Below are 57,671 nucleotides of genomic sequence, written 5' to 3' on the forward strand. Positions count from 1 at the left end.
TGTTGTTTCCACCATATTTGGCTCAGTAGCTCAGTTGGTTAGAGTGCCGGCCTGTCACGCCGGAGGTCGAGGGTTCGAGCCCCTTCTGAGTCGCCACTTTAAGTGGAAAATTTGTTATACGCTGGCATGGCTCAACGGTAGAGCAGCTGACTTGTAATCAGCAGGTTGTAGGTTCGATTCCTATTGCCAGCTCCAAAAGATTTTAGATTACTCTAAAGTCTTTTTTTATTTTAGAAAATTACATTTTAATAAACCAAAAGTGCAGTATTAAATATATACTGCACTTTTGGTTTATTTTCTTTTTAAATTTAATTGTATTCTTATATCTTCAGAATAAAATTTATATAATTTAAAATTACCAAGTAAACGAGAAGAAATTCTTTCAGAATAATTTTTGCTTATATCAGGTAAAGATAAATTTGTAGAGACTAGCATTTTCTTCTTCTTTAATAATTTTTTATTTAAAAAGTTAAAGAATTCCGTAGCTGAGAATTCAGTTAGTTGCTCTGCACCTAAATCATCAATAATTAATAAATCACAATTTATTAGAAGATCTTCTAGGTTATAATTATTTTCGAAGCGTATTTCCCTTAAATCCTTAATTAGCTCATCTATAGTTCTGTATACTACTAAATAACCATTATCAAGAAGCTCTTTTGCAACACAGCAACTTAAGAATGTTTTTCCAGTACCAGAATCACCATAAAAAAGCACATTATCAGAATTATTATTAAAATTAGGTATAAAGTTTCCTTTTAAATATTCAATAATATTTTCTATATTTTTTCTAGGGGTATATTTATCATCACTTATCCTATAATTTGCAAATAAGGATAAGTCAAAGTTATTAAAATTATTAACCCTTAAGGTATCTTGTAAGTCAGAATCTTTATAATATAAACTAACTAATTTACTCTTATAGCAAGAACATTTTGAATTACCAATATAGCCTTGATCCTTACATTTATGGCATCTGTAATTAAGTGTGAGGTATTCTTGGTCATACCCGCTAGCTACAAGAGCTTCATATTTTTTAAATCTTAATTCTGTTATTTCTTCTTTTAATTTTTTTAATTCTAATTCATTTAATCCTTTTAGAATAGACATAGCTAAATTAAGAGATTTTTTTTGAATTAAATTATCCATTTCTAAAATTTCAGGATGTTTTTCTTCAATTTCACTACGTCTTTTTTTTAGTTTTTTCTCTTCTTCAATTCGTATATTTTCATATATTGATGTTAATTCCTTTTCATATCCTTTAATCATCATTATCCCATCCTAATAACTTCTTTTCTAAATCATCATAATCATAGTCACGACCTTTAAAATTATTAAATCTTAATTTAGGTTTTTCATAAGAATTAGCTTTTTGATTATTAAAATTCTTTTTAGAAGATGAATTTTTGAAAGAGGCTTCTTTTTCCTCTATTTGTTTTAAGGTTCTTAAGTTATCCTTATTCCAGCTTGCTAATATTCCATCTATATATTTAAAATCTGCTCTATTTAACCTTTGAAAGCATATATCACAAGCTTTTTTTATGATATCTAAAGAAAAATTATAAGTTGTAGTCCATTTTTCTAACATATCTTCTTGCGGTTTCATTATTTCTGTATTTCTAATACCTAAAAATTTAAGAATTTCTCTATAAGTGCCCCACTTATCTTCCGTTTTTCTTATATAATTTTGAGCATCATAAATAGTTTTTATATTCATTTCATTCCAAGCTAATGCTACCTTTTCTATATATCTGTGATTTGTTTTTCCTTTGGAAGCACAAAACTCAATTAGTAATAGTATCAATTCTGAAGAAAAGTCAAAATCTTTTTTCCATCCTATATAAGTAGCAAACTCACTAGGGGATAGAGGACGGCCTAATAATTTTTCAATATCCTTTAGCATACCATTATTAGTTTCATCCGATAATTCTTCTAATAAATTGAATTGATTTTTACCAACAGATTTATCCTCAGAAAGATCTATAAATTCTATTTCAAAGTTTCCCATTCTATCTATTGGAATTAATTTAATAATACCTTCCTCATTCCAATAGTTAAGTGCATTTATTATATCAGACTCTAAAAGATTTAATGTAGTAGCTAATATTGAGGCGTTAACGCCTATTTCACCAGTAAAATTATATTTAAGCATTAAAAGATATACTTTAATAAATTCTCCTCTAGCTTTTGGTATATACTTTTCAATAAATATATTGCTTACAGGAGTAAAGTCTAAAGGCTTTGATTTAAGCATAAAAGTGCTCATAATTACATCTACCTTTCTAAAAGTAATATTACAATAAGTTAATTATAACAAAGTGAAGTAATAGGCTCAACATAACTAAGGAATATAAAAAAAGAATATTATTTCTAAATTTGGCAAAACTAAAAGATGTGTTGCTTAACATTATTAAAAATGAAAGGAGTTTTTATGGATAAAAAAGGAGACTCGATAAGGTTAGTTGAAAAATTTACAGTATCGATATTTATAATTATACTTGTAGTAAATATTAATTTAATTAAAGCAAATGCAAAGATAAATGAACCATTTAGTAATATGAACTTAAATAACAAAACATATACTATATCTAATAGAATATCTAATAATAATATAATTGATAATCTATTAGTTGCATTAACAGGAAAAGTAAATGGATATGAGTTAGTTTTAGAGGATAGGGTAGTAGGATATACTTCACTAGAAAATAATATGAATAATATAAAAGATTTAGTATTACAAAAATATATAAATGAAATTAATATTAGACAAGATGCAGTATTATCTTTTGAAATAGAAGGAGATATTAAGCTAAAGGAAGATAGATTTGATGTATCTTTATTAAAAACTAATAAAGAGTTATCTGATTATATATATGAATTATCAAAGGAAGATAAAAATAACATTAAACTAAGTTTAAAATGTATTGATGAAGAAATAGTTAAGGTGCAGCCTAGCACAACGATAATCCCTACTGAAGATATGTATTTGGGAGAAAGTAAAGTCGAATATGGAGAAGTAGGATTGAAAAACCAAGTAAGGGAAGTTACATATAAAAACAAGGAAATTACAGAAAGCAATATAATAAGAGAGGAAATTATAAAAAAAGAAGTAGGTAAAAAAATATATAGGGGAACTAAGAACCCTTATGATTATGGTATGGCTTTTTTAAAAAGTCCAACTAGGGGGGGATATATGACCTCTGGGTATGGAGAAAGATGGAATTCATTTCATAAGGGGATAGACATCGCGGGAAATATAGGAGACGATGTTCTTGTTGCTATGGATGGAGAAGTAATTTACTCTCAATATAATGATGGAGGCTATGGTAATTTAATAATTGTTAAGCATGAAGATAATATGAATACATATTATGGACACTTAGATGATTTTTATGTAAAGGTTGGAGAGAAAGTTAAAAAGGGCGATATAATTGGAGCTATAGGAAATACTGGCTTTAGTACTGGTCCTCATTTACATTTTGAACTTAGAGTAGATGATGAACCTGTAGATCCAACAAATTATATAGTACAATAATATTAAATATACAAATATAAAATGAAAGGTACTACTTTAAGTAACCTTTCATTTTACTATAGACTTAATATTTACTTTACCATCGCCTTGATAATTCTTTGGAATCTCTACTGGTTCGCAGGCAATTTTTAAAAGAGACCTTATATCTTTTGGTGTTAAGCTTTGATCACCTTCATAGACTAAAGCACATATACCGGAAACATAAGCAGCAGCTAATGATGTACCAGTAAATGTCTTGTATGAGCTATCAAGCTTTGAAGGGTATAATTTAATACCATCTCTTTCAGAGATATAATTGGTATTAGAGTTTAAAGATACTATATTAACACAAGCAGCGCATAAGTTAGGTTTGGAGTCTTTCTTTAAGCCTCCTATTGATGAATAAGTATAAGGTTTAATTTTGGAAGTGGAATCATATCCTGAAACAGTTATACAATCGTTACATAGTGCGATTCCTGTAATAGATCCATCAAAGTTTCTATTGCTGCCACTTGGAACTATACAAGTTATATTTTTACTATTTTCTAAAGATACCATTGAGCTAAAACATTTTTGAACAAATACATTATAATTTAAAAGCTCAAAGGGTAAACATAAAACTTTAATATTATTTTTTTCACTTGTTTCAGCTATAAGTTCCATTGCATAAAGTATGTCAGATATAAATCCTTTGCCACTTTTATCAAAGGCTTTATAGCAGTGAATATTACAATTTGGAGCAATACCACGATACATTCCATTGGATTTTTCACCATTTCCAGCAATAATTCCAGCGGTACAAGTTCCATGGCCATTATCATCATAAGGATATTTAAGATTATCTATTAAATCTACAAATGTAGATATTCTATTTATTGGAGTAACTAAATCAGGATGAGGATATACTCCAGTATCTATTATAGCGACACCAATGCCATTACCCTTACTTTTTGTTTTGTTAGATAGTCTAACCTTATTTGCAGTACTAACACTCATACCACATAAAAATAAGTACTCATCAAAGCAAATATATTCTACTTCAGGATATTCCAATAATCTGTGAATAGCCTTAGAATTTAATTTTGCACAAATTAAATTACAATGTTTTATATTATTTATAAGCATACCATTATATGAGGATATTTTTTTTATTAAACTTTCCTGAAATCTTTTATATTTAATAATTACCCTATAATTATTATAGGGTTTTGATAACATACAGTTTTTTAAGTTTAAGTCTAATTTTTTATTAGAAGAAAACATAATATACTCCTAAAATTGATTACAATATATAGTATATTAAAAGTATGATTTTTGTTAATAGTTATAAATTAATATATAAAAAAAGGTAATATGTAAGTTTTCTTAAAGAGTAAAAAAAAGAGAAGTATTAACTTCTCCATTTAAAAATAATAATTCCTAATATCATAATAGCTATACCTATAAATTCCTTTAAGTGAAATGATATTTTTTCTGTTCCAAACAAGCCAAAAGCATCAATCATGCCAGCAGAAGCTAATTGGGCAACTAAAATTATACCTATACCACATGTTGCTCCCATAGCACCAATACTTTTCATAACAGTAAATATAATTATAACACCTAAAAATCCACCTAATAAATAAAGCTTATTTACATCTTTTATAGCTTTAAAATTACCTTTCCCAAATAAGGTTACAATAATTAGAGTAACTATTAAAGCAGTTCCTTGAACTATAACATTTGTTTCCCAGGTTCCTACCTTTTCTTCTAACTTAGTATTAAATATACCTTGTAATGTCATGGATATGCCTGAAATTATTGCATAAATAATTGCCAACATTTAAATCACCTCTAAGATAGTATTCCATTTAAAGATGATAAATATGAAAAAACCTTCTATGTTTTTTATAGAAGGTTTTTTGTTATATACTAATAAATGACTCTGTGATTTTAGATTCTGAATAACCTAAAGTGATTCCTAAGCTAATAAAATCTTCAATAAGAGTTATATAATGATCTTCAGATGGTGATATTATTAAATCATTTAAGTCTATAAATAAGTTTAAAAATTGATCGCTTAAACAGTAATCATTTGGCTTTATAATAATTTCTTGTATACTGTCATAATGTCTATAAATTCCAAGATTAATTATATGAGAAAAACAATCTAAGTATTTTTCAAATAATATAGACTTATTTACTGGAATATCTTCTGATAACCAATATTTATAACATTGGGTCTCGTCAGCTAGATAACTAAGCTTTGTATGTAATTCTAAGTGTTTTCTAGCCCAGATTTTATATTCGCTTAAAGTGTTATCAATAATAATATTTTTATTTTTTTCCTTTTGTGCTTCAAAAAAAGCTATTATTTCCATAAATATCCCCCTATTTTTAAGGATTTACTATTATATATTTTACAAAAATATTTTACAAATGAAAAGCGGGGTAAACGAATACAAAAAAATAAATTTTTTTTATGTTAAGAAAAATAAAAAAAGTGTTTAAATTTAAACACTTTTTCAACTTATAAATATAAATTCTTTTTTAATGGATAACTTTTTATTAAAGTTTCCCTTTTATTGGTAGATACCTTCCAAATTTCAATTCTATCAACTTTAAGAGTTTCACAATTAGATTTAAAGTTAACTTCGCCATCAAATTTTTTCATATCCTTAGGTATATAGTTAAGATTAGCTAAGGATATATGCATTGATAATTCACTATTATAATTTTGTATATTAAACCCATGTAATTTTAATGTATCACTCATTAATCTATTAAGCCTTTTGATATATCCTACATCTTCTATTTTCATATTTAAAGTCTTATTGGTTTCAGAAACTGAAACTTCTGTAGATAATTGAACTTTAAAGTTTTTATAGGGCTTAACTATCTTATCTATCACAACATCTAATTTATCTATATTAGGATTTTCAATTATTTCTAAGGGAATATAAGGTGTTGGCGAATTCCTATTTGCTCTAAAACGTTTAGATAGATTTTTTTGGATTGGATTTAAACTTTTATAAGACTCATCATCAAATAATGCCACTAAATAGTATTTCATAGCTTTAGCCTCTCTTATTAAATTAATTTGTATAGATACAAACTTTGTTATAAATTATAACATATTACAAAAAAATTAAAAAGGAAATATAAATAAAAGTTCAATATTATAAAGGTTAGTAAAAAAGCTTTTATTTGGAAGAAAAAACTCTATTTCCTTAAATTATTTTTATGTTATAATGAGTATTGTAAGTTTTTAAGAATGTCACAGAAAAATGGTTAATAGTTGAAATAATAGGAAAGATTAATATATATACATAAAATATGATAAGGGTGAAATGGATGGAAAAATTAGTTATAAGCGGGGGAAAATCTCTAAAAGGTTCAGTAGATATAAATGGTGCCAAAAATTCAGCTGTAGCTATATTACCAGCAGCAATAATGGCAAGTGAAGGAAAATGTACAATAGATAACGTACCAGATATAGAAGATGTACATTGTCTTGAAAGAATATTAAGAAGTCTTGGATGTACAGTAAATAAACTAGATAACAATACTTTAGAAATAGATGCTACAGATGTAAGAAGTGTGGAAGCGTGTACTGATGATGTAAGAAGAATGAGAGCTTCATATTATTTTATTGGAGCTTTATTATCAAGATTCAAAAAAGCAAGAGTGGAACTTCCAGGGGGATGCCCTATAGGAGTTAGACCAATAGATCAACATATAAAAGGATTTGAAGCATTAGGAGCTAGTGTAACTATAGAACATGGAGCAGTTATTGTTGAAGCTGAACATTTACATGGAGCAAATATATTTTTTGACGTTGTAACAGTTGGAGCAACTATAAATGTTATGATAGCAGCAACACTAGCAGAAGGAACAACAGTACTTGAAAATGTTGCAAAGGAACCTCATGTAGTAGATGTTGCAAATTTTTTGAACTCTATGGGAGCAGATATAAAAGGTGCTGGAACAGATATAATTAGAGTAAAAGGTGTAGAAAAGTTATCAGGATGTAATTATAGTGTTATACCAGATCAAATTGAAGCAGGAACATTTATGATAGCAGCAGCAGCTACTAAAGGTGATGTAACTATAACTAATGTTATACCAAAGCACTTAGAATCAATTGCAGCAAAACTTATTGAAATGGGAGCTACAGTTGAAGAGGGTGATGATAGTGTTAGAGTATATGTTGAGAGAGACTTAAAAGGAGTTAATGTAAAGACAGCTCCATACCCAGGATTTCCAACAGATGTACAACAACCTATGTCAGCTTTATTAAGTATAGTACCAGGTAAGAGTTTAATTGCTGAAAGTATTTGGGAAAGTAGACATAAGCACATAGATGAACTGAAAAAAATGGGAGCAACTATAAAGGTAGAAGGAAGAACTGCTATAATTGAAGGTAGTGAAAAGTTAGCAGGAGCTAGTGTTATAGCTACAGATTTAAGAGCTGGGGCAGCAATGGTTATAGCTGGATTAGTTGCAGAAGGTGTAACAGAAATATTAGAAATTGAACATATTGATAGAGGATATCCGCATATTGAAGATAAGTTTACTGCATTAGGTGCAGATATTGTGAGAGTAATAGAATAGTATCTGCATGGGGGATAGTAAAATGAAATTTTGCTCATTATATAGTGGGAGCAGTGGAAACAGTATGTTTATTGCTTCAGAGCATGCTAAAATATTAATAGATGCGGGTTTGCCAGGAAAAAAAATAGATGACGCTTTAAAAATCATAGGAGAAAATCCAGGAGATATAGATGGAATATTTGTTACTCATGAACATTCAGACCATATAAGAGGAATTGGGGTATTATCGCGTAAATATGATATTCCAATATACACTAACTCAGACACCTGGTCAGCTATGGAGGCAGGAATAGGAAAAATAAAAGAACATAATATAAGAATAATGGATAGAAGGTCCACATTATCTATAAAGGATTTAGATATAACATCATTTAATATACCTCATGATGCAGTTGCACCAGTAGGATATACAATGCATTATAAAAGAAAAAAGATAAGTGTGACTACAGATTTTGGAATATATACAGAAGAGATAAGAGATAATATAAAGGACTCGGATATAATATTATTGGAAAGCAACCATGACGTAAATATGCTAAAGTTTGGACCGTATCCCTACAATTTAAAACGAAGAATTTTAAGTGAAGTTGGACACTTATCTAATGAAGATTGTGGCAAAGCTATAGTTGATTTAATTAGATATAAACCAAACAAAAAGATAATATTAGGACATTTAAGTGGTACTAATAATCATCCAGACCTTGCATTAGAAACTGTTATTGGAGTATTGAGGGAAAATGATATAGTATCAAAATTAGATATAGAATTAACTATGGCTGATAGACACAGTCCAAGTAACATAATAGAAATTTAGTTATTAGGAAGAAGATGATTTATATGGATAGTAGAAAAATATACGCATGTAAGGATCATGTTGAAGATGCAATGGATGATTTTATTAATTATGAAGAAACATTTCCTATTATAGAAGAAGTAAAAGGTGTTAAATGTAATTATTGTGAAAATGATTCATGTTACATAATTAAATCAAAAGAGTAAAACTTATTAAATTAATTATAAAACCATTTAAAAAGGAGAATGAACTATGAGTTTATATAAGCAATGGACAGATATGGTAGTTGAATATGTTAAGACAAAAGGAGAACAAGCTTTTTGGAATGAGTATATGGAAATTGAAAAAGCTATATACAAAGAAATATTAGCTAAGCATAAAGATAATTTCAAATTTACAATTAGTGATTTAGCAGCTAAACATAATACAACAGAAGAATTCGTTATGGGATTTGTTGATGGAATAAATGATAGCTTAAAAGAAACACTTGATTTAGAAGTTTTATCAGCTAATGATGAAATTTCATTACAAGTAGATTTAGAAAAACTTTATATTAATATGTTAGATGCAAAAGCTGAATACTTATATACACTACCACAATGGGAAGGAATATTCTCGCCAGAAAAGAGAAAAGAATTACAAAAAACATATAGAGAATCTGTTATTGTAAGAAATGAAAATAAAGTAGGAAGAAATGATCCTTGTCCATGCGGAAGTGGAAAGAAATATAAAAAGTGTTGTGGAAAATAATTTTATTAAAAGGCCTATGAATTTGGGTCTTTTTTTGTTATAGAATTAGATAATATATAAAGTACAAGTAATAATAAATATTTATATAAATATATTTTAAAAGTATATTAGTTTAAATTTAAAATTCATTTTATTATAATAAATATGAAAATAAAAATTATTGGGGGAAGATTATATGGATAGTAGTTTAAATTGGGTTAATGAACAAAGGATAAAAAGGACAATAGAGTCATTAAATAATAATAATATGAATGGATATTTAGTAAATTCAAAGGAAGAATTATTCTTTAAAATTGAACAATTAGTTTCTGAAGGTTCAGTAGTATCTTGTGGTGGATCAATGTCCTTATTTGAATATGGAGTTATAGATTATCTAAGAAATGGAAGATATAAGTTCTTAGACAGATATAAGGAAGGTTTAACATCAGAACAAATTACTAAAATATTTAAAGAGAGCTTTTTAGCGGATGCATATTTTGCAAGTAGTAATGCAGTAACTGAAGATGGAAAGTTATATAATGTTGATGGGAATGGAAATAGAGTAGCAGCAATGTTATATGGACCTGATAAGGTAATCCTTTTAGTAGGAGTAAATAAAATAGTAAAAGACATAGACGAAGCTATAAAAAGAAACAGAGAAATATGTGCTCCAGCTAATGCAAAGAGACTAAACAAGAAAACTCCATGTACAAAGGTTGGATATTGTATGGATTGTAAAAGTAATGAAAAGGTATGTAGAGAATTTACCGTTATAGCAAGCCAAAATAGGAAAGATAGGATCCACGTAATATTTATGAATGAAAATATAGGGTACTAGAAAAATTAACAATGGATAATTATTGATGTAATTTTTTTAAGATTACTAAAAATAAATTAAATTTAAAAGCTATATGAGATTTTTCTATTAGCTTTCATTTTAAGTTTTTAATTTTTATTGTGTTATATCCCCTTTTATTGTGTCAAAAAGCCTTATATAAAATAAAATTATATTATATAAGAATTTTTTAAGTAGGAGATATAATATGTTTCAGATATTCCCTTTTTTAATGAACAATATGACTGGTGGAATGTTTAATGGAAATAGTAATAATACTAACAATATAAATAATTTTAATAGTAATTATGGATATACTAGTTTTACTAGCAGTAATAATATATTTGGAGCTTTTGGAGGTACGTTTAATACTGTATTTAGTGAAGTTTTTACTTCATTAGTTACAAATGAAAATTTAATGAATAATATAGTAGATTCAGTCTTAAATAGTGAGGCTTTAAACTCAGCATTTAGTAGCATAGAAGATGAATTAGACTTAAAATTTATTGATTACGGAGATCGATATTTAATAGAAGGAAAGTTAGTTGGCCTAAATAAAAAAGATATAGATATAGATTATGAAGAAGATCACATAAGGATTAAAGTTAAAAAAAATCAAATTTTTAGTAATGAAAATTCCATGGTTGCAATCTTCCAAGAAGGATCAAATTTAGAAAAAAGCTATTATGTTCCTAATGTTGAACCAAGTAAGATACAAGCTGTTTATAATGCAGATGTACTTAGAATTTATTTAAAGAAAAAAACTCCAGTAGAAAAAGGAACAACAATAATAGATGTTGAAAACTTTACTAATGCAGATTAAATGATTTATATCTATAATAGTATAAATCATTTACTAATTAGAATAAGGTAAAACTTAAGAGGAGAAAATGGTTATGAATATAACAATAATTTCAGTAGGTAAATTAAAAGAAAAGTATCTAAAGCAAGCAATAGATGAATACTCAAAAAGATTAACCAGATATTGTAAATTAGATATAATAGAACTTCAAGATGAAAAAACACCAGATAATGCTTCGGAAAAAGAAGAATTACAAATAAAAGAAAAAGAAGGAGAGCTTATACTATCTAAAATAAAAGATAATATGTTTGTAATTGCAATGGACTTAAAAGGAGAAAATCTGACTTCAGAGCAATTTGCAAACTACATAGAAAACTGTGGAGTAATGGGGAATTCAAACATAGCCTTTATAGTAGGAGGAAGCTTAGGATTATCGCAAAATGTTATAAAAAGAGCAAATTATAAGCTTTGCTTCTCAAAAATGACATTTCCACATCAATTATTTAGAGTTATGCTTCTAGAGCAAATATATAGAGCGTTTAGAATAATGAAGGGGGAACCGTATCATAAGTGACACCTCAAATCTTCGATTTGATCGGTGGAACTTACTCAGTGAACGCATGTGAGTGGAGTTTCCTTATAAATGATTTTTATAGTCTTAGCTAATTAATATCAATGGCTAAGGCTATTTTTATATATAAAAATAGCATATCATAAGAAAGCCTATATTTACAAATTATGTTATAATTAATAAGTAATAAATTTAGAATTAAAGTTAAAAGGGGAATTTATAAAGGGGGTTAATAGGTGAATAATGATAGAGACTGGACAGTTTTATTTATTGGTGGAGCTTCGGGAACCGGTAAATCAAGCCTAGCGTATGAAATTGCAAAGTTTTACGGTGTTAATGTTCTAGAAGTAGATGATATTCATCTATCTGTAGAAAAGGTTACAACTAAGGATAGTTTTCCAGCAATACATTATTGGGATGATGGTTTGAATTGGGAGGATGTTGGAGTTGATGACAATGTGAACTGGTTGATTGATGTAAGCAAAGAGATGATTCCAGTATTGAAAGAGCTTGTAAACAGGCATATTAAAGACAACTTACCTATTATTATTGAGGGCGATTTTATCTACCCAGAGTTCACAAATTCATTTAGGGAACCAGAAGTAAAGTCAATTTTTGTAAACGAAACAGACATTAATCAAATATTACAGAATTATTTATCAAGAGAAGGTGGTAATATGCAACACTACAGAGCCGAAATAAGTATTACATATGGAAAGTGGATAGCAGATATTTGTAATCAAAATGATATTAGGATGATTGAGTCAAGACCCTGGGATACTGTTTTAACAAGAGCACTAAATAGACTTTAGTGATGCAAGTTTTTCTCATGATCTAAGGATAGGTTAATTAGGGAAGATATGAGTATAATTAATGAACCCTATTTTAATATTAGAGCAGAAGCTGTAGAGTCATTTTCTTTCTCTAAATATTCAGTTATAAGTAGAGAGCCAGAATAGAATGCTATAAAACATATGCAAGATTGGGCTAATAGTAATGGAATTAATAGACCACGAATAATAGGATGGGATTTTCCATACGTATCACAGGAGCAAATTAAAAGAAAAGAGTATCTTTATTATTACAGGAGAATATATGAAAAAGATTATGAATGAACAATTGATTTATCAAATACTTTCTGTTGTTGAAGAAATCCCAAAAGGGAAAGTAGCTACGTACGGACAAATTGCAAGTCTTATTGGTAGAGACAAAAATGCACGACTTGTAGGGAGGGTCCTTAGCCAGGCAGAATTTTATGGCAAATATCCATGTCATCGTGTGGTAAATCATGCTGGAAGGTTAGCACCAGGATGGCAGGAACAACGATATCTACTGTTAGAAGAAGGTGTATCTTTTAAAGATGAGAATCATGTTGATATGAAGAAAAATAAGTGGGATTGCTAGGAGCGAGGAATGCAGAATAAAGATAATTTTATAGAACAGTATAATATTAATATAAATAAGAATTTAAATTTTCAAAAGTAATAAAAGGAGCTGTCGCAACAGTGCGACAGCTCCTTTTATTATCCAATAAGATAAAAATTGAATTACATAAATCTAAAGTTACTTAACTTAGTAGTAATTAATAAAATAAAATTATCAACTATGAGATAAAGGTAAAATACTATTTACTATTTCTAACTATATTTTTAAAGCTAATATAAGTTGTATAGAAATATCCACCGTATATTATAGTAAGAGCTAAAGCTATTATTATAGAAGAGTTACTGAATAAATTTTTATTATAAGTAGCAAAGACTTCATTTACTACTTTCATACCAATTATTGAATGTATAATAGCTAGTGATAAAGGTGCCATAAAATAAATTAAGGTTTGTTTTAGTATTGATTTATTTATCATTTTTTCAGTAACACCTATTTTCTTAAGAGAATTATATCTACTAATACTATCACTTGCTTCTGATAATTGCTGTAATGCTAACACTGCAGCACTTGATATTAAAAATACTACTCCTAAATATATGCCTAAGAATACAACCATTGCAGATGAACCATACACTAGGGAATATAATTGTTCCAATGTGTTTCCAAGAACTAAAGCAGTTGAACCATCAGGATTTCTATTTTCTAAAATATTAACATAGAATTTTGAAAACTTTTCTTCTGATTTTGCATAGTTACTTTTATCATATATTACATTAACATTTGATTGTTCTAGTGTTAATTTTCCTTCAAAGTTATCAGGTATTATGAAATATATAAATTTTAATTCACGGGCCACACTAGATATATTATCTTTAACTGTACTCCCATTTTTAATGATATAAGTATTATTATCGATTACTACAGAGTTTTCATTTTTAATAAATTTATGGAAGGCTTTGTTAAATTCATCATAGTTTGACACAATTAATATCTCATTATCTTTTAAATCTATAGAATCTTTATCTAAAAGTTTATTTATAGAATTATATTCAGATACTTTTACTGCTGGTATAGTATGATCTGAATAAGAAAACTTCATTTCATCTATCTCTTTTTTAGTTAAATAATCATTTAGTAGTTCGCTTAGATAAATATCAAGTTTGTATTGATTGAAAAAAACATATTTTTCAGAAGAATCAAAGTTAAAGTTTATACTATTTAAAAGCTCTTCCATATCATTAATTTCTTGGACATCAGTATCAACATAAAGCTTTGCAGAACTATCAAAGTAAGTATTACCTTTTAAGGATTTATCAAAGGTACTTTTATAGCTAAACATGCTAAATAAAAGTGTTATAGTTAAAAAAAGCATAAGACATATAGTAGTCATGGATATAAAGTTAGTTGTTATTTTATTATTAATTTGTCTTAAAACAAATATATTTAATTTTTTAAAATATATATTTTTATTCTTTTGTATAATTTGAATTAAAAAGCTTGAGAGACTAAAAAACCATAGTATAGTTCCAATAATCCCTAAAACAATTGAAAGCATAAAACGATAATCATCAACAGATAACCCAATTTTCATTATTAGAGTATATGCAGATATAAGTGATGCTAGGGATAAAATAAACATAATTATTGAAATAATAGGATTATTGATCTTTACTTCCTCATTCTTCTTTGCTGCATTAAGCATGTCTATAAGTTTATACTTAGAAATAGTAACTTGATTAAATATCATTACTAAAATGAATATTACTCCAAAATATAATGAAGACTTAGCTATTGAACTTATTGATATAATAAATTTATAGTTATTCATATTAACTGATAATAATTTAGCTGTAATAACTGATAGCCCTTGAGAAACTATAATTCCTAATAAAATTCCAACAACTAAGGATAATAAGCCAATAAAAAAGGTTTCTAGAATTAGGATTCTAGAGATTTTCCTCTTAGACATACCTAATGTCATGTATATACCTAATTCTTTTTTACGCTTTTTTATAAGAAAATTATTAGCATAAACTATAAGACCGCCTAGAATAAAAGATACAAATATAGAGGCTCCAGCTATTAGTTTATTTAACATTATCATGTATTCTTCAGTACTAGTATTTATATCAAGTAGTGACTTTTGAGATTCAATAGAATTAAAGCTATAAAAAATACATACTGCAAATGTTAGAGTAAGAAAATATATAGAATAATCCTTAAAGCTCCTTTTTACATTATTTATTGCTATTTTAGAAAACATCGCTAGCATCTCCTCCAAGTAAAGTTACAATTTCAATTATTTTATTGAAAAATTCTTTTCTAGAGTCATTTCCACGAATTAGTTCATTAAATATCTTGCCATCCTTAATAAATAAAATTCTATGAGCATAGCTAGCTGTAAAAGCATCATGAGTAACCATTAGTATAGTAGCTTGAAGCTCTTTATTTAACTTTTCAAAAGAATCCAAAAGAAGTCTTGAGGATTTAGAGTCTAATGCTCCAGTAGGCTCATCAGCTAGTATAAGTGAAGGTTCAGTAACTAGAGCTCTAGCAGAAGCTACTCTTTGCTTTTGACCTCCTGACATTTGGAATGGATATTTAGTTAAAACATCTAATATCTCTAGTTTTTCTGCTACCTTTTTAATAAGGCTATCTATTTCAGTAACCTTCCTATCTTGTATTGTTAGAGCCAAAGCTATATTTTCATAGGCAGTAAGAGTATCTAAAAGATTAAAATCCTGAAATATAAAGCCTAACTCATCACGTCTGAATTTTTCTATGGACTTAGGTCTAAGCTTAGTAATATCCTTATTATTTATAATAATATTACCTGTTGTAACATTATCTATAGTTGAAATACAATTCAATAGAGTAGTTTTACCACTACCTGAGGGCCCCATTATTCCAACAAATTCTCCCTTATCCACAGTAAAACTTATATTATCTATAGCCTTTGTTATATTACCTTTATTACCATAATATTTTTCAATTTTTTCTACCTTTAATATATTTTCCATTGCTTTCCTCCAAAGTCTTTCCCCCTAAAGAGATTTAATATTTACAGTTATTCCATATTACTTTAATTTTTTACTTTAAATTCAATTTTTTGTTCTATAATATCATTATTGCCATTAAAGATTGCTACTCCATATTCACCTTCTTCAAGACCTCCAGGAATTGATAGCTCGGCAGTAAAATATCCAGAGTTATTTATTTCTATATTTTCCTCTACCTTAAATCTATTTTTTGTTAATATCTCACCCTTGTACCAAACAACAGTTGCTTCTTTTATAGCAAACTTTTTTCCCTTTGCAGAAAGGTAAATCTTATCTTTGGAAGTAAAAGTATTAGTTGCCTCATTAGCTTTTCCTTTGTCATCAACAGATTTAGTTAGTGTAATTTCTATAATTTTAGGACCGAAGAAATAATTATAAGCAGAGTTCAATCCGGTCCATATTAAAATTACTAGTAAAATAGGTATTAAAAATTTTTTCATAAAAAATTCCTCCAAGCTTTGATTAATAATTTCTTTATGTATATTATTTTACTAACACTTCTGCTAGATGCATATTAGTTTATATTTCATTAAGGTTACATTTTTGCAAGATAAAAAATCTAAGTGGATAAAAAATAATGGACTCATAGCTATTTTAAATATAATTGCTATGAATCCATTATAAATATAAATTTAATTTATCAAGTTAACCTTGCCAATTGGAAAGACAATACTAACTTTTGTTCCCTCACCAAGTTTAGAAGTTAAACTAAGGCCTAAGCCTAGTTGAGCACAAAGCTTTTTGCATAAATAAAGTCCTATTCCAGTAGACTTACCAAGTTTTCTTCCATTATCCCCAGTAAAGCCTTTTTCAAAAATCCTATTGATATCCTTGTTTATTATACCTATTCCATTATCTTCTATAGTAAGAATTATATTATTTTCATTTAAAGTAGTATAAACTTTTATCCTTCCTTCATTTTCTATGCTATATTTAATAGAATTTCCTATAATTTGATTTAATATGAATTCAAGCCACTTGGAATCACAGTATATATTACCTTCTACTGAGTCCATGTCAACAGAAATTCTTCTGTTTATAAAGTCTCTTGAATTTTTCTTGATAGTATTTCTTACTACAGAGGCCAAAGAAATCTCTTTTATTATATAATCTTTGCTTACATTATTACTTTTTGAGTAATATAGTACTTGCTCAATATAATTTTCAATTTTTCTTATTTCATAATCAATACTCGTAGTAACCTTATTTTCATTATTTTCTATGATAAGTCGCGTTGAGGAGATAGGAGTCTTTATTTCATGAACCCAAGTCTCTATATACTCACGGTATTCACTTTGCATATCCTTATATTTTTTTACATGCTCATGCATAGCTTTGTTTGTTTCTTTTAATATATTGTAGACAGTTTTTCCTTCAATAAAATCAGGCTCCTTTATAATTTCAGAGATAAGATATTTTTCATCTAAGTTTTCCATAGTATTATTTAAGTCCTTGTAAAACTTATTTGTTTTTATAAACTCAGTAATAATAAAAGAAAGAAGGGGGAAGAACCATATTGAGAAAACTAGAATTATTATATTGCTATTAACATTAATAAGTAGCATTATTAAACAGATGATAATGAATAATATAAAATTAATTAAAAGAAATAAGAATCTATCTTTTAAATAATCTTTTAAACTCATGGCAGTATATATCCAAGTCCACGTCTAGTTTCTATATTGTCTTTCATTCCAATCGCCTCTAATTTCTTTCTTAATCTTGTAACATTAACAGACAAATTATTATCATCTACAAAAATATCTGAATTCCACATAAAATTCATTAGCTCATCTCTAGATACTATCTTCCCCTTATTTTTAATCATACATGAAAGTATTTTAAGCTCGTTTTTAGTTAACTCTACTGTATTTTCATTGTAAGTAATTGAGCTATTAGACAAATTAAGTTTTAAATCATAATAATACATTGTATCTTGAAGAGATGACCCTTGAGATCTTCTTAAGAGTGAAGAAATCCTCGCTAAAAGAATTTGAGTATTATAGGGTTTTGTAATAAAATCATCAGCGCCTAAATTCATACTCATAATTTCATCCATTTCACTGTTTCTGCTTGTAACTACTATAATAGGCATATTTGAACTTTTTCTTATTTCTCTACATATGTGATAGCCATCAAATACAGGAAGATTTATATCTAGAAGTAATAAATCAGGATTTTCTTTTAGGATGTAATGAATAATGTTTTCAAAATTTGATGGAGCAAGAACTTCATAATCATATCTAGTTAAAAAGATCTTTAATTCCTTTCTTATTGTTTCAGTATCTTCAATAATAATTATCTTTGACATAAATTCACTTCCCTTATAAGAATATTAAGATTAATGATATTATAATTTATTATAAGTATTACTGCAAAAATAAATCTAGATATTAAAGAAAATTGTTTTAAAGCTTAGAATACAATGATATATATTTAATACAAACCAATTACTTCTAATGCTTTTTTCTTAATTTCAGAGATAGCTTCAATAGGTTCAATAATTTTAATATCTTTACCATATCCAAAAGCAAATTCTATACCTTGCCATATTGCATCAAACTTTGTTTTAATATAAAGTTCATCTTCTTCAATAAAGGTATCAATAATAGTTATGAATTGCCTTTCTTTTATATTATTTAATATATTTGGGTTAATTTTAAATGTAAAAGTATGTTTAGGAATTAACTTTTTATAATTGGTAGTAGAAGTTCTCCAGTAGTTTTTAAGATTAAAATCATGAGGTCTAATAAAAGAATCCATTAATAAAGCTGATTCAATAGATTTAACTTTATATGTTTTAATAATTTCATTGTTTATAGCTACTAAATACCAAATACTTCGTTTGCAAACCAAGCCAAGTGGGTTTAACTCTACTTCTTTTGTCTCATTTACTTTTCTATATAATATTTTTAAGGACTTTGAATTCCATATAGCATTTTGCAATATAGAAAGAATATTTATGTTAACTATATTGTTAGATTCATTCCAAGTATACATATCTATATAAATATAGTTTTGAATATTTTCTAATTCTTGTATTTCATTAGTTGTAGATGTTCCTAAGATTTTAAGAACTGCAGAATATTTAAGGTTTTCTATACCTAAGTCTTCTAAAATCTTATCACTAGTAGGAATGAATAGTGATAAAAGTTCTTTTTTACTTATTCCATTAAGTGATGTCTTATAGTCTCCTAAAAGTTTTATTCCACCATTTATGCCTTTATCAGTAAAAATAGGAACTCCAATTCGACTAAGTGTATCAATATCTCTGTAAATAGTTCTTATAGAAACTTCAAGCCTTTTTGATAGTTCGGAAGCAGTTAACTTTTTATTTATTTGCAATAACATTATTATAGAAATTAATCTATCAGCTCTCATTTTTTTCCTCCTATCACATGACATAAGATGTCAACTATTATGAATTATAATTAATTATATATTAAATAATAATGATAATAAAACATTTAAAAATTAAAATAATTTGTATAATTAAGGAGGCATTTAATATGAAAAGAAAAATAATTTTGAATTTGGCAATAAGTCTTGATGGGTATATAGCATCAGATGATGGAGGATATGATTGGATAGTTGGTGCTGGAGACAGCATATTAAATACTAAAGATAAATTTGATTTTGATAAGTTTTTGGAAGGTGTAGATATAGTGGTTATGGGAAAAAATTGTTATGATCAAAATATGCATAATGATTATAAAAATAAAAAAGTATATATAGCAACATCTAAAAATATTCATGATAAAGATAATATACACTTTATTAATGGCGATATAGTTAAAGTAATACAAGAAGAAAAAGAAAAGAAAGGAAAGGACATATTTCTATTTGGTGGAGGTGTACTTATAGATAGTTTTATTAAAGCTGATGTTATTGATGAATATATTATTGGGATAATTCCAATAATATTAGGTTCCGGAAGACCTTTATTTTTAGGAAATAATCCTACGATAAAATTGCATCTAAATGAATATATAGTAGATAACGGTATTACTATATTAAAATATACAAAAAGAGATAATTAAAACAGACTAATATTTTTATATTAATTTTAAATAGTATATAAAGATTAAAAAATATGGAGGAGACTTGAATATCCTCCTCCATACTACTAGAATATCACTATTTGTAAGCATGTTTAAATTAAAGTATTGCTTACTATATATCCATGATTATTTTGCCATCTTTTATTTCTATAATCCTATCAGCCTTTTCAGCTATTTTTCTATCATGAGTTATTACTACAAATGTTGTATTAAACATTTTATTTATATCTCTCATTAAATTATATATAATTTCCGTGGATTCAGAATCAAGATTACCAGTAGGCTCATCTGCTAATATTATCTTTGGATTATTCATTAAGGCCCTTGCTATTGCTGTTCTTTGCTGTTGACCTCCAGACATTTTAGTTGCAATATTATTTTTAACCTTATCAAGACCAACAAGATATAATAGTTCTTCAGCCGTTTTAATTATTTCCTTTGAAGGTTTAGAATGTTTAATATTATATGGCAATAAAACATTCTCTAGTGCGGTAAATTCAGGAAGAAGATGATGAAACTGAAAGATAAAACCTAAAGTTTCATTTCTAAGTTCTGCAAGTTCATTTTTATTCATAATGGAAGTTTTTTCTCCATTGATAAAGACATCTCCGGTAGTTGGTTTATCTAGAGTTGCCATTATATTTAAAAGAGTACTTTTACCACTTCCAGAAGAACCTATTATAGAGTTAAAGCTACCTTCTTCAATTGATAGATTAATATTATTTAATACTTTAGTTTTTATTACATCACCATAAGTTTTATTTATATTATTTAAATTAATTATATTAGCCATTACGTATCACCTCTATTGGATTAAGTTTTGAAGATCGTTTTGCCGGTATTAATGAAGCTACAGTAGCAGATATAAGTGCAATTATTGCAGAAAGTGCTATGAAGCCATAATCAATATAAAGATCTACAACTGGGGTTCCATCAGGATTTAGTGCAAATTTGGTAAATACTACTCCTAATAGAAGCCCAAGTAACACGCCAAGGATTGCTCCCATAACTCCAAGCAAGAGTCCTTGGAATAAAAATATTAAACTTGCGGATCTATCTTTTATACCCATTGCTTTAAGAATACCAATCTGCTTTGACTTCTGAATAACTGTAATAGCTAGAATGCTAGCTATTGCTAGTGAAACTGATATTAGAACAAAAACTTGTATCATTATGCTTGAAATGCTTTGACCATTAAGTCCGCTAAGTAACTCTGCATTTTGAGCTTTCCAGTTATCAACTTTAAAATTATTATCAAGAGTAGGGATTAATTTTGATGCAATCTCATCTGCTTTAAAAACTTCATTAACTTGCATTTCAATACCTGTTATCCTATTATCAAGTGAAAATATCCTCTGTGAGGTTTCTAGGGTTGTAATCATCCAAGATTTATTTATAGAAGCCACATTAAGATTATAAAAACCAGTTATAGTCAATTCATTAATTTCCCCTGAATTAGTTATAATTTGGAGTTTGTCCCCGATTTTAGCTCCTAATTCTTGTTGAAGCTCTTTACCAATAATAGTTTCAAGCTCACTTTTTGGCTCTCTTCCTTCATATATTCTTTTTTTTATATTATAAATTTTATCGGAATCTTCTATATTCATTCCTCTTACTAAAACAGAATAGTTTTTTTCATCTTCATTAACAAGTGCTGGAACATCAGATGCTACAGAAATGTTTATAATTCTGTTATCTGAAGTTTTAATTTTATTAATAATTTCGCTATAGTCTTTTATAAACCTATCATCTGTATTTGACGAAATGGTAATTTGAGATGAATTACCTATGGTTTTATTTATAAGGCTTTTTTGAAGCCCTTGTATTAAAGAGCCAATAAATATCTGAACTGATACACCAACTGCAATTCCGAGTGCAATAAGTGCAGTTTGACCTTTACTTGACTTTAAAAAACGTACAGCTATTTTAAATGGTAGTGTCATACTATATCCTCCTATGTCAGTATAATTATTTTCAAATTTGGATAATGATTATTAGTTAAATATTGATATTATTATATATCACAATATGAATTAAAGCAATGACAAATACAAAAAATACTTATAAAATACACGAAATGTGATATAATTAATTAATGATATAAAAGAAAAGGAGTATAGTATGAATAACGGGTTTGCAAATCGTATGAAAGAACTTAGAAAGAATAAGGGATACACGCAAAAAAAACTTGCAAGTTTACTTAATATAGGGCAGACTACTGTAGCTAATTACGAGCAAGGAACTAGAGTTCCAGATATGGAAAAGCTTAATAAGATAGCTGACTTATTTGAGGTTACTCTGGATTATCTTTTAGGAAGATCAGAGGAAATAGCTCGTTCTACGAAAGATGCTAAAAGTAAGGGTATAGATTTAAAAACTGCTGATAAAGTCTATTTAAATTATCTTTTACAAGGAGATAGTGAAAATGCAAGAAAACTTATAGTAGGTTTTCATGAAGATGGTGTGAATATAGAATATATATTTTTTAATATATTAGATAAGGTCTTGAAGGAAGTTGGTGTTTTGTGGGAGAAGGGTACAGTAGATGTATGGAAGGAACACTTTATATCAGAGGTTACAATTGATATTATGAGAGAAATAAAATTTAGGGAGAAGAAAAAAAATATTAAATCAAAATCAATGATAGCCTTAAATGCAGGTGCAGAGCTTCATAATATTGGGTTAAGAATGATAAGTGATATATTGGACATTGAAGGCTGGAATGTAATTTACTTAGGATGTAATGTTCCAGTACAGAGTGTTGTTAAGGCAATAAATATTGAAAAACCTAAATTTATTGCTATTTCTATTACACTAGAATATCACATAGACTCTGCAATATATATGATAAGTGCTATAAAAAATCATTTCGGTAAAAATTCACCTATAATAATATTAGGAGGTTCAGCCTTCTCAAATTATGCGAAGGTATGTGAGAAAACAGGCGCGGACTATTATGCTAGGGATATTGATGATATCAGAGATATATTGAAAAAGAATAAACTTTAACATAAATAAATACAAGAAATTAATGTATAAAAGTAGTTATGATATAATTAGGTTGTTATTTGGATTAAAAAGGAATTGAGGAGATAAGTAAATGTATAAAATTCTTATAGTAGAAGATGATTTAATAATTTCTAAAGCTTTAAAAAATCATATAAAATCATGGGGATATGAAGTAGACTGTGTGACCGATTTTAAAGATGTACTTTCTATTTTTGCCTCCTATAATCCACAGCTTATTCTTCTGGATATTACCTTGCCCTTTTTCAATGGCTATCATTGGTGCAATGAGATTCGAAAAGTTTCAAAAGTTCCTATTATATTTATATCATCAGCTTCGGATAATATGAATATAGTTATGGCTATGAATATGGGGGGAGACGATTTCATTGCAAAACCCTTTGATCTTAATGTCCTAACAGCTAAGGTGCAGGCTTTACTTAGGCGAACTTATGATTTTACAGGACAGACTAATCTACTTGAGCATAGAGGAGCAATACTTAATATGAGCGATTCTTCCTTAACCTATAATGGGAATAAGGCTGAGTTATCAAAAAATGAAAATAAAATATTACAAACACTTATGGAGAATAAAGGAAAAATTGTATCTAGAGATATTATTATGACAAGATTATGGGAGACAGACAGTTATATTGATGATAATACATTAACTGTTAATATAACAAGATTACGCAAAAGGCTACAGGAGATAGGGTTATACGATTTTATCGTAACTAAAAAGGGTATAGGATATTTGGTGGAATGATATGAAAAAGACAGAGATTTTTAAGATTATAACTTTTTACATTAAGGCTAGACTTAAGGGCGTTATTTTTTTGATTTTGAGTTGTCTAACTTTTGTAATTGTATTTTCTTTATATAATCTTCCAGTAGAACCTGTAGCCTATGCTAGTATTCTTTGCATAAGTATAGGGTTCCTTTTTCTTATAGTAGATTTTTTTTATTTCTACAAGAAACATAAGCTGCTTCAAGAGTTAAAGGATAATATTATTTTAAATTTTGATAATCTTCCTGAGGCTAAAGATTTGATTGAAAAAGACTATTATGATTTGCTTACTATAACTTACAAGCAAAATCTTCAAACAGCTTATAATGCAGATATAAGTCGGAGCGATTTAGTAGATTACTATACTTTATGGGCTCATCAAATAAAGACACCTATTTCAGCTATGCATTTGATTCTTCAGTCGGAAGAAAGTGATTTAAGTTCAGAACTTTCTATGGAATTGTTTAAGGTTGAGCAATATGTAGAATTTGTATTACAGTACCTAAGACTTGAAAGCATGTCTTCTGATCTCGTATTAAGAAAGCAAAGTCTTGATAAGATTGTAAAACAGGCCGTACGGAAATATTCCAGAATGTTTATAAGAAAGAAGATAAAATTAAATTTTAAGGAGCTGAACTGTGATATATTAACAGATGAAAAATGGTTAGTATTCGTTATTGAGCAACTGTTATCAAATGCATTAAAGTACACGAAAGATGGGACTATTTCAATATACATGGATAGGATTTCCAAAATGACTCTTGTTATAGAAGATACAGGAATTGGAATAAGAGCGGAAGATCTATCACGTATATTTGAAAGAGGATTTACAGGATATAACGGAAGGTGGGATAAAAAATCTACAGGCCTTGGGTTATATCTATGTAAGCAGATTTTAAATAAACTTTCCCATAGTATAACTATAGAATCCAAGGTGGATAAGGGAACAAAGGTGAAAATTAATCTAGAAACTATTGAAGTAGGGATAGAGTAGTATTTAATTTCAATCTTACAAAGGTGTAAGGTTAGAGGAAGAAATGTAAGTCAAGATTAAGGCAGCCATTTCTTCCTTTTGTTATACTTAACATGATAAGAATTTTGGAGGTTGAATAATTTATGTCAATATTAGAAGTAAAAAAACTTAAAAAAATATATACTAGCCGTTTTGGAGGAAACCATGTTCAGGCTTTATCAGAGGTATCTTTCTCAGTAGAAAAAGGTGAATATGTGGCTATAATGGGTGAGTCCGGCTCTGGTAAAACAACACTATTAAATATTATTGCAGCTCTTGACAAGCCAACAAGTGGAGAAGTAGTGCTTAATGGAATAAGCAGTATTAACATTAAAGAAAAAGAGATTTCTAAGTTCCGACGTGATAATTTAGGATTTGTATTTCAAGACTTTAATCTTCTTGATACTTTTTCACTACAAGATAATATATTTTTACCTCTTGTTTTATCCGGAAAGGCTTTTAATGAAATGAATAGTCGTTTAAAACCTATAGCTAAAAAGCTTGGTATAGATGAAATATTACGCAAGTATCCTTATGAAGTATCTGGAGGACAAAAGCAAAGGGCTGCTGTTGCAAGAGCTCTAATAACTAATCCGCAACTTATTCTTGCAGATGAGCCTACAGGAGCGTTAGATTCTCATTCTAGCGATGAGCTTTTACGTTTATTTAATGATATAAATAAAGAAGAACAAACTATAATAATGGTTACTCATAGTACTAAAGCAGCCAGCCATGCAAGTCGTGTACTTTTTATAAAGGATGGAGAAGTTTTCCACCAACTGTATAGAGCATCCATGTCTCAAGAGGAAATGTATCAAAAAATTTCTGATACACTTACTATAATTGCTACAGGCGGTGCAAAAAATGAGTAATATGTTCTATCAAAAGCTGGCAGCTACTAATATTAAAAAGAATGGGAAGACTTATTTCCCATATATTTTAACTTGTATATCTTCCATTGCTATGTTTTATATATTGCATTTTATATCAGTAAACGATGGTTTAGATGTTATGTCTGGAGGAGATAGCCTTAAAATTATACTTAAGTTAGGAACTTATGTTATTGGTTTATTTTCAGTTATTTTTCTTTTTTATACTAATAGTTTTCTTATAAAGAGGCGTAAAAAAGAACTTGGTTTATATAATATACTCGGAATGGAGAAAAAGCATATTGCTAAGGTATTATTTTGGGAATCATTTTTTGTAACTCTTATAAGTATGGTAATGGGGCTTCTTTTAGGCATTGCAGTAAGTAAGCTTATATTCTTAGTACTTCTTAAAATTTTACATTTTAAGGTTCCTATGGGGTTTTTTATTTCAATTAAGTCCTTAATTATAACAGCTACTCTATTTGGTTTTATTTTTGTCTTAACTCTTTTAAATAATCTAAGACAAATTCATCTTGCAAAGCCTGTTGAGCTTCTTAAGGGTGGTCAGGTTGGTGAAAAAGAACCAAGAACAAGATGGGTTCTTACATTGATTGGACTTAGCAGTCTTGGATCAGGATATTATATTGCAGTAACAACAGAAGCACCTTTGGCTGCACTTAATAGATTCTTCCTAGCAGTAATTCTTGTTATGATAGGAACCTGGGCTCTATTTACTGCAGGAAGTATAGCTCTTTTAAAAATGCTTAGAAAGAATAAAAGTTTTTACTATAAGACTAATAATTTTATAAATGTATCCGGTATGATTTATAGAATGAAACAAAATGCAATAGGGCTTGCTAATATATGTATCCTCTCAACAACTGTTTTAGTAATGATATCTACTACAGTATCATTATATATTGGTATGGAGGATGTACTTAGAACTAGGTATCCAAGAGATATTTCAATAAGTGCAAAAAATGTATCAAGAGAAAAGTCAGAAGAGATTAGCTCTATGATAAAAGAGCAATCAGAAAAAAATGGAATTGATATAAAAAATATAGTTAAATATAGATCTTTATCTTTAGCTATGATACAAGATAAGAATTATTTCACAGATGATGGCAATAACTTGGATACAAACAACTTATGCTTTTTAGAATTTATTCCATTAAGTGAATATAATGACTTAGAGAATAAGTCTATAACTTTGAAAGAAGACGAAGTGCTAATTTTCACTTATAGAGGAGAAATTATAGGGGATAGTATTAATGTTTTAGGTAAAGAGTTAAAAATAAAGGATCGTATAAATAGTATGACAGTGGATGGAATTGCTTCTGCAGTAGTTGCTAATGGTTACTTTATTATAATGCCTGATGAGAAGGCAATTGAAGAAGTATATAGTTCTAGTATTCAAGGTGCTGGAAATATGAGCGAGTTATCTTATTTTTTTGCATTTGATACTGACGAAGATGCAGAAAAGGAGATTGCTTTAACTAATGAGATTAACAATAAAATAAAGGAGTTATCTATTGAAGGTAGTTGTGAAGGCTTAGAAGAATCTAGAGAATCTTTCTTTTCTTTATACGGAGGTCTTTTCTTCTTAGGTATATTCCTTGGAGTACTTTTCATTATGGCAACAGTTCTTATTATTTACTACAAACAAATTTCAGAGGGGTATGATGATAAAGAACGTTTTGAAATTATGAAAAAGGTTGGAATGAGTAAAGAAGAAATAAAAAAATCAATTGGAAGCCAAGTACTTATGGTATTTTTCCTACCTTTAGTAACAGCAATTATTCATATTGCTTTTGCCTTTAAGGTTATAGTAAAACTTTTGTCAGTATTAAATCTTACTAATGTTACATTATTTGCATTCTGCACAGCAGGAACAATTTTTGTCTTTGCTATTTTCTATGCTATTGTGTATATTCTTACTTCAAAAGTTTACTATAAAATTGTTAGTTAATTTATTTAGAAATTTAATAAAAAAGACACATAAAGGCTATAAAGCTTTTTATGTGTCTTTTTGTTGTACAGGTTTATAAAAATGAGAAGGTAAAATAAAGTATGCTCAAATTTAACACAGAATAATAAATGAGATTGAAGCCGCTTTTTGTTCAATATATAATAATGTTATTAAGAATAAGATTTTTAAAGGGTAGTAGATTGAAAGTTTATGTTTAGTGAAGACATAAATTTAAGGGGGATAAATAAATGAAACTTAATACAAGAAATTTTTTAGAATTAAATGGGAATGTAGTATATCTTAAAAAATTAGACCCTGAGTATGCAGAGGAATATTGGAGAGATTTAAATAATTGTAGCATTGAGTCAATGATTTTTACAGGAAGTCAACAAATATTTAGTAAATCAGATATTGATACATACTTAGACAGTATAAGTAGTGATAAAAGTAGAATTGATTTTTTAATATTCTCGAAGGAATCAAATAAGGCTGTAGGAGAAGTTGTAATTAATGATATTTATAGAAATAGCAGAAGTGGAAGTATGAGAATTTTTATAAATAGAAAAGAAGACTTTAATAAAGGATACGGAAGTGAAGCTATAATTCTAGCTTTAAATTATGTTTTTGGAATGCTTAACTTACATAGAGTTGAACTAGAGGCATTTTCATTTAACGAAAGAGCAATCCATGTGTATGAGAAAATAGGATTTAAAAGAGAAGGTATTAAACGTGATGGATGGTTTTATAATCATAAATATTACGATATGGTTACCATGAGTATTCTTGAGGATGAATTTAGAGAAAAATATGCTTGTAATGAATTATCACTAGATGAATTTAATAATTAGAATATATATGGATATATTAAAATGGTTATTGACGCATTTGTATATTGCTTATAGGGAGCTACCTTAGAGGTTAGCTCCCTTAATTTATATTATTTTATTTATTATAAACAAACCTTATAACATTAATTTCATTAAGTTATCTATTTGTTCATCTTCACCCAATTTGAAAATATGTGTATCAAATTTTTCAAATCCTTGCTTTTCATAAAATTTTATTGCATTAATATTGTTTTCCCATACACCTAACCAAATATAATTTAGGCTATTGTTTTTTCCAATTTCTATAGCTTTTTGTATTAATTTTTTACCAATGTGCTTACTTTTATATTCTTGTAATACATAAATTCTTTGAACTTCTAATGTATTATCATGTCCTGTTTCTGTTTGAGCTTTGTCAAAATTAACTTTCATATATGCAACTACTTCTTCATTAGTTTCAACTATGTAAAATTTTGAACCATTATTTTTAATTTCACTTCCTAATTTCTCATAAGAAAAATTTTCTTTTAGATAATTTTCCATATCTTCTTTCGTGTTTTCACCAGAAAATGTTTCATAGAATGTCTTTTCACTTATATATTTAACTTTTTCTATATCCTTTAAGCTACATTCTTTAATTGATAAATTGTTCATAATTTTTATTCCTCCTGAAATTTATTTTTTATTAATTTTATAATGAAATATAATTTTGTTATTATATCATTTAATTAATTACAATATTGTATAGAAGCATAAATATGGCAGAATTCAATATTTATGCTTAATAAGAAATTCTGTAATAGTTGGCAATACTATATATTTTGCTAAAAATCTAAATATAATTAGTTCAAAAGATTAATTATTGAGTTATATATGAGGAAGCTGCCTATTCACCCAACAACTAATGGAGTAAGTATATTGGAATACTTGCTCATCTTTTCTTTTATTAGAGTATAGAATTTATCTACCTTATCTTGGCACTTAACATATAATAAAATTAATGGTGAAGAATATATAAAGTTATATAATAACATTATTAAAGCTACTGTTATAACTGGCAGTTTATAATTGAGTATAATGGTTAAAAATGCAAAGTATGGTAAAGCAGTAGTAAGTTCGCAAATTGTTATCACAGAACCTATAATAAATAATGATACAGGATTGAGAGATTTAAATCTTATTAATGTATTATTTTCTTCTGATGGTTGTACGACATCTCCTTTTAAAGTTGAGATTTTATTTTCAAGAAATTTTACTTTTTTATTCATTATTATATAACTTACAGCAATAAACATTGCTATTCCAAGTATTAATTCAGTTGTATAAATTAATTGAAAATACTTACCTAGAATAATATCCATATAACTTTTCAGAATTGATGCTAGTCAGAAGTATACCAACATACCACCAATAAAATTTACTATTGATGTAGCTGAAATAAAATACCAAATATGATGCTTTTTCTTTACAAGGCCTTGAAGTACAAACTGTTATGTAATTGCTACAGGATTTAAGCTATCTATAGCACTTGTAGCAATTGTTGCAATTAATAATGATAACATTTTATCACATTCCTTCCATATAGATTTAATAAAAATAAAAAAAGCCCAAAGAGATACTAAAAAATATCTCCCAGGCTTTTATCCTTCCGTGAACATAGTATAAACTATGCGTTTTATCTCGGACCAAACCAGTCATTATCTTAAACTGTGGAACCCTATAAAACTTTGAACTATTAAATTTACTTCGTATAGAAATATTATCAAAACATATATGCTTAGTCAATAGTGTCTTTGTTTTATAATAAAAAAGTCTACACTATCCCCCAGAGTTTTAGTTATATGTTACAATCAATTAATGTAATCAAGATTTAAACAGGAGATAATTAATGAAAAGTTATACAACAGCTCAAATAGCTAAAATTATTAATGTTCATCCTAATACAGTTATATTATATGAGAAGTGGGGACATATTGAAGAAGTAAAAAGAAAAGCGAATGGATATAGAGTTTTTACTGAAAGGCATTTAGAACAAATTAAGCTAGCCAGAAATTTATTAAATATAGATATAATTAAAATTGAATTTAAGATTAAATCATTGGATATAATTAAGTCTATATCTCAAAGAAAATTGGAGTTAGCATTAAATAAAGCTAAAAATTACTTAGAATATATTCAAAATCAAATTAGAAATGATTCTATAGTAATTAGAGAATCATTAAGTAGATTAAAAACTACAAATTTAAATAACACTAATAATAACTTTAAAACTAATGAGGTTGCTAAAAGAATCGGAGTTACTAATGATGTATTGATATATTGGGAAAATAACGGCTTATTAAATATAGCAAGAAATAAGAAAAATAAATATAGAGTTTATTCAGAAAAAGATTTAATCATGGGAATTTTTATTAAGTCTTTAAGGGAATTAAATTATACAGCAAGTGCTGTATTGAAATTAATTAATAAAATAAAGTTTAATAACAATAAAACTTTAAAAGAAATTATCTATAATCTAGATTTAGAGTATGATATATTAGGTGAATTTAACAAATTATTAGAACCTATGAGGGATATTGAATTAAGTTTAAAGGAAGTAATTCAGGATATAGAAATGATAATTTAAAAGTAATGGAGGGATAAAATGGCTGATGAATTTATTTATTTAAAAGGATGTAGAGAAAATAATTTAAAGAATGTATCTTTAAAAATACCTAAAAGAAAAATAACAATTTTTACGGGAGTTTCTGGTTCAGGAAAATCATCAATTGTTTTTGAAACAGTGGCTAAGGAAGCAAAACGCCAATTGAATGAGACATTTAGTGCGTTTATAAGAAATTTCTTACCTAAGTATGGAGCGGTAAAAGCTGATCACATTGAGAATCTTTCTACACCAATTATCATTGATCAAAGCAGACTTGGTGGTAATTCGAGATCAACATTAGGTACTATTACAGATATAAATTCATATCTTAGAACTTTATATTCGAGATTTGGAAGTACATATATCGGAAAGGCAAATATGTTTTCATTTAATGATATAAATGGAATGTGCCCTGAGTGTGAAGGCCTTGGGAAAAAGTTAGTTCCTAATATGTATGAAATAGTTGATACAACTAAATCCTTAAATGAAGGAGCAATATTACTTTCTGGGTTTGGGATTGGGTCTTGGCATTGGAAGCTGTTTACTGAATCCGGATTCTTTGATAATGATAAAAAGATATGTGACTATTCAGAAGATGAATTACAAAAATTTTTATATGGAGAAGCAGAGAAGATAAAAATAGATGAAGTAGGAACAATGAATTTAACATATGAAGGCTTAATAGTTAAATTTAATAGACTTTACTTAAAGAAAGAAGGAGAAATTTCTGAAGCTGCTAAAAAGAAATTAAGTAAGTTACTTATAGAGGGGGAATGTCCTCTGTGCAAAGGAAAAAGACTTCATGAAAGAGTATATAGTTGCTTAATTAATGGATATAATATTGCAGATTTAACTAGTATGCAAATTGATACCTTGGTTAAAGTGATTGCAGAAATTAAGGAACCAGAGGCAGAACCTTTAGTTAAGGGGATTAGTGAAAAGTTAAGTAATATCATTGATATAGGTCTTGGATATTTAACTTTAGATAGAGAAACATCATCATTGTCAGGTGGAGAATCTCAACGTATTAAAATGGTAAAACACCTTAATAGTAATCTTATAGATTTGATGTATATATTTGATGAACCAAGTATAGGTCTTCATCCAAGGGATGTTTATAAGTTAAATAACCTTTTAAGAAAATTACGTGATAAAGGAAATACCGTAATTGTCGTTGAACATGATCCTGATGTTATTAAAATTGCAGATCATATTATTGATGTTGGACCATTAGCAGGAACTAATGGGGGAGAAATAGTATATGAAGGAAGTTATGAAAACTTACTTACTTCGGGGACTTTAACAGGTAATGCCTTAAATAAGTCACTTGATATCAAGGAAAATGTAAGATTACATAATGGATATTTAAAAGCTATTAATTGTAAGAAAAATAACTTGAAGAATATATCTGTCAACATACCAAAAGAAGTACTAACTGTAGTAACAGGAGTTGCAGGTTCAGGGAAAAGTACATTAATTAAACAAGAGTTTTTAAAGCAAAATAAAGAAGCTGTATTAATAGATCAAAGTCCTGTAGGAGCAAATTCAAGATCGAGTTTAGCAACTTATAGTGGAATTATGGATAATATAAGAAAGGCTTTTGCAAAAGAAAATGGTGTTAATGTATCATTATTTAGTGCAAACTCAGAAGGTGCTTGTGAAAATTGTAAGGGGAGTGGAGTAATAGAAACAAATCTTGCCTTTATGGAAAATATTAAGAGTACTTGTGATGTTTGTGATGGTAAGAAGTTTAAAAAAGAAGTTTTAGAGTATAAATTGCAAGGTAAAAATATTATTGAAGTTCTTGATATGACTGTAACAGAAGCTATAAAATTCTTTAATATAAAAGCAATTAAAACAAAGCTACAATCTATTGAGGATATGGGAATTGGATATATAACTTTAGGTCAAACTTTAGATACACTATCAGGTGGTGAATGCCAAAGATTAAAGCTAGCAAGTGAATTACATAAAGAAAGTTCAGTATATATAATGGATGAACCTACCACAGGTCTTCATATGGCTGATGTTGAAAAGTTTGTAAATATAGTTGAAAATATTGTGGATAATGGAAATACAGTTATTATTATTGAACATAACATAGACGTAATTAAAAGAGCGGATTGGATTATAGATCTTGGACCAGATGGAGGAACTAAAGGGGGAGAAATAATATTTGAAGGAACTCCTCTAGAACTAAGAGAATGTAAAAAATCATTAACTGCTAAATATTTATAATTGTATTACTTAAATTTTTCTTTGAATTTAGGATTGACTATGACCTTACGTCATAGTGTAGAATGTGATAAAGAAGAGTAATATAAATTGGAGCTTCACGAAGGGAGATAACATAAATGAGTAATACACTTATTGTTTATTATTCGCTTTTCCAAAATACAAAGAATTTAGCGTTAGAAATATCAAAGCATACTGGTGGCATTATAAGAGAACTAATTCCAGATAAGAAGTATTCTTTTGACTATAATACAGCATGTAAAGAAGTGAGAAGCGAAATTTCACGGGGTTTTTGCCCTAAGTTAATATCTGGGAATGATCCGATAGATGATTATAAAACAATATTTATAGGTACACCTAATTGGTTTAAAAAAGCAGCACCTCCAGTTACGAGTTTCCTTAAACAACATAAATTTGAAGGGAAAACAATAATTCCTTTTTGTACTCATGGGGGTGGAGGATTTGGCCAAATTGAAAATGATATAGCAAGAGAATGTAAGGAGGCCATAATTCTACCGGGTATTGATATAAATGGTAACACTACATCTGAAGAAATTTTAAATTGGCTTGAAGCAATTGGATATGAATTAGAATAAATTTAAATTTGAGGTGAAATACTATGGGCAAATATACGATGGAAGAACTGGAAGAAGCGCTACGAGTTGTTTCCTCAACTATAAGTAAGTGTGAAAAAGCACAACAAAAGTTTATGGAAGGAACTTCTCAGCATACACTCTTAAAAAACAGAATAAAGGCGATGTATATTTCAAAATCGTTTATAGGAAATGAAAATAATATGAACAAATATACAAAAGAAGAATTGCTTGAAGCTCTACGCCCTGTATCATCAATTATAAGCAAATGTGAAAAAGCACAACAAAAATTTGCAGAGGGAACATCCCATAATACACGTCTTAAAAACATTATAAAAGCAATGTATATTTCAAAAGCATTGATAACAGCTGAAATTACTAAAAGAGGTTAACTTGTGTTTTATGGCAGCATTATAATCAAAGTTTGAAGTATGACCAACCGCCAATATATTTGCTAGTAGGCTAATAGGATTGAATCTTGTAAACATACAGGATCAATCCTTTTTTTGATATGAAAGTAAAATAAAAATAAGAATTGATTTGTTATAAATTGTAATGAATATAAGAATAAGATATAATTAATCTAAATGATGGTTCAATTAATGATCTACATTAGTACTATATTATAGAAATGCAGATTAATAATATTATTTAAAAAGAATGGTAAATTTGAAAGCATATATAAGTAAATAATCTGGAGGCATGGCTATGGATAAGAAGGAATTTTCTGACTTAGAAGATCAAATTATGAATACTGTAAAAAATGCACTTAATGCAATAGATTTTGCTACACTAAAAAGGGATTTTACAAACAAAGCCGATGACACCATGAGTAAAGTGAAGAGTAAGATTAAGGAATATAATGAAAAGGTGGAAAGTAAATATACTGAAATAGATAAAAGTGCTAAAAATAAAATATCATTATATATTGATAAAAGGCCAACGGGAACTGTGTCAGGAATACTTTATATAGTGATTGGTTCTATGGTAAGTTTACCATTAGGAGTTTTATTAATTATATATATGTTATGGACTTCGCTTATAAGCGGATTTTTAGTAAGCAGTACTATTGGACTAGGAATTTTAGTAGCTTTTTTTGTAGGAAGCATTGGGTTAATTTTTCGAGGTGTAAATTTAAGAAAAAGAGTAAGACGCTTTAAGAGATATGTGAGATATCTTGATAATAAAGGATATTGTTTAATTGAAGACTTAGCCAATACAGTTAGAATGAAAAATAAGTTTGTTATAAAAGACTTAAAAAGAATGATTGAATTAGGTATGTTTAAGGAAGCACATATTGATGAAGAAAAGACTTATTTAATGATAAATGATGATGTCTATAAAGACTATTTAAATTTAAAAGCTCAGGAAGCTAATAGAGATAAGCAAAGAGAAGAGCAAGAAGTTAGAGAAGAAAAATTCAATTCAGAAGGTGAAGAGTTAAGAGCTGTAATTCAAAAAGGGAAAAATTACACTGAAGAGATAGAAGTTGTAAAAAATAAAATTAATAATAGAGAATTTATATTGAAATTAGATAAATTACGAAATATTGTGATTCAGATACTAAATTATATAGAGAAAAACCCTAAGAAGATACAAGAAGTTAATAAGTTTATAAATCATTATCTTCCTATTACAATAAAATTAGTTAATTCATATAAGGAGCTAAATGAGCAACAAGTTCAGGGAGAGAATATTAAAACTGCAAAAAATGAAATTGAAAAGAGTATTGATGTTATAAATATAGCCTTTGAAAAGTTGTTAGATGACTTATTTGAAGATGTTGCTTTAGATATTTCTACAGATATTTCTGTTTTAAAAACACTATTTACTCAAGAAGGTTTAACAGATAAATCTGATTTTAAAAAGTGATGAAAAGTGGGAGGATTTTATAATGAAGGACGAATTTAAGGAGAATATTGATATACAGCCAGAATTAACTTTTGATACTTTTCAGGAAGTGGTTCCTGCAATTAAAGTAGAAGAAGAGAAAGTAGAAGATATAATTAATGATGCTAATTTAACTGAAGAAGAAAAAAGGATGGTAAATCAATTTGTAGATAAGATTGAGATAAAAAATTCAAATTCAATTCTACAATATGGAGTGGGTGCACAAAAGAAAATTGCTGATTTTTCAGAATCAGCTTTAAATAATGTAAGAACAAAAGACTTAGGTGAAATTGGAGATATGCTTTCAAATGTAGTGCATGAGTTAAAGAATTTTGATGAGTCAGAAGAAAAGAAGGGTATATTAGGCTTATTTAAAAAAGGGAAAAATAAGATTTCTCAAATGAAAGCTAAATATGAAAAAGTGGAAGATAATATAAATAAAATGTGTTCTACTCTTGAAAGTCATCAAATACAGCTTTTAAAAGATGTTGCTATGCTTGATAAAATGTATGAAATAAATAAAGTTTATTTTAAAGAGCTTTCAATGTATATTTTGGCTGGAAAAAAGAAGCTTAAGAAGCTAGAAAATGAAGAACTTAAAAAGCTTCAAGAGAATGCAATAAGAAGTGGTTTGCCACAGGATGCTCAGGAAGTAAATGATTTTATTTCTCTTTGTCATCGATTTGAAAAGAAAATTCATGATTTAGAACTTACTAAAATGATATCTCTTCAAATGGCTCCCCAAATTCGATTAATCCAAAATAATGATTCTCTAATGGCTGAAAAAATACAATCTACAATTGTAAATACAATTCCACTTTGGAAAAATCAAATGATATTATCCCTTGGAGTTGCTCATTCTAGTAATGCTGCAAGGGTACAAAATCAAGTTACCAATATGACTAATGAACTTTTACGTAAGAATGCGGAAATATTAAAAACCTCAACAATAGAAACTGCTAAGGAATCTGAGCGTGGAATAGTAGATATTGAAACCCTAAAAATAACAAATGAATCTCTAATTTCAACTCTGGATGAGATTCTTAGAATACAAAATGAAGGGCGTCAAAAGCGTAAGGATGCTGAATTAGAATTAGTTAATATTGAGGAACAATTGAAGAATAAGCTTTTAGATTTTAAAAGATAATATAAATAATATATCTTGAAGATGGGCCTTACTATTTTAATAGTAAGGCCTTAAATCTTAAGGCAAAACTTTATTAAAATTATAGAGTAATTATTATTTTATATTATTGACATCTTTTAAGAGTTTTTCAAGTTTCTCTATTGATACAATTCTATCATTGCAAGTTTTACTGTCTAAACATATGTTAAATCCAAGTGATTTATATCCACCTTCTTTAGAATTATTAGTTTTACAAATAGGTGAAACTGATGCTATTTCATCAGCTTTTCCCACACGATTACAGAGTACACATATATGAGCATTGTGAAAGTCTGGATTTGAAATTCTACATGTCATACCAACAAGGTTATCATTCATATTATAAGCTATAAATAATTTCTTTATGGAGTCATCAACCCACCCTAGGTAAACATTTTTTGATTCCTGAGCATCTTTGCTTGGTAATTTAAATTTTTTTTCTTTTTTAAACAATCTGTTAATTTGAGCATTTGTTATAATTGGCATTCCATAAACATATTCATTTAAATCATCTAAATATTTATCAATATGATATGATTTAGTTATTTTACTAATATCAAGTAAATCCTTTTCTTGTTCAGATAAATCAACAAAAATATTTAATATTTTATTTTGAATATATATTTTAGTAGATTCGATAATATTAATGTCTACACATCCAGTAAAAGCATTATTTAAATCTTTTAAGCACTTTTTTATATAATTAAATTCATGTTTTTTTATAAAGGTATTCATAAAGTTCCCTCCTATCTTAAATAATTTATAAAATAAAAAGATGATTATTATTACTCCAATTGAAGTTAAAAATAATCATCTTAATTTAAAAGCATCATATATTCACAATCATTTCCTTTGAATTTTGTTTTAAATTATAAGTAATAACTTCCATTGATTCTACAATGAAAGAATAACATAGTTTCAAATAAGTATTCAATCTAATAAATAATTCTGTAACAATTATGAGCCTGTATGTCTTTCTTGACTTATTATTCTTCTTATACTTTTTTCTGATAGATAGTACTCCTTAGTTAATTCATTAATAGTAGATCCATTAATATACTTTTTATAAATCTCATTATTTCTTATCTTAAGACTATGTCTTATACCACTTTTTTCTCCCCAGGATTTATGATTGTCATCTTTCCTAGGGACATAAAGATACTTTCCATCAATATATTCCTGTATTATTTTAATAATTTCCTCTGGTAACACATCTTGTGCCTTTGCATATTTCATTTCTTTACTCCTTCACTTTTATTAAAGTATTAAAGCAAAGAATACAAAAAGCTATGCGTTATAGAGCCTAAATGATTTATGCACTTCAGCTAATTTAACAGCTTAGGCTCCAAACAAAGTATAGCTGACTTTGTATAGTCTTTGCAGGAGCAAGCTGATTTATAGCTGAATGTATTACAGACTTTCATAAAAACACCCCCAATACATTATAATTACTATTATTATAACATGATGAATATATATAAATACAATATATTATTTACTATCTTCACAAGTATTAACAATATTTAATAAACCAAGATTTAGTTATAAAAAGTAATTTTTATGAAAAAAATATAAAAGAGTTAAATAGAAGGATTTCAGTAGATAATGAAAGTTTAATTACTTATGAGGAATATTATGAAAAAGACATTGCATGATTATAAAGAGAAAATAATTAAATTACCAATAAAGGATAAGTATAGCAAGGATGAGCTATTAATTAATGATTTTTTAATGGATAAAGAAAATAATTTAGAGATATATTATTCTCCACATAATGAATATTTGAATTCAAAAGCCAAGGTATTTATTATTGGAATAACACCGGGATTCCAACAAATGAGCATATCTATAGCAACAGCTAGAAAAGAACTTGAATTAGGAAGCGATATTAAAAATATACAGTATAAGTGTAAGGTAGCGGGACGTTTTAGTGGAATAATAAGAAAAAATATAATAAGTATGTTAGATGAAATAAATTTAAATAAGGTCTTAAATCTAAATAGTTGCAGTGATATGTTTGAAAAAAGTGATTATTTTCTACATACATTTTCTTTAATTCCTTATCCTGTTTTTTTTAACAAACAAAATTATTCAGGGCATACTCCAAAGATGATAAAGAACAAATTTTTAATGAAGTATATATATGAAAGTTTTATTAATGAATTTAGAAGTCTAGATAATAGAGAGCAAATTTTATTAATACCATTAGGTAAGGCTGTAGAGGAGGTTTTATGTAAATTAGAAGGTGAAGGTATAATAATAAAAGGACAGATACTTAAAGGCTTTCCACATCCTTCAGGAGCTAATGTTAATAGATTAATACAATTTAGAGAGAATAAAAACATTATGATTAATTTTATTAATAAAAAATTATAGCTTTTAAAATAAAAGAAAAAATAAGATTTTAAGGAATATAAGAGTATATAACTCTTGTATTCCTTTTCAAACTTAGTATATTTATAAGTTCCATTTATCTATCGAGATCCTTACTAGTAAATCCTAATGGAAGTAATTCTTCTAGTAAATATTCTTTAAAATCATCTTTATTTTTAGCAAGATAAATTTTAAATGTTTTAGGATCGCAAAATTCTGCTAGTACCTGTCTACACACACCACAAGGAGCACAATACTCTGTATTTTCTGCATCATCTTTATTGCCTACTATGGCAATTGCTAAAAATTCACGCTGACCTTCTGAAATAGCTTTAAAGAAAGCTGTTCTTTCAGCACAATTAGTTGGTGAGAAAGCTGCATTTTCTATATTACAGCCTAAATATATTTTTCCGTTTGTACCAAGTAGAGCTGCACCAACATTAAATCCAGAATAAGGAGTATAAGCAAATTTTTGAGCTTCATAAGCCTTTTCAACTAATAATTTTGCATCAATCATAAATTTCACCTGACACTTTCTATAATAATTCATTTATTAATATCTACTAGCAATAGTATATAACAATAAATGGATTATTATTATAACACTAAAATTTTTACATGTATATAATGCTTTAAATACAAAACATTTTTGTTATATAAAATGTCATATTAATACCATAGGATTTATTTTGTTTCGCAATTTAAATAAAAAGTTTAATTTTAAGTATTGACATTCACGCAACGTAATGCCTTATTATTAAAAATGTCAGGAGGTAATGATATGGAATATACAATTAAAAAGCTAGCTGAATTGGCAGGAGTAAGTACACGAACACTTAGATACTATGATGAAATTGGACTATTAAAGCCGTGTAGGGTAAATTCTTCTGGATACCGAATTTATGGTAAAAGAGAGGTAGACTTATTACAACAAATATTGCTTTATAGATCTATGGATATGAGATTAGAGGATATACAAGAGATAGTTTCTAAGCCTAATTTTGATATTTGCCAATCTTTAATTGAGCATCACCAAAGACTTATTTCCAGACGAAATCAACTTGATCAATTGATTTTAACAGTGGAAAAAACATTAAAATATAATAAGGGAGAGATAGAGATGTCAAATAAAGAAAAATTTGAAGGATTTAAAAAAGAAAAGCTACAAGAGAACGAAGTAAAGTATGGTAAGGAAATAAGAGAAAAATATGGGAAAGAAACAGTTGAAGAATCTAATAAGAAATTTTTAAATATGAGTGAAGAGGACTTTAAAAAGATGCAGCAAATTGAATGTGAAATGTTTGAAGCTTTAGCTGCAGTTACAAAAACAAGTGATATAAGCTCGAATGAAGCAAAATCTGTATATGAGAAGCATAAAGAATGGTTAAGTTTTTCATGGCCAACTTATTCAGCAGAAGCACATATAGGGCTAGCTGAAATGTATGTTGCAGATGAAAGATTTGCGAAATACTACAATGATAGGGGCGGTAAGGATATAGCTAAGACTTTAAGAGACATTATCGTAAGATATGCAAAATAACTATGTACCATCTATAATATAAAATTATTAGAATATAAATTAAAGAAAGCTGAAACTATGCAAATAGTTTCAGCTTTTCAATATAATATTATTTGAATTATCAGAGAATCCATAGGAATATTATAATATTTTTAAGTAGAGTATAAATCTTTACATCTTTTATTTAATTTATTTTAATGATATTCTATAGTTAACTCAGTTATTTAATATAGTTTATTTAATTAATTACGTCAAAATAAAATAATTTACATAGAAGTAAGTTCTAAATTTATGGAGGATTTCAAGTGGATATTTTATATAAGATACAAAAAACGTATGGAGAGTTTTCTGGTAAGGAAAGGGATATAGCAGACTATATTATGCAATATGGTGATAAAATAAAGAATATAAGTATAACTGATTTGGCAAAGGAAATAGGAACATCAGGAGCCACTATAACAAGGTTTGCCAAAAAGATAGGCTGTAATAGCTTTGTAGATATGAAGATAGAGCTTGGAGCAAATAAAATAGAAGTACCATCTATTGATGAAGAGGGTATATTTTCAGCTGCTTATCAATACTATAATGAAGTTATAGAAAGAACTAAAATGTTAATAGACAAAGAAGCAATATTGAAGGTAGTAAAAGAAATAAAAAAGGCTAAAAATATATACATATATGGTGTAGGAAGTTCTGGCTTAACAGGCAATGAAATGATGCATAGACTTCTTAGAATGGGTTTTAGTGTGCACTCTATTTCTGATTCTCATATGATGATTATAAATAGCTCAATAGTATCAGAAGAAGATTTAGTAATAGGAATTTCTATATCAGGAGAAACTCAAGAAGTTGTACATTCATTAAGAAAATCAAAAGAAAATGGAGCCAAAACAGTTTCAATAACAAGTTTTGAAGAAAGCTCTATAAGTAAATATTCAGATATTAAGTTTATGGTATATAATCCAAATTTTATTGACAGAAGTAGATTTATTAATACTCAATTTTCTGTTATGTATCTTCTTGACTTAATATCTATGGTTTTATTAAAAGACACTGATTTAAGTAATAAGATGCAAATTACTATTAACGCTATTATAAATAGTTAAGAAAATAAAGGAATTAACAACCAATAACCAACAATTGTCAATTAAGGAATAAAGGACTAGTAAACTTTCAAATAAAAGGTGCTTTGTATCAATTGAATTTTAAGTTTTACATAGTAAAATATCCTTAATTGTCAATTGTGCATTGTTAATAAAATAATTTATCTTGCAAATTATTTCATAAATTGTTTAGTTCTCCCCATGTTATATGCAGTTTTTATAATGGATTTTTCTTCTTCAGACATTTCTCTATTGTACATTTTATTAAATTGCTTAAATAGTGAAACAGTATCAATTTTATTTCTATATGTATTTTTTGTAGCATTCCTATTAACATAAATATAGTTTTCAGGAACTATATTATCATTAATAATTTTTTTGAAAACTTCAGCTGTATAAAAAGCATCATAAAAGGCATTATGAAAATTTTTTTGAAATTCTATGTTCAAAAGCTCAACAGCTGTTTTTAAACCGATTTGAGTTCCTTTGGAAAGTTTGAAAAATTTAGAAGTATGTTTTTGCACATCTATATATTTCGTAGGAAATATTTCGGTAGATAAATTATTAAATTTTATATTTCTTATAAATTCTCTTAAATCAGCTTTTCCCCACACACATAGCACTAAATCTTCATTTCCAATAAACTCTATAAATCTATTATAAGTGATAGTAAATGTATCACATTTAGCCAGCATATCTTTCGTTATTTTTGTAATATTTTCTACGTAAGGATTGATATCATTATATACAGTAGGCCTTACGAATTCATTAAATGTTGATATAACTTCTAAGCTCTCATTAAGCTTTAGTGCACCAATTTGAATTATTTCAAAAGGTAATTGAGATATAGATATATTATTAGGAGTATTAATATTATTTTGGTTAAATTCTAAATCATAGAATATATAATTCATTTAAATTACCTTCTTCCAAGATTAATAAAAGTTTTATTTTATATAACTTATTCTAACCTTTTTAATAGATATATTATATATTATCTTTATAAATTTCCATAAAAATAATATGGCAAAAATTATTATTTCAAAATATATATAAATTATAAGTAATTATAAGGGATTAAGTAATGTACACAAAAGGAGATTTTCATATTCACTCAACAGAATCAGATGGAGATTTAAAACCCGGAGAAGTTGTATTATTAGCTAAAGAAAGAAGAGTAGATATAATAGCCTTAACGGATCATAATACTATAAGTGGAAATAAGCAAGCTATCAAAGTGGGAAAAATTCATGGAGTAAAGGTTATACCGGGAATAGAACTATCAACAAGATTTAAAGGGCAAAAAGTTCATATATTAGGGTATTTTACTGATGATAAGTACGAAAGTACTGAGTTTAAGTTAATTTTAAATAATTTGCGTGCTAGAAGATTTAAGGCGTGCCAAATTTATTTTAAAGGAAAGTTAAGTTTTAAATCAGAAGCTGGAAAAATAATAACATCAGCAGGAATAGAATTTTTACACCATTATAATGCGAAAGTTGTGTTAGCTCATCCAACATTGTTAAACAAAAATATATTTAAAGAGATAATTAATTTAAATTTTGATGGAATAGAAGCTAAATACTATAGAAATAAAGAAAATGAAACAGAATATTTTATGAGTATTGCAAAGAAAAAGAATATTATATATACAGCAGGTTCAGATTTTCATTCTTTAAATAAGCTAGATATGAAACATGGAACTCTTGGACAAATTTATCTAGAAAGTGATGAAATAAGTGATTTTATAAAAATTTTAAATTTAAATGGAAATTAAAGCATACAAATATAAGCATCATTCACAACTACCACGACAAAAAGGGATTTATCACATATAACCTTTTAAGTGAATAGAATAGTAAAACAATATATTTGGAGGGTATCGATTTTGTCTACAGGATATATATTAGTAAGGTTATTTAAAGTGGAAAACTTATTACCAAAGACAAAAGCAAATTTAAAAATTATTAATGCTAAGTCCAGAAATATAGTTTATGAAAAATATAATGCATTTGATATAAGTGGAAAAAGTACAATTATACCACTAGAAACTGTAGATAAAAGTTTATCTCAAAGCCCGAATAGTCAATTTATAATCCCATATAAAATTTATGATTTAGAAGTTAGCGTAGAAGGAGTTAATCCAATTATAGTAAGAGGTATAAGTGTATTTGATGGAATAACATCAATACAAAATATTGAGATTAAAGATTATAATAATACAATAAATTTAGAAAACTTATCTGAAAATGCTATGGTAAATGAGCAACAAGAGTACACAAGTATTAATAAGAACCTTTTAATGACTCCATTTGTTCTTAAAGATGTATTCGTACCTGAATTTATAGTTGTACATTTAGGAACGCCCAATTCATCGTCAGAAAATATTAAAGTAAGGTTTATTGATTATATTAAGAATGTTGCTTCTAGTGAAATTTATCCTACTTGGCCAGAAGAAGCAATAAGGGCTAATATATATTGCCAAATATCATTTGCATTAAATAGAGTGTATACTGAATGGTATAGAAATAGAGGTTACTCATTTCAAATAACCAATTCAACCGCCTACGATCAATACTTTATAAAGGGAAGAAATATATTCGATAATATAAGTAAAATAGTGGATGACATTTTTAATGAATATATACGAACTGTTGGTAATAGAACACCTTTTTTCTCTCAATATTGCAATGGAACATCAGTCAGGTGTGCAGGATTATCTCAATGGGGAACTGTGGATTTAGCTAAGAAGGGAATGAAGGCGTTAGATATAATTAAATATTATTTTGGAACTGACAAGGAGCTTATTAGAGCTACAATTATTGAAGGAATACCTGAATCATATCCAGGCAAAGCATTAAGAATTAATGATGTAAATAATAATGTTAAAGTAATTCAAAAATATCTAAATATGATATCTAAGAACTTTCCAGCTATCCCAAAGATATATCCTGAAAGTGGGGTGTTTGGAAGAGAGACCGAGCAATCGGTAAAAGTATTTCAGAGGGTATTTAATTTAGTTACAGATGGTATTGTGGGAAGAGTGACTTGGTATAATTTATCAAGTGTATATGTAGGAATAAAGAGATTAGCGGAATTAAATCAGGAGTTAGAAATAGATTTAGGGACAGGAGGAATACGGGAACCTACTGATTCTTATGAACCAAAGTGGGATGGTAAATATCCGGGGTATCCCATGAAAGAAGGATCAAGAGGAAATAAAGTAATTGAGTTTCAATATTATCTTAAAACAATAACGAATGAGTATAATATACCTACTGATCTTATTGTAGATGGTGTGTTTGGGAATGTTACTAGAGATACAGTTATAAAATTTCAAAAACTATATGGGCTAGAAACAGATGGGGTAGTGGGTCCATATACTTGGAATAAGATAGTGAATGTTTATACAAATTTATAAATGTCCACTTTTTCATAATGATTGCATAGTATATCTTAGGAGAAAAATTAAACTATAGAGGAGAAGATGGGTATGCAATCAATAAACTTTGGAAAATATAAGGGAATTGATATATCAAGCTGGCAAGGAGAGGTTAATTTCAAGGAAGTTAAAGAAAATGGTATTGAAGTTGTATATATAAAAGCAACTGAAGGTAGTCACTATTTAAATCCAAGAGCAGATGAATATTACTTAAAAAGTAAAAGTAATGATATACTTATAGGGTTTTATCATTTTTTTAGGCCTAAGGTAGATGCTAAAATTCAAGCAAACTATTTTTCAAGTTATGTAAAGAAAAAGGACTTTAATTGTAAATTAGCATTAGATATAGAAATAACAGATGGATGTAATGCTGATGAATTATCTAAAAATTGTATAATATTTCTAGAAGAAGTAAAAAGTATTACAGGAAAAGAAGTGGTAGTGTACACATATACAAGCTTTGCGAGAGCAAGTCTTACTAAAGAGTTAGGAAGGTATCCACTATGGATAGCAAATTATGACGTAGAAAAACCTGAAGAAAATCCTATATGGGATGAATGGATAGGCTTTCAATATTCAGAATCTGGGAATATTCAAGGAATAAGCAGCTATTGTCCATTAGATATATTTACAGAGGAAATATTATTGTCTAATTAATATAATTATAGTAAGCTTACCTATAGGGTTAAAGGGTAGGCTTATTTTTTGTATAAGAAAGTATAAAATTTAAATACTAAAATAAGTTATGGTGTATAATTAACAGTAAATGAAGCAATTTAAGTTTTGGAGAGAATACTTATGGGAAGAAAAAATAAGATATTAAAGGAAAATATTATAGATGAAGTAGTTATAGATAAAAGAGAAGTAGGATATTATTCAACTCCAACTTTTATATGTGATTATATCACAAAAAGAGTAGTAGATATAAATAAAGAGGGCAAAAGCGTTTTTGACCCATGTTGTGCTAAAGAAGAAATGCTAGAACCTTTTAATGGATTTAAAATTAAGACTTATGGTATGGATATTATTAGATATAAGGAGAAGTATAATTGTAATTTTAAGAATATGGATTTTATTGAGTATTATTATGAATGCATTAATGCTGAAGAATTTTTAAGTTATGATTATTATGTGTTAAATCCTCCATATAATTGCCATGAAGTAAAATATATAAGAAATAATAAAAAAATATTAAAAAGGTATTTTAAAGATGTAGGTATTCATAATATGTATGGAATGTTTATATCTGCTATTATAGATCTAGCAAAAGAGGGAGCTGTAATAGGTATAATAACTCAAGATTCATTTATGACATCTAAAAGTTATATTGGCTTAAGAGAAAAAATATTAAAAAGTTGTACTATACATGAAATTATAATGTGTCCAACAGATTTATTTCTAGAGCAAGGAGCCGAAGTTAGAACTAGTATAGTTATATTACAAAAGGGATTGGATTACCAAGGAAATATAATATTAAAAAATAGATTTATAGATAAGAATGAATTAATTAATTTCTTAAATTCTTCAAGAACTTGTGATAATGTATATTCAATAGAGGATGTTATATTAAATAATAAAAACGATAATAATGAATTTTTGATAGAATGTCCAAGAGATATTAAATGTTTATTTAATCATAATAGACTTGGAGATGAATTTAAGTGTATAACAGGAATATCAACAGGGAATGATGGACAATATTTATCTAGAGAAAATAAAGATCCATATATAATACCATTTTACAAAAACCCAGGTAAGGATAGATATTATACGGATAAAGTAATGTATATACATAAAGATTTCATAAACATATCAAAAGAAGTTTCTAATTTTATAGTAAGAAATAAAGAGTTATTATATAAGCCTGGAGTGATTTGCTCATCTATGGGAGTTCAATTTACAGCATGTAAGTTACCTAAAAGTAGTACCTTTGGAGTAAATACATGTATTATATGCGATGATAAGGATATATTTTGGATATTAGCATATTTAAATTCTACTTTAGTAACTTATTTAGTGAGAGGCGTTTTAAACAGAAGTAATATGATTACCTCAGGATATGTTTCTAGAATTCCATTATTAAATTTTGATAATGTAACAAAGGAGAAGTTAAATAACCTAGGAAATAAAGCTTATAATATGGCTGAACAGAGAGAAAATATGAATGAAATTTTAATAGAGATAGATAATATAATCAATGGTACATCTAAATTATCTAAAGAAACAATTTCATATATTAATAAATTTAAAAGTAATTTGATTAAAAGAACATAAAAAACAGTCCTCACGACTGTTTTTTTATTTTACTCTTCATCTAAAGGCTCAAATTCATCTTTTGAGGCACCACATACAGGGCAAACCCAATCATCTGGTAAGTCTTCAAATGGGGTATCTGGATCTATTCCGTTATTAGGATCTCCATATTCAGGATCATAAACATAGGTACAAGGCACACAGATATATTGTTGCATTAATATAAACCTCCTAAATTTCCTTTATATTTTAAAATGTATTGGGTATAGTATTAAAATATGATATAAATTATTATAAATAGTGAAAAAATAATATAAGAGCTTTTTAGAAAAGAGGTAAAGTTATGGGAAGAAAAAATAGTAAAAATAATGATTTATTAAGTAGTGTAAGAAAAGATACATCACCTAAAATATATTCTATATTAGTAGACTTAGTTAATGATGATAGGGAGGACTTAGCAGAGATAGTATTGAAAATAGATTATTTATTGCAATATACAAGTGCATGTATAAATCATAAGGATTTTGACGAAGCTAGAGAGTCAATAAAAAAAGTAGAAGATAGAATTAAAATTTTAGAAAAGGAAGAAAAGAATATTGATTATTTAATATATATTTATGAAGGCATAAAAAATAAATGTAAATAATACAAAAGGCTATTTTAAGCATGATACGCATTAAATAGCCTTACTTTTATGATTATCTTCTTTTTTTGTTAGCGACCTCAATGTTTACTTTTCTTTTATTAAGCTTAACACCGATACATTTATCAAGAACTTTATCCTTAACGTCAGGAGATATATTTACAAAAGAGAAGTTTTCTAATATGTCTATATCACCAATTGAAGAAGCTTTTATTCTAGCTGTATCTTTAATAAAATTAACTAGAGTTTTAGGGTTTATTCCATCTCTTCTTCCTATAGATAAAAATAATCTTATATCCTCTGATTTAGGAGCTTCTAAAACATCATTTGTATAAGTTTCAAGTAGCTCATCATTAAATTTATTCTTTATTAATGCAGCAATAATCTCTATAGAATCAAATTTTTCAACAAGCTCTTTTGCTACTGGAATAAACTTTGAATAATCAGAATCTGTAATAGTATTAGTAACATCTTCTAAAATAGATTTAGATTTATTATCAAATATATCATTAACTGTAGGAATAGCTTTTCTAGTTATATCACTCTTAGTTACTGATTTTATTTGTTTTAACATCGAAAATTCTTTTGGAGAAACTAAAGAGTAAGCAATACCTTCTCTATTTGCTCTACCTGTTCTACCAATTCTGTGGACATAGCTTTCAACATCTTGTGGTAAGTCATAATTTATAACATGAGTTATACCTTCAACATCTATACCTCTTGCAGCTACATCAGTTGCGATTAAGTAATTTAGTGAACCTTCTTTGAATTTTCTTAAAGTTCTTATTCTGTGTGCTTGAGACATATCACCATGCATACCTTCAACTATATAACCTCTTGATTGCATACCTTCAACTAATTCATCAACGCCTTTTTTAGTTCTGCAGAAGATTATAGCAGATGATGGAGTATCATAATCTAAAACTCTACAAAGTGCTTCAAATCTTGTTTTGTGAGATATTTCAAAGAAACTTTGACTTATTGTAGAAACTGTCATAGAAGTTTTCTTTATAGAAATTTGCTTAGCATCAGGTTTCATATATCTTTTTGCTAATTTTCTTATTTGATCAGGCATTGTTGCTGAGAATAATAAAGTTTGTCTTTCACTAGGTAATTGCTTTATTATGTCTTCTAAATCATCGATAAATCCCATATTAAGCATTTCATCAGCTTCATCTAAAACTAAAAATTTAATGCCATCTAATTTAATAGTTCCTCTTTTTATATGATCAAGAACTCTACCAGGAGTACCAACTACTATATTTACATTTCTCTTTAATGCTCTTATTTGATTTACTATAGAATCTCCACCGTAAATCGGTAATACTGATAAATCATCATATTTTGATAATCTTTTTAATTCATCATTAACCTGAATAGCCAGTTCTCTTGTAGGAGCTAATATTATAGCTCTAAGGCCATCATTCTTAGTTATGTGATTAATGATACCACAGCCAAAAGCAGCAGTTTTACCAGTACCTGTTTGAGCTTGCCCTATAAGATCATATCCTTGTATTGCAACAGGTATTGCCTCAGCTTGTATTTGAGATGGTTTTTCAAAACCTAAATCAGTAATAGATTTTAAAAGGCTATCCTTAAGCCCTAAGTTATTAAATTTTATTTCATTCATTCAAAATCCTCTTTCTTTTAGTATTTAAAATAATCTATAATTAAATATAATATATATTTTTAAATTTTACGACGGGTATATAATATTAACATTCCATGGAGCAAAGGAATTTATAATATAATTTTAAAAATTCCAAATAATTACTATAAATTATATATTATTCTTTGTCAACTAGCTTAGTATACACTATAATTTAAAAATATGCTCGTATTATTTACTAGTAAAATAAGTTATTTTGTAATAAATATTCAAAAAACAATAAGTAAACGTTTGATAGGAGGGATAATATGGAAAAAACCACGAAAAATTTATACTTCTATAAAATCAGTAGCATTATAGGACCAATATATATAGTAAAAAGTTCAGATGGATTAAGAATGATTGAGTTAATAGAAGAAGAATGGATTGAATTTAAGGAAAAACAAAATTTAATAGAAGATAAAAATATATGTATGGATGTAATTATTCAGTTAGAGGAATACTTTAAAGGAAAAAGGATGGAATTTGACTTAGCTTTAGATATAGAAGGTACTGAATTTAGAAAATTAGTATGGAATGAATTAGTGAAAATTCCATATGGTGAATTAAAGAGTTACAGCTATATAGCAAAGTCTATAGGAAATGAGAAAGCGGTAAGGGCAATAGGGCAAGCTAATAGGGCTAATCCAATTCCTATAATAATTCCATGTCATAGAGTGACTGGTAAGAATGGAATGTTATTAGGATATGCAGGAAATCATACAGATATTCAAGAAAAACTTATTAATTTTGAAAAAAGAAATATACAAAAATAAACAAATATTGAGAATAGATAAATTTACATATTATGGGGCGGGTTATATCTCTCCCCTTTTTATTTTGTTAATAATATTATTGAAAAATAAGTATAAGTATTTTAATATATAATTAAAAAGTATTATAATAGTATATTATTAGTAATTAAACTAGAGATTTTTCGTTATAAGAATAGTATTATAATAGTATTTAAGTAGTAATAAAAGTGAGGATAGCTATGGACAATCAACTTATGCAAGATTTTAACAGTTTATATTTTAGTAAAAAACAAATTTCAAGAAGGATATTTGAAAAAGAAGAATTGGGAAAAATATGGGAAACAATTCAAGGAGAAAGGTTAAAATTATCTAAGAAAAATAATTGTGACTTTAAACCAATAACTGATTATTGGTTTAATAATACAGAAAGTATAGATAGTAATATTGAATTTATTAATGAAGCTAATAATTTGGGAGTATTTAATTATATATCTTCAAAGATAAAGGATAACCTAAACAAATCAGCAGAAAGTTTAGAAATATCTCAGTTACTTTCTTTAAATGATATAGAGATATCAGAGAAGAAAATTAATGATATAATAAATATTATTAATAATAGTAATATTATTGATGAAGATTTTCTGTGTAATTTATATAACATAATTGAAATGGAAGATTTAGAACCTGATAAAATCAATAAGGTGAATAGTAAAAATAAATATAGTATTAGTAGAATTATAGAAGATGGACATAATATAGAAAATTTATTGCTTTTAATGAATAAATATGAAGAAAAGAGTATTTTAACAAAGGCTGCAGTCATACATCTGTATGTAATAATCAATAATCCTTTTATAAAACATAATGCCATAATTTCAGAGCTTTTAACATACAAATATCTATTGATAAATGGATATGAAGTTATAAAATATTGTTCAATATCTCCTTTAATAAAAGAGAAGTTGAAAAAATACAATACAGCAATTGAAAATAGCTTATATTCAAATGGTGATATAACTTATTTTATTAAATTTTATTTAGACATACTTAGAAATTCTATTGAAGTTTTAAATATGGAGTTAAATTATAAATTTGGGAAAAAGATATTGAAGGAATTAATTGAAAAGAATGATGTAAAGCTAGAAGAAAGATGTATGAAGTTTATTAATAGTGTCTTAACTTCAAAAAATAATGTTGTAACTATTGATGATTATAAAAAGAAACTAAATGTATCTTACGAAACTGCTAGAAGTGATTTAAACTATTTAGTTACACTAGGCTTTTTTAGGATTGCTAAATCAGGAAAAAGATATGAATACTATAAAAATGATATATCCACAATTGTAGATAATTTTGAGGAGTAAAATTATCTAAATAGTAAAAAATAAAATAAAACAGATATGAATTATAGCTTCATATCTGTTTTACTAATTTAGTCCTAATTAGGTAGTTTACTTTTAACTATTTCATATACCTTTTTAGGTAAAATATCTTGCTCTTCTTTAGTTAAATTAGTTGTTTCTATAGCTGGATGAATATATAAATCTACATTTGCTGGTTTTATAATCCATTTACGTTTATTAGACTCCATTATTTTATAAGATCCACTCATTGTAACAGGTACTATTGGAACTTTAGATTTTGTAGCTAATTTAAAACTTCCAGCTTTAAATTCACCCATTTTATCACCCTTACTCCTTGTACCCTCTGGGAATATGACTAATGAATGACCATTCTTCAAAACTTTAACTCCTTGAATAATAGCTTCTCCAGCTTTTCTTAAATTACTCCTATCCATAAAGACACAATGCATATATTCCATCCAAGTGCTGACCCCAGGAATTTTTTTAACTTCTATTTTAGAAACAAATCCCTTAGGGACAGGAATTTTACTAATATATATTGGAATATCAAAATTTCCTTGATGATTTCCTATAAATAATACATTTTGATCTTTAGGAAGGTTTTCTAATCCATGAACATTAACACGAACTCCAGCAACTTTTAAAAGGCTATTAGCCCAAGCTGAGGTTGCCTTAAAAGTAAGACGCTCCTTTTCTTCTGCCATATCTTTTTCATTAAATCTTTTAGTTTTTATCATACTAGGAATACTACGTAGCAAACCCATGAAGAAAACTACATACCAAGCAATAGATCTAAGCATGCAAATCAAATCCTTTCAAAAATTATTAAAATACCATAAATAAAGTATATAACAAAGTTGGAATATAGAAAAGCATATAAGTTTTAAATTGCGAATATAAAGGCTATGATAAATAGATATGCTTATTTCACCGTCTATTTACCTTCGCCAACTTATATTAAGAATTTAAATTAATAATGAATTAAGCTATTGGTAAAAAATAATTGGTGAGGTAAATTAAAAACTTAGTTAAGTGGAGCAGACTATAATTGAGCTTGTTCCCTGTTACCTAAAAAAATAAAAACAACTGTGCACTGTGCCTTGTGAACTGTGAATTGAAAAATGCTTCGCAAAATATAACATGCAAGCATATAGTAAGTAATAAAAAGCATTTTAGAGGTGAAAGGTTTGAATAAGCGAAACCAGGGGAAACTGAAGGTTGATTTCAAGAGTGGAATATCACAAGATGGGCCTATAATTCCACGTAAATATACAGTTACTCATTCAGATGAAACCGGCGAGATATTAGTAACAGTAGCTAAGCATTATGATAAATCTAATATAAGTAATAAGAGGGATGAGGTATTTGCTAGATGGTTCCAAAATGGTAGAAATTACGTTTTATGTTTATATTTGAATGTAGATGGAATTGAAAGGGATAAGAATAAAATAGAAATAAGAAATAAAATTTTTAGAGAAAAGCTACCTATAGCTATTACAGCTATAAGACAAGGCGACTTAGAATTAATTAAAAAACATAATAATTTAGATGAAGCAGATATATTTATCAAATTTAATTCAAGATATGAGGAGTTTTATAAGGTTGAAAATTGGGGGAAATTAAAAAATTATAAATATATAGATGATTATGATGAATATGAACTTGAGGAAGATGAAGAAGAAAAGTGGGTAGAAGAAAGAAAAAATTCTCTTATTAGAAAGAAGAAATGTAAAATTACTATGCAAGAAAGCATCATACTTAATCTTCTAAATCCATATATAGAAAATAGACTATGTGTTTTATATGGAAGTAATATAAGATACAATATTGAAAAATGTGAAATAGTAGATATAGAAGAATTAAAAACTTTAGATGGATGTGAGAAAATATATGAAGTATTTATAGTAACAAAAATAAAAATGAATTCTATTAGTAGGAATGTTTCAATAGAGTTTATTGTGAAGCCAAACAATGTGATAGTTAAAAAGGTAAAAGAATAAATAATGGCTATGGAGTATATTATAGTAGTAGGATAATGTTGACATATAATTAATGTTATTATACAATTTATTTGTTGATTATGTCTCCATAGTTCAATGGATAGAACAGTCCCCTCCTAAGGGACAGATACAGGTTCGATCCCTGTTGGGGATACCACAAAGCATTCAAACCTTGTAATATAAAGGATTGGATGCTTTTGTTTTTTATATAAAATTTAAAGATTAATTTAGCAGTGATTAAAATATACTATATTAAATAACTTTCAATGATACGAATAATAACTTTAGTATTCATGATTATTTAGGTGTAATAGTTAGTTCTCCATTTCCAATCACTACTAATGAGTATTCAGGGTTTAGCGGAAGTGTGGTATCTATATCTAGTGTGTTTTTAGGCAGACTTACGTTTTGAAGTAAAAGATAATTTTCATCAAAAATTAACACCCTGATATCATTAGTTTTTGAAGAATTTCTAATTGAATAAGTGTTATTTTTCGAGATATTAAAATCGGATAAGCTATAAATGCCCTGTTTATAGGTTTTAGGATTAGTTAGTGCAGGTGTTAAACCAATTATATTAAATGATAAATATATAGAGAATAAAATTGTAAGAATAAACTTCTTCATAATGACTATCAATCCTTTCTCTGTACTTAAGACACAAAACTTTATGAAGTTTATTTTTAAGTTTTTTTAAAACAGAATAACTATTAAGCGTTAATAGGTGTTAAATATAGCTCTCCTTTACCAATTAGTAATATGGTATAGTCAGGATTGATGGGGACTGTATCAACTTTCGGTGAATTAGGTGGTAATCTTAATAATTCTACTACACCTAGGTTTTCGTCAAAAACAAATAAATACATATGTTCAGTTCTAGAAACATTTTGAATAGTGAAAGTACTAGTTTTTGATGTATTAAAATCAGATAAAGTATAAATACCCTGTGCATATATATTACTCTGAGAAAAAGCGCACTTTAACCCAATTGTATTAAAAATCAAATAAAAGGATATTAAAAATGCTGAAAGAAATCTTTTCATTTTTTCACCACCTTTCCACTTTATTCTGTGTAATAAAAATGATAGTATTCAGTATATGCTTAGTTTTTTAAGTAAAATTTAGTAATGTAGATAATTTACAAGGTTATACACAGGATATACATGAAAATGAAGCTAAGTTGTGGATAAAATATTATTAGCTGTGAATTAAAAGATAGATTTTTTATATAAATAAAAAATTTTAATTATATAAGTTATATATGGCAAATATCATATAGTATAGAATATTTATTGGAAGTTATATTAAAATAAATTATCAATTTTAATATATGATATAATAAAATAAAAATATTTAATTTAGGAGTGTGAATTAATTTGGAGAGTTATACGTGGCAGATAGTATTATTAGTAATATTATTGTTGATGTCAGGATTTTTCTCTATGTCAGAAACTGCCTTAATGGCACTAAGTAAAATTAGAATAAGACATATGGTAGAAGAAGGAGTTAAAGGAGCAAAGCTAGTTGAAAGGCTTGCAGAAGATCCAAGTAGGTTATTAGGAGCAATATTAATAGGAAATAATGTAGTCAACATAGGTGCCTCTGCATTAGCAACATCAGTTGCTGTTAAGGCTTTTGGAGAAGGTTCAGTTGGTGTTGTGACTATTGTAATGACTATATTAGTTCTTATATTTGGTGAAATAACTCCAAAATCTATAGCTAAACAAAACTCAGAAAGTGTAGCGTTGAAGGTAAGTAAACCTATAAATGTAATAGTGAAATTATTTAGACCTTTTGTAGTTGTATTTTCAGCTATATCGGGGTTATTTATAAAAATCTTAGGTGGAGATCCAAAAGCTAATGAACCATTTATAACTGAAGAAGAATTAAAGACAATGGTAGGAGTTAGTGAAGAGGAAGGTGTGCTTGAGGATGTAGAAAAAGAAATGATATTTAATGTCTTTGAATTTGCAGATTCTCAAGTTAAAGATGTTATGGTTCAAAGAGTTGATGTAGTAGCAGTAGATATTAATTCTACTTATGATGAAGTCATAAATGTTATTAAAACTGAGCAATTCTCAAGAATACCAGTTTATAATCAAAATATAGATGATGTTATAGGAGTACTAAATGTTAAAGATTTAATAATAGCAGCTCAAAGTAAAGAAAATTTTAAGGTTTCAGATTACATGAGAGAACCTTATTATACTTTTGAATTCAAAAAAATTACAGAGTTGTTTAATGAAATGAAAAAGAATAGAAATCATATGGCAGTTGTACTAGATGAATATGGTGGAAATGTTGGTATAGTCACTATAGAAGACTTAATTGAAGAAGTTGTAGGAGAAATCGAAGATGAATATGATGACGAAAATAGCGATATAGTTGTAGTTAAGGAAGATGAATATATAGTTGATGGAAGTGCTAGACTAGATCATATAGGAGATTTGATAGGTGTTGCTATGGAATCTGAAGAGTTTGATTCTGTAGGTGGATTGGTAATAGGAGAATTAGGAAGGTTTCCTGAACAATTAGAAGAAGTTAAACTTAATAATATTAGATTTGTGGTTGAAGAAGTGGATAAAAATAGAATTAAAAAGGTTAGAATATTTACTTAATCAGTTCACAGTGCACAATTCACGGTTCACAGTTTATGGGATAAGGGAATCTGGAACAGGTAACAAGTAACAGGTTAGATATAAATTGTGAAGCAATTTATAGGTGAAAAGTTAAGAGTGAAAAAGTGAAAGAGTTGGGGATGTTTTACTACGTAAAGCTTAAGTTTAGTTGGTGTAGGAATGAATACTTAGTGAAGTTGAGTGTAACGATAACTGAACTTAGTATGAAGCCCTATCTACTGAAGCTTGCTTGAAGTAGATGAAAATATCCTTTTTAAAATCCTCTAAGGATTTTTTACCATAATTTTTTCATTCCTTCATTCTTTCATTTTTTCATTATCTTTTATTGGGAGAAAATATATGGATTACATGGATATTGCAATAGAAGAAGCAAAAACTGCATATTATAAGGGAGAAGTACCTGTTGGAGTAGTTATAGTTAAGAATGGTGAAGTTATAGCAAGGCAACATAATTTGAAGGAAAGTTTAAGTTTGCCAACAGCTCATGCAGAAATATTAGCAATAGAAGAGGCCTGTAAAAAGTTAAATAATTGGCGATTATCAGGCTGTGATATGTATGTAACTTTAGAACCTTGCCCTATGTGTATATCAGCAA

Annotated in this window: 61 protein-coding genes, 3 tRNA genes and 1 riboswitch (1 of these 65 running past the window's edge); of the genes, 39 read left to right on the forward strand and 25 right to left on the reverse strand. The window is 27.4% G+C overall.

What is annotated here, in order from left to right:
• Positions 1-19: 19 nt before the first annotated feature.
• Together ABDZ60_RS00215 and ABDZ60_RS00220 are read left to right on the forward strand one after the other, a co-directional pair.
• Positions 20-96 (forward strand) — tRNA-Asp (locus ABDZ60_RS00215).
• 24 nt (positions 97-120) lie between these two features.
• A tRNA-Thr gene (locus tag ABDZ60_RS00220) sits at positions 121-195 on the forward strand.
• A gap of 96 nt (positions 196-291) precedes the next feature.
• Here the strand turns inward: ABDZ60_RS00220 and ABDZ60_RS00225 are convergent.
• Together ABDZ60_RS00225 and ABDZ60_RS00230 are read right to left on the reverse strand one after the other, a co-directional pair.
• Positions 292-1,266: an ATP-binding protein gene (locus tag ABDZ60_RS00225; protein WP_047001844.1), complete on the reverse strand. Its 975-nt coding sequence runs from the start codon at positions 1,264-1,266 to the stop codon at positions 292-294.
• Positions 1,259-2,263: a DnaD domain protein gene (locus tag ABDZ60_RS00230; RefSeq protein ID WP_047001843.1), complete on the reverse strand. Its 1,005-nt coding sequence runs from the start codon at positions 2,261-2,263 to the stop codon at positions 1,259-1,261. Before ABDZ60_RS00230 ends, ABDZ60_RS00225 begins: the two co-directional genes overlap by 8 nt.
• Before the next feature lie 165 nt (positions 2,264-2,428).
• On the opposite strand from ABDZ60_RS00230, the gene ABDZ60_RS00235 reads away from it, so the two are divergent.
• Positions 2,429-3,532: a M23 family metallopeptidase gene (locus tag ABDZ60_RS00235; protein WP_343774952.1), complete on the forward strand. Its 1,104-nt coding sequence runs from the start codon at positions 2,429-2,431 to the stop codon at positions 3,530-3,532.
• Positions 3,533-3,580: 48 nt separating this feature from the next.
• Here ABDZ60_RS00235 and ABDZ60_RS00240 read toward each other — a convergent pair whose 3' ends face one another.
• The 4 genes from ABDZ60_RS00240 to ABDZ60_RS00255 form a co-directional block, all read right to left on the reverse strand.
• Positions 3,581-4,774: a S8 family serine peptidase gene (locus tag ABDZ60_RS00240; RefSeq protein WP_343774954.1), complete on the reverse strand. Its 1,194-nt coding sequence runs from the start codon at positions 4,772-4,774 to the stop codon at positions 3,581-3,583.
• 127 nt (positions 4,775-4,901) lie between these two features.
• Positions 4,902-5,333: a DMT family transporter gene (locus tag ABDZ60_RS00245; RefSeq protein WP_047001841.1), complete on the reverse strand. Its 432-nt coding sequence runs from the start codon at positions 5,331-5,333 to the stop codon at positions 4,902-4,904.
• A gap of 82 nt (positions 5,334-5,415) precedes the next feature.
• A complete protein-coding gene (locus tag ABDZ60_RS00250; protein WP_016207917.1) occupies positions 5,416-5,871 on the reverse strand; it encodes a dUTP diphosphatase in 456 nt (151 codons plus the stop codon).
• A 149-nt stretch (positions 5,872-6,020) separates the two neighbouring features.
• On the reverse strand, positions 6,021-6,563 hold the full coding sequence (locus ABDZ60_RS00255) for a hypothetical protein (RefSeq protein WP_016207916.1): 543 nt from the start codon (positions 6,561-6,563) through the stop codon (positions 6,021-6,023).
• A gap of 281 nt (positions 6,564-6,844) precedes the next feature.
• Here ABDZ60_RS00255 and ABDZ60_RS00260 point away from each other — a divergent pair, with 281 nt between their 5' ends.
• The 9 genes from ABDZ60_RS00260 (at position 6,845) to ABDZ60_RS00300 (ending at position 13,238) form a co-directional block, all read left to right on the forward strand.
• Positions 6,845-8,104, forward strand: coding sequence for a UDP-N-acetylglucosamine 1-carboxyvinyltransferase (locus ABDZ60_RS00260; RefSeq protein WP_016207915.1), 1,260 nt, complete (start codon positions 6,845-6,847; stop codon positions 8,102-8,104).
• A 22-nt stretch (positions 8,105-8,126) separates the two neighbouring features.
• The gene (locus ABDZ60_RS00265) at positions 8,127-8,918 is read left to right on the forward strand and encodes an MBL fold metallo-hydrolase (protein ID WP_016207914.1); all 792 of its coding nucleotides are present in this window, start codon (positions 8,127-8,129) and stop codon (positions 8,916-8,918) included.
• 23 nt (positions 8,919-8,941) lie between these two features.
• Complete coding sequence (locus ABDZ60_RS00270; RefSeq protein ID WP_016207913.1) at positions 8,942-9,103, forward strand: CxxH/CxxC protein; 162 nt, start codon at positions 8,942-8,944, stop codon at positions 9,101-9,103.
• 46 nt (positions 9,104-9,149) lie between these two features.
• Positions 9,150-9,647: an SEC-C metal-binding domain-containing protein gene (locus tag ABDZ60_RS00275; protein ID WP_343774962.1), complete on the forward strand. Its 498-nt coding sequence runs from the start codon at positions 9,150-9,152 to the stop codon at positions 9,645-9,647.
• A 175-nt stretch (positions 9,648-9,822) separates the two neighbouring features.
• Positions 9,823-10,464: a lactate utilization protein gene (locus ABDZ60_RS00280; RefSeq protein ID WP_016207911.1), complete on the forward strand. Its 642-nt coding sequence runs from the start codon at positions 9,823-9,825 to the stop codon at positions 10,462-10,464.
• A gap of 205 nt (positions 10,465-10,669) precedes the next feature.
• Positions 10,670-11,284: an Hsp20/alpha crystallin family protein gene (locus ABDZ60_RS00285; protein WP_016207910.1), complete on the forward strand. Its 615-nt coding sequence runs from the start codon at positions 10,670-10,672 to the stop codon at positions 11,282-11,284.
• A gap of 73 nt (positions 11,285-11,357) precedes the next feature.
• Positions 11,358-11,837: a 23S rRNA (pseudouridine(1915)-N(3))-methyltransferase RlmH gene (rlmH, locus tag ABDZ60_RS00290; RefSeq protein ID WP_016207909.1), complete on the forward strand. Its 480-nt coding sequence runs from the start codon at positions 11,358-11,360 to the stop codon at positions 11,835-11,837.
• Between the two features lie 233 nt (positions 11,838-12,070).
• The gene (locus tag ABDZ60_RS00295; RefSeq protein WP_016207908.1) at positions 12,071-12,646 is read left to right on the forward strand and encodes a hypothetical protein; all 576 of its coding nucleotides are present in this window, start codon (positions 12,071-12,073) and stop codon (positions 12,644-12,646) included.
• Positions 12,647-12,929: 283 nt separating this feature from the next.
• The gene (locus ABDZ60_RS00300; RefSeq protein ID WP_016207907.1) at positions 12,930-13,238 is read left to right on the forward strand and encodes an MGMT family protein; all 309 of its coding nucleotides are present in this window, start codon (positions 12,930-12,932) and stop codon (positions 13,236-13,238) included.
• Between the two features lie 220 nt (positions 13,239-13,458).
• Here the strand turns inward: ABDZ60_RS00300 and ABDZ60_RS00305 are convergent, their stop codons facing one another.
• The 6 genes from ABDZ60_RS00305 to ABDZ60_RS00330 all read right to left on the reverse strand — a co-directional run bounded on the left by ABDZ60_RS00305 (position 13,459) and on the right by ABDZ60_RS00330 (position 19,660).
• Positions 13,459-15,483, reverse strand: a complete 2,025-nt coding sequence (locus ABDZ60_RS00305) for an FtsX-like permease family protein (protein ID WP_047001816.1) — start codon at positions 15,481-15,483, stop codon at positions 13,459-13,461.
• Positions 15,473-16,240 carry an ABC transporter ATP-binding protein gene (locus tag ABDZ60_RS00310; RefSeq protein WP_016207905.1) on the reverse strand — a complete coding sequence of 256 codons (768 nt, stop codon included), beginning with the start codon at positions 16,238-16,240 and terminating at the stop codon, positions 15,473-15,475. The genes ABDZ60_RS00305 and ABDZ60_RS00310 overlap by 11 nt, the downstream gene beginning before the upstream one ends.
• A 62-nt stretch (positions 16,241-16,302) precedes the next feature.
• Complete coding sequence (locus ABDZ60_RS00315; RefSeq protein WP_016207904.1) at positions 16,303-16,719, reverse strand: hypothetical protein; 417 nt, start codon at positions 16,717-16,719, stop codon at positions 16,303-16,305.
• A gap of 192 nt (positions 16,720-16,911) precedes the next feature.
• Complete coding sequence (locus ABDZ60_RS00320; RefSeq protein WP_343774969.1) at positions 16,912-17,925, reverse strand: sensor histidine kinase; 1,014 nt, start codon at positions 17,923-17,925, stop codon at positions 16,912-16,914.
• On the reverse strand, positions 17,922-18,590 hold the full coding sequence (locus ABDZ60_RS00325; RefSeq protein WP_343774971.1) for a response regulator transcription factor: 669 nt from the start codon (positions 18,588-18,590) through the stop codon (positions 17,922-17,924). Before ABDZ60_RS00325 ends, ABDZ60_RS00320 begins: the two co-directional genes overlap by 4 nt.
• A gap of 125 nt (positions 18,591-18,715) precedes the next feature.
• A complete protein-coding gene (locus tag ABDZ60_RS00330; protein ID WP_343774973.1) occupies positions 18,716-19,660 on the reverse strand; it encodes a helix-turn-helix transcriptional regulator in 945 nt (314 codons plus the stop codon).
• Between the two features lie 128 nt (positions 19,661-19,788).
• On the opposite strand from ABDZ60_RS00330, the gene ABDZ60_RS00335 reads away from it, so the two are divergent.
• Complete coding sequence (locus tag ABDZ60_RS00335; RefSeq protein WP_047001812.1) at positions 19,789-20,319, forward strand: dihydrofolate reductase family protein; 531 nt, start codon at positions 19,789-19,791, stop codon at positions 20,317-20,319.
• 133 nt (positions 20,320-20,452) lie between these two features.
• Here ABDZ60_RS00335 and ABDZ60_RS00340 read toward each other — a convergent pair whose 3' ends face one another.
• Both ABDZ60_RS00340 and ABDZ60_RS00345 read right to left on the reverse strand, forming a co-directional pair.
• Positions 20,453-21,133 (reverse strand): ABC transporter ATP-binding protein, encoded by a 681-nt coding sequence (locus ABDZ60_RS00340; protein WP_343774976.1) that lies wholly within the window; start codon positions 21,131-21,133, stop codon positions 20,453-20,455.
• The gene (locus ABDZ60_RS00345; RefSeq protein ID WP_016207898.1) at positions 21,126-22,283 is read right to left on the reverse strand and encodes an ABC transporter permease; all 1,158 of its coding nucleotides are present in this window, start codon (positions 22,281-22,283) and stop codon (positions 21,126-21,128) included. Before ABDZ60_RS00345 ends, ABDZ60_RS00340 begins: the two co-directional genes overlap by 8 nt.
• Before the next feature lie 178 nt (positions 22,284-22,461).
• Here ABDZ60_RS00345 and ABDZ60_RS00350 point away from each other — a divergent pair, with 178 nt between their 5' ends.
• The 6 genes from ABDZ60_RS00350 to ABDZ60_RS00375 all read left to right on the forward strand — a co-directional run bounded on the left by ABDZ60_RS00350 (position 22,462) and on the right by ABDZ60_RS00375 (position 28,831).
• Complete coding sequence (locus ABDZ60_RS00350; RefSeq protein WP_343774978.1) at positions 22,462-23,349, forward strand: cobalamin-dependent protein; 888 nt, start codon at positions 22,462-22,464, stop codon at positions 23,347-23,349.
• A 91-nt stretch (positions 23,350-23,440) separates the two neighbouring features.
• Complete coding sequence (locus ABDZ60_RS00355; RefSeq protein ID WP_016207895.1) at positions 23,441-24,112, forward strand: response regulator transcription factor; 672 nt, start codon at positions 23,441-23,443, stop codon at positions 24,110-24,112.
• A gap of 1 nt (position 24,113) precedes the next feature.
• On the forward strand, positions 24,114-25,127 hold the full coding sequence (locus tag ABDZ60_RS00360; protein WP_343774981.1) for a sensor histidine kinase: 1,014 nt from the start codon (positions 24,114-24,116) through the stop codon (positions 25,125-25,127).
• Between the two features lie 122 nt (positions 25,128-25,249).
• Positions 25,250-26,017 (forward strand): ABC transporter ATP-binding protein, encoded by a 768-nt coding sequence (locus tag ABDZ60_RS00365; protein WP_343774983.1) that lies wholly within the window; start codon positions 25,250-25,252, stop codon positions 26,015-26,017.
• On the forward strand, positions 26,010-27,983 hold the full coding sequence (locus tag ABDZ60_RS00370; RefSeq protein WP_343774985.1) for an ABC transporter permease: 1,974 nt from the start codon (positions 26,010-26,012) through the stop codon (positions 27,981-27,983). Before ABDZ60_RS00365 ends, ABDZ60_RS00370 begins: the two co-directional genes overlap by 8 nt.
• Positions 27,984-28,231: 248 nt before the next feature.
• Positions 28,232-28,831 carry a GNAT family N-acetyltransferase gene (locus tag ABDZ60_RS00375; protein ID WP_343774987.1) on the forward strand — a complete coding sequence of 200 codons (600 nt, stop codon included), beginning with the start codon at positions 28,232-28,234 and terminating at the stop codon, positions 28,829-28,831.
• 114 nt (positions 28,832-28,945) lie between these two features.
• Here the strand turns inward: ABDZ60_RS00375 and ABDZ60_RS00380 are convergent, their stop codons facing one another.
• Complete coding sequence (locus ABDZ60_RS00380) at positions 28,946-29,464, reverse strand: GNAT family N-acetyltransferase (RefSeq protein ID WP_343774989.1); 519 nt, start codon at positions 29,462-29,464, stop codon at positions 28,946-28,948.
• 236 nt (positions 29,465-29,700) lie between these two features.
• Positions 29,701-30,171 (reverse strand): hypothetical protein, encoded by a 471-nt coding sequence (locus ABDZ60_RS00385; RefSeq protein WP_343774991.1) that lies wholly within the window; start codon positions 30,169-30,171, stop codon positions 29,701-29,703.
• A gap of 266 nt (positions 30,172-30,437) precedes the next feature.
• Positions 30,438-30,542, reverse strand: a riboswitch (guanidine-I (ykkC/yxkD leader).
• A gap of 156 nt (positions 30,543-30,698) precedes the next feature.
• Here ABDZ60_RS00385 and ABDZ60_RS00390 point away from each other — a divergent pair.
• The 6 genes from ABDZ60_RS00390 to ABDZ60_RS00415 all read left to right on the forward strand — a co-directional run bounded on the left by ABDZ60_RS00390 (position 30,699) and on the right by ABDZ60_RS00415 (position 37,319).
• Positions 30,699-31,436, forward strand: a complete 738-nt coding sequence (locus ABDZ60_RS00390) for a MerR family transcriptional regulator (protein WP_343774993.1) — start codon at positions 30,699-30,701, stop codon at positions 31,434-31,436.
• Between the two features lie 18 nt (positions 31,437-31,454).
• Positions 31,455-33,692 carry an ATP-binding cassette domain-containing protein gene (locus tag ABDZ60_RS00395; RefSeq protein WP_343774995.1) on the forward strand — a complete coding sequence of 746 codons (2,238 nt, stop codon included), beginning with the start codon at positions 31,455-31,457 and terminating at the stop codon, positions 33,690-33,692.
• A gap of 116 nt (positions 33,693-33,808) precedes the next feature.
• Positions 33,809-34,285: a flavodoxin gene (locus ABDZ60_RS00400; protein ID WP_343774997.1), complete on the forward strand. Its 477-nt coding sequence runs from the start codon at positions 33,809-33,811 to the stop codon at positions 34,283-34,285.
• A 23-nt stretch (positions 34,286-34,308) separates the two neighbouring features.
• A complete protein-coding gene (locus tag ABDZ60_RS00405) occupies positions 34,309-34,674 on the forward strand; it encodes a hypothetical protein (RefSeq protein WP_047001803.1) in 366 nt (121 codons plus the stop codon).
• A gap of 316 nt (positions 34,675-34,990) precedes the next feature.
• Complete coding sequence (locus ABDZ60_RS00410; RefSeq protein WP_343775000.1) at positions 34,991-36,154, forward strand: 5-bromo-4-chloroindolyl phosphate hydrolysis family protein; 1,164 nt, start codon at positions 34,991-34,993, stop codon at positions 36,152-36,154.
• 22 nt (positions 36,155-36,176) lie between these two features.
• Positions 36,177-37,319, forward strand: coding sequence for a toxic anion resistance protein (locus ABDZ60_RS00415; RefSeq protein WP_047001801.1), 1,143 nt, complete (start codon positions 36,177-36,179; stop codon positions 37,317-37,319).
• Between the two features lie 93 nt (positions 37,320-37,412).
• Here the strand turns inward: ABDZ60_RS00415 and ABDZ60_RS00420 are convergent, their stop codons facing one another.
• Positions 37,413-38,072, reverse strand: a complete 660-nt coding sequence (locus ABDZ60_RS00420; protein WP_343775003.1) for an elongation factor G-binding protein — start codon at positions 38,070-38,072, stop codon at positions 37,413-37,415.
• Between the two features lie 222 nt (positions 38,073-38,294).
• Positions 38,295-38,573, reverse strand: a complete 279-nt coding sequence (locus ABDZ60_RS00425; RefSeq protein WP_016207879.1) for a CD3324 family protein — start codon at positions 38,571-38,573, stop codon at positions 38,295-38,297.
• Between the two features lie 399 nt (positions 38,574-38,972).
• On the opposite strand from ABDZ60_RS00425, the gene ABDZ60_RS00430 reads away from it, so the two are divergent.
• A complete protein-coding gene (locus ABDZ60_RS00430) occupies positions 38,973-39,713 on the forward strand; it encodes a hypothetical protein (protein ID WP_016207878.1) in 741 nt (246 codons plus the stop codon).
• Positions 39,714-39,807: 94 nt separating this feature from the next.
• Here ABDZ60_RS00430 and ABDZ60_RS00435 read toward each other — a convergent pair whose 3' ends face one another.
• On the reverse strand, positions 39,808-40,227 hold the full coding sequence (locus ABDZ60_RS00435; protein WP_016207877.1) for a cytidine deaminase: 420 nt from the start codon (positions 40,225-40,227) through the stop codon (positions 39,808-39,810).
• Between the two features lie 264 nt (positions 40,228-40,491).
• Between ABDZ60_RS00435 and ABDZ60_RS00440 the strand changes: the two genes are divergently transcribed.
• Entirely contained in the window at positions 40,492-41,250 is a 759-nt protein-coding gene (locus tag ABDZ60_RS00440; RefSeq protein WP_016207876.1) for a MerR family transcriptional regulator, read from the forward strand.
• A gap of 284 nt (positions 41,251-41,534) precedes the next feature.
• Positions 41,535-42,335 (forward strand): MurR/RpiR family transcriptional regulator, encoded by an 801-nt coding sequence (locus ABDZ60_RS00445; protein WP_016207875.1) that lies wholly within the window; start codon positions 41,535-41,537, stop codon positions 42,333-42,335.
• 170 nt (positions 42,336-42,505) lie between these two features.
• Here the strand turns inward: ABDZ60_RS00445 and ABDZ60_RS00450 are convergent, their stop codons facing one another.
• A complete protein-coding gene (locus ABDZ60_RS00450) occupies positions 42,506-43,246 on the reverse strand; it encodes a 3'-5' exonuclease (protein ID WP_343775009.1) in 741 nt (246 codons plus the stop codon).
• A 170-nt stretch (positions 43,247-43,416) separates the two neighbouring features.
• Here ABDZ60_RS00450 and ABDZ60_RS00455 point away from each other — a divergent pair, with 170 nt between their 5' ends.
• The 4 genes from ABDZ60_RS00455 (at position 43,417) to ABDZ60_RS00470 (ending at position 48,048) form a co-directional block, all read left to right on the forward strand.
• Positions 43,417-44,109, forward strand: a complete 693-nt coding sequence (locus tag ABDZ60_RS00455; RefSeq protein WP_016207873.1) for a PHP domain-containing protein — start codon at positions 43,417-43,419, stop codon at positions 44,107-44,109.
• A 111-nt stretch (positions 44,110-44,220) separates the two neighbouring features.
• Complete coding sequence (locus ABDZ60_RS00460; RefSeq protein ID WP_343775012.1) at positions 44,221-45,753, forward strand: peptidoglycan-binding protein; 1,533 nt, start codon at positions 44,221-44,223, stop codon at positions 45,751-45,753.
• A gap of 72 nt (positions 45,754-45,825) precedes the next feature.
• Positions 45,826-46,431, forward strand: a complete 606-nt coding sequence (locus tag ABDZ60_RS00465; RefSeq protein WP_343775014.1) for a GH25 family lysozyme — start codon at positions 45,826-45,828, stop codon at positions 46,429-46,431.
• Positions 46,432-46,572: 141 nt separating this feature from the next.
• Complete coding sequence (locus ABDZ60_RS00470; RefSeq protein ID WP_343775016.1) at positions 46,573-48,048, forward strand: N-6 DNA methylase; 1,476 nt, start codon at positions 46,573-46,575, stop codon at positions 48,046-48,048.
• A 29-nt stretch (positions 48,049-48,077) separates the two neighbouring features.
• Here ABDZ60_RS00470 and rd read toward each other — a convergent pair whose 3' ends face one another.
• Positions 48,078-48,245 (reverse strand): rubredoxin, encoded by a 168-nt coding sequence (gene rd, locus ABDZ60_RS00475; protein WP_016207869.1) that lies wholly within the window; start codon positions 48,243-48,245, stop codon positions 48,078-48,080.
• Positions 48,246-48,370: 125 nt separating this feature from the next.
• On the opposite strand from rd, the gene ABDZ60_RS00480 reads away from it, so the two are divergent.
• Positions 48,371-48,673, forward strand: coding sequence for a hypothetical protein (locus tag ABDZ60_RS00480; RefSeq protein WP_047001790.1), 303 nt, complete (start codon positions 48,371-48,373; stop codon positions 48,671-48,673).
• A gap of 52 nt (positions 48,674-48,725) precedes the next feature.
• Here ABDZ60_RS00480 and ABDZ60_RS00485 read toward each other — a convergent pair whose 3' ends face one another.
• Positions 48,726-50,300 (reverse strand): DEAD/DEAH box helicase, encoded by a 1,575-nt coding sequence (locus ABDZ60_RS00485; RefSeq protein WP_047001789.1) that lies wholly within the window; start codon positions 50,298-50,300, stop codon positions 48,726-48,728.
• 287 nt (positions 50,301-50,587) lie between these two features.
• Between ABDZ60_RS00485 and ABDZ60_RS00490 the strand changes: the two genes are divergently transcribed.
• The gene (locus tag ABDZ60_RS00490) at positions 50,588-51,094 is read left to right on the forward strand and encodes a methylated-DNA--[protein]-cysteine S-methyltransferase (RefSeq protein WP_343775021.1); all 507 of its coding nucleotides are present in this window, start codon (positions 50,588-50,590) and stop codon (positions 51,092-51,094) included.
• Positions 51,095-51,312: 218 nt separating this feature from the next.
• A complete protein-coding gene (locus ABDZ60_RS00495; protein ID WP_343775023.1) occupies positions 51,313-52,437 on the forward strand; it encodes a Fic family protein in 1,125 nt (374 codons plus the stop codon).
• Positions 52,438-52,511: 74 nt separating this feature from the next.
• On the opposite strand, the gene ABDZ60_RS00500 is transcribed toward ABDZ60_RS00495, so the two are convergent.
• Entirely contained in the window at positions 52,512-53,237 is a 726-nt protein-coding gene (locus ABDZ60_RS00500; RefSeq protein ID WP_047001786.1) for a lysophospholipid acyltransferase family protein, read from the reverse strand.
• A 378-nt stretch (positions 53,238-53,615) separates the two neighbouring features.
• On the opposite strand from ABDZ60_RS00500, the gene ABDZ60_RS00505 reads away from it, so the two are divergent.
• On the forward strand, positions 53,616-54,437 hold the full coding sequence (locus tag ABDZ60_RS00505) for a staygreen family protein (RefSeq protein ID WP_343775025.1): 822 nt from the start codon (positions 53,616-53,618) through the stop codon (positions 54,435-54,437).
• A gap of 82 nt (positions 54,438-54,519) precedes the next feature.
• Positions 54,520-54,594, forward strand: a tRNA-Arg gene (locus ABDZ60_RS00510).
• Positions 54,595-54,734: 140 nt separating this feature from the next.
• Here the strand turns inward: ABDZ60_RS00510 and ABDZ60_RS00515 are convergent.
• Together ABDZ60_RS00515 and ABDZ60_RS00520 are read right to left on the reverse strand one after the other, a co-directional pair.
• Entirely contained in the window at positions 54,735-55,064 is a 330-nt protein-coding gene (locus tag ABDZ60_RS00515; RefSeq protein WP_047001784.1) for a FimB/Mfa2 family fimbrial subunit, read from the reverse strand.
• Positions 55,065-55,147: 83 nt separating this feature from the next.
• Positions 55,148-55,480 carry a hypothetical protein gene (locus ABDZ60_RS00520; protein ID WP_047001783.1) on the reverse strand — a complete coding sequence of 111 codons (333 nt, stop codon included), beginning with the start codon at positions 55,478-55,480 and terminating at the stop codon, positions 55,148-55,150.
• A 333-nt stretch (positions 55,481-55,813) separates the two neighbouring features.
• Between ABDZ60_RS00520 and ABDZ60_RS00525 the strand changes: the two genes are divergently transcribed.
• Both ABDZ60_RS00525 and ABDZ60_RS00530 read left to right on the forward strand, forming a co-directional pair.
• Complete coding sequence (locus tag ABDZ60_RS00525) at positions 55,814-57,055, forward strand: HlyC/CorC family transporter (protein ID WP_343775028.1); 1,242 nt, start codon at positions 55,814-55,816, stop codon at positions 57,053-57,055.
• Positions 57,056-57,415: 360 nt separating this feature from the next.
• A protein-coding gene (locus ABDZ60_RS00530) for a nucleoside deaminase (protein WP_343775030.1) crosses the window boundary here: on the forward strand, positions 57,416-57,671 show its 5' portion. It continues 188 nt past the right edge of the window; 256 of the gene's 444 nt are visible here — the first part of the coding sequence; it begins with the start codon at positions 57,416-57,418; the stop codon falls past the right edge of the window.

It is taken from the genome of Clostridium sartagoforme, assembly GCF_039521405.1.
Taxonomy (GTDB): Bacteria; Bacillota; Clostridia; order Clostridiales; family Clostridiaceae; genus Clostridium; species Clostridium sartagoforme.

Coding starts and splice junctions, on each gene's coding strand:
- ABDZ60_RS00350 (WP_343774978.1), top strand. CDS start 22,462: ATGAATAACGGGTTTGCAAATCGTATGAAAGAACTTAGAAAGAATAAG.
- ABDZ60_RS00470 (WP_343775016.1), top strand. CDS start 46,573: ATGGGAAGAAAAAATAAGATATTAAAGGAAAATATTATAGATGAAGTA.
- ABDZ60_RS00410 (WP_343775000.1), top strand. CDS start 34,991: ATGGATAAGAAGGAATTTTCTGACTTAGAAGATCAAATTATGAATACT.
- ABDZ60_RS00235 (WP_343774952.1), top strand. CDS start 2,429: ATGGATAAAAAAGGAGACTCGATAAGGTTAGTTGAAAAATTTACAGTA.
- ABDZ60_RS00465 (WP_343775014.1), top strand. CDS start 45,826: ATGCAATCAATAAACTTTGGAAAATATAAGGGAATTGATATATCAAGC.
- ABDZ60_RS00265 (WP_016207914.1), top strand. CDS start 8,127: ATGAAATTTTGCTCATTATATAGTGGGAGCAGTGGAAACAGTATGTTT.
- ABDZ60_RS00405 (WP_047001803.1), top strand. CDS start 34,309: ATGGGCAAATATACGATGGAAGAACTGGAAGAAGCGCTACGAGTTGTT.
- ABDZ60_RS00420 (WP_343775003.1), bottom strand. CDS start 38,072: ATGAATACCTTTATAAAAAAACATGAATTTAATTATATAAAAAAGTGC.
- ABDZ60_RS00430 (WP_016207878.1), top strand. CDS start 38,973: ATGAAAAAGACATTGCATGATTATAAAGAGAAAATAATTAAATTACCA.
- ABDZ60_RS00365 (WP_343774983.1), top strand. CDS start 25,250: ATGTCAATATTAGAAGTAAAAAAACTTAAAAAAATATATACTAGCCGT.
- ABDZ60_RS00250 (WP_016207917.1), bottom strand. CDS start 5,871: ATGGAAATAATAGCTTTTTTTGAAGCACAAAAGGAAAAAAATAAAAAT.
- ABDZ60_RS00435 (WP_016207877.1), bottom strand. CDS start 40,227: ATGATTGATGCAAAATTATTAGTTGAAAAGGCTTATGAAGCTCAAAAA.
- ABDZ60_RS00315 (WP_016207904.1), bottom strand. CDS start 16,719: ATGAAAAAATTTTTAATACCTATTTTACTAGTAATTTTAATATGGACC.
- ABDZ60_RS00300 (WP_016207907.1), top strand. CDS start 12,930: ATGAAAAAGATTATGAATGAACAATTGATTTATCAAATACTTTCTGTT.
- ABDZ60_RS00390 (WP_343774993.1), top strand. CDS start 30,699: ATGAAAAGTTATACAACAGCTCAAATAGCTAAAATTATTAATGTTCAT.
- ABDZ60_RS00515 (WP_047001784.1), bottom strand. CDS start 55,064: ATGAAGAAGTTTATTCTTACAATTTTATTCTCTATATATTTATCATTT.
- ABDZ60_RS00400 (WP_343774997.1), top strand. CDS start 33,809: ATGAGTAATACACTTATTGTTTATTATTCGCTTTTCCAAAATACAAAG.
- rlmH (WP_016207909.1), top strand. CDS start 11,358: ATGAATATAACAATAATTTCAGTAGGTAAATTAAAAGAAAAGTATCTA.
- ABDZ60_RS00230 (WP_047001843.1), bottom strand. CDS start 2,263: ATGAGCACTTTTATGCTTAAATCAAAGCCTTTAGACTTTACTCCTGTA.
- ABDZ60_RS00330 (WP_343774973.1), bottom strand. CDS start 19,660: ATGAGAGCTGATAGATTAATTTCTATAATAATGTTATTGCAAATAAAT.
- ABDZ60_RS00500 (WP_047001786.1), bottom strand. CDS start 53,237: ATGCTTAGATCTATTGCTTGGTATGTAGTTTTCTTCATGGGTTTGCTA.
- ABDZ60_RS00395 (WP_343774995.1), top strand. CDS start 31,455: ATGGCTGATGAATTTATTTATTTAAAAGGATGTAGAGAAAATAATTTA.
- ABDZ60_RS00275 (WP_343774962.1), top strand. CDS start 9,150: ATGAGTTTATATAAGCAATGGACAGATATGGTAGTTGAATATGTTAAG.
- ABDZ60_RS00485 (WP_047001789.1), bottom strand. CDS start 50,300: ATGAATGAAATAAAATTTAATAACTTAGGGCTTAAGGATAGCCTTTTA.
- ABDZ60_RS00225 (WP_047001844.1), bottom strand. CDS start 1,266: ATGATTAAAGGATATGAAAAGGAATTAACATCAATATATGAAAATATA.
- ABDZ60_RS00335 (WP_047001812.1), top strand. CDS start 19,789: ATGAAAAGAAAAATAATTTTGAATTTGGCAATAAGTCTTGATGGGTAT.
- ABDZ60_RS00440 (WP_016207876.1), top strand. CDS start 40,492: ATGGAATATACAATTAAAAAGCTAGCTGAATTGGCAGGAGTAAGTACA.
- ABDZ60_RS00370 (WP_343774985.1), top strand. CDS start 26,010: ATGAGTAATATGTTCTATCAAAAGCTGGCAGCTACTAATATTAAAAAG.
- ABDZ60_RS00280 (WP_016207911.1), top strand. CDS start 9,823: ATGGATAGTAGTTTAAATTGGGTTAATGAACAAAGGATAAAAAGGACA.
- ABDZ60_RS00270 (WP_016207913.1), top strand. CDS start 8,942: ATGGATAGTAGAAAAATATACGCATGTAAGGATCATGTTGAAGATGCA.
- ABDZ60_RS00415 (WP_047001801.1), top strand. CDS start 36,177: ATGAAGGACGAATTTAAGGAGAATATTGATATACAGCCAGAATTAACT.
- ABDZ60_RS00495 (WP_343775023.1), top strand. CDS start 51,313: ATGGACAATCAACTTATGCAAGATTTTAACAGTTTATATTTTAGTAAA.
- ABDZ60_RS00260 (WP_016207915.1), top strand. CDS start 6,845: ATGGAAAAATTAGTTATAAGCGGGGGAAAATCTCTAAAAGGTTCAGTA.
- ABDZ60_RS00520 (WP_047001783.1), bottom strand. CDS start 55,480: ATGAAAAGATTTCTTTCAGCATTTTTAATATCCTTTTATTTGATTTTT.
- ABDZ60_RS00450 (WP_343775009.1), bottom strand. CDS start 43,246: ATGAATTATATATTCTATGATTTAGAATTTAACCAAAATAATATTAAT.
- ABDZ60_RS00375 (WP_343774987.1), top strand. CDS start 28,232: ATGAAACTTAATACAAGAAATTTTTTAGAATTAAATGGGAATGTAGTA.
- ABDZ60_RS00320 (WP_343774969.1), bottom strand. CDS start 17,925: ATGAGTTTAAAAGATTATTTAAAAGATAGATTCTTATTTCTTTTAATT.
- ABDZ60_RS00355 (WP_016207895.1), top strand. CDS start 23,441: ATGTATAAAATTCTTATAGTAGAAGATGATTTAATAATTTCTAAAGCT.
- ABDZ60_RS00455 (WP_016207873.1), top strand. CDS start 43,417: ATGTACACAAAAGGAGATTTTCATATTCACTCAACAGAATCAGATGGA.
- ABDZ60_RS00425 (WP_016207879.1), bottom strand. CDS start 38,573: ATGAAATATGCAAAGGCACAAGATGTGTTACCAGAGGAAATTATTAAA.
- ABDZ60_RS00310 (WP_016207905.1), bottom strand. CDS start 16,240: ATGGAAAATATATTAAAGGTAGAAAAAATTGAAAAATATTATGGTAAT.
- ABDZ60_RS00255 (WP_016207916.1), bottom strand. CDS start 6,563: ATGAAATACTATTTAGTGGCATTATTTGATGATGAGTCTTATAAAAGT.
- ABDZ60_RS00285 (WP_016207910.1), top strand. CDS start 10,670: ATGTTTCAGATATTCCCTTTTTTAATGAACAATATGACTGGTGGAATG.
- ABDZ60_RS00325 (WP_343774971.1), bottom strand. CDS start 18,590: ATGTCAAAGATAATTATTATTGAAGATACTGAAACAATAAGAAAGGAA.
- ABDZ60_RS00385 (WP_343774991.1), bottom strand. CDS start 30,171: ATGGATATTATTCTAGGTAAGTATTTTCAATTAATTTATACAACTGAA.
- ABDZ60_RS00340 (WP_343774976.1), bottom strand. CDS start 21,133: ATGGCTAATATAATTAATTTAAATAATATAAATAAAACTTATGGTGAT.
- ABDZ60_RS00240 (WP_343774954.1), bottom strand. CDS start 4,774: ATGTTTTCTTCTAATAAAAAATTAGACTTAAACTTAAAAAACTGTATG.
- ABDZ60_RS00345 (WP_016207898.1), bottom strand. CDS start 22,283: ATGACACTACCATTTAAAATAGCTGTACGTTTTTTAAAGTCAAGTAAA.
- ABDZ60_RS00245 (WP_047001841.1), bottom strand. CDS start 5,333: ATGTTGGCAATTATTTATGCAATAATTTCAGGCATATCCATGACATTA.
- ABDZ60_RS00360 (WP_343774981.1), top strand. CDS start 24,114: ATGAAAAAGACAGAGATTTTTAAGATTATAACTTTTTACATTAAGGCT.
- ABDZ60_RS00480 (WP_047001790.1), top strand. CDS start 48,371: ATGGGAAGAAAAAATAGTAAAAATAATGATTTATTAAGTAGTGTAAGA.
- ABDZ60_RS00490 (WP_343775021.1), top strand. CDS start 50,588: ATGGAAAAAACCACGAAAAATTTATACTTCTATAAAATCAGTAGCATT.
- ABDZ60_RS00305 (WP_047001816.1), bottom strand. CDS start 15,483: ATGTTTTCTAAAATAGCAATAAATAATGTAAAAAGGAGCTTTAAGGAT.
- rd (WP_016207869.1), bottom strand. CDS start 48,245: ATGCAACAATATATCTGTGTGCCTTGTACCTATGTTTATGATCCTGAA.
- ABDZ60_RS00380 (WP_343774989.1), bottom strand. CDS start 29,464: ATGAACAATTTATCAATTAAAGAATGTAGCTTAAAGGATATAGAAAAA.